At 46.7% G+C, this 45,483-nt stretch carries 45 protein-coding genes; 27 read left to right on the forward strand and 18 right to left on the reverse strand.

The annotated features are described in order from the left end of the window. Positions 1 to 118 precede the first annotated feature (118 nt). From PJF56_RS08660 to PJF56_RS08675, 4 genes are all read right to left on the reverse strand, one after another. Positions 119 to 721, reverse strand: coding sequence for an MASE3 domain-containing protein (locus PJF56_RS08660; RefSeq protein ID WP_283762261.1), 603 nt, complete (start codon positions 719 to 721; stop codon positions 119 to 121). 89 nt (positions 722 to 810) lie between these two features. Next, positions 811 to 1,335 (reverse strand): alpha/beta hydrolase, encoded by a 525-nt coding sequence (locus PJF56_RS08665; protein ID WP_283762262.1) that lies wholly within the window; start codon positions 1,333 to 1,335, stop codon positions 811 to 813. Between the two features lie 80 nt (positions 1,336 to 1,415). Beyond that, on the reverse strand, positions 1,416 to 1,859 hold the full coding sequence (locus PJF56_RS08670) for a DMT family transporter (RefSeq protein ID WP_283762263.1): 444 nt from the start codon (positions 1,857 to 1,859) through the stop codon (positions 1,416 to 1,418). A gap of 24 nt (positions 1,860 to 1,883) precedes the next feature. Continuing rightward, positions 1,884 to 2,471 carry a hypothetical protein gene (locus PJF56_RS08675; protein ID WP_283762264.1) on the reverse strand — a complete coding sequence of 196 codons (588 nt, stop codon included), beginning with the start codon at positions 2,469 to 2,471 and terminating at the stop codon, positions 1,884 to 1,886. A 109-nt stretch (positions 2,472 to 2,580) separates the two neighbouring features. Between PJF56_RS08675 and PJF56_RS08680 the strand changes: the two genes are divergently transcribed. The 5 genes from PJF56_RS08680 (at position 2,581) to PJF56_RS08700 (ending at position 9,474) form a co-directional block, all read left to right on the forward strand. Next, positions 2,581 to 3,402, forward strand: coding sequence for a pantothenate kinase (locus PJF56_RS08680; protein ID WP_283762265.1), 822 nt, complete (start codon positions 2,581 to 2,583; stop codon positions 3,400 to 3,402). Positions 3,403 to 3,489: 87 nt separating this feature from the next. Next, positions 3,490 to 3,873, forward strand: coding sequence for a GxxExxY protein (locus PJF56_RS08685; protein WP_283762266.1), 384 nt, complete (start codon positions 3,490 to 3,492; stop codon positions 3,871 to 3,873). Positions 3,874 to 3,953: 80 nt separating this feature from the next. Further along, positions 3,954 to 7,097, forward strand: coding sequence for a WGR domain-containing protein (locus tag PJF56_RS08690; protein WP_283762267.1), 3,144 nt, complete (start codon positions 3,954 to 3,956; stop codon positions 7,095 to 7,097). Positions 7,098 to 7,130: 33 nt separating this feature from the next. Next, entirely contained in the window at positions 7,131 to 8,771 is a 1,641-nt protein-coding gene (locus PJF56_RS08695) for an SWIM zinc finger family protein (RefSeq protein WP_283762268.1), read from the forward strand. Positions 8,772 to 9,117: 346 nt separating this feature from the next. Beyond that, on the forward strand, positions 9,118 to 9,474 hold the full coding sequence (locus PJF56_RS08700) for a type II toxin -antitoxin system TacA 1-like antitoxin (RefSeq protein ID WP_283762269.1): 357 nt from the start codon (positions 9,118 to 9,120) through the stop codon (positions 9,472 to 9,474). Positions 9,475 to 9,528: 54 nt separating this feature from the next. On the opposite strand, the gene ftsE is transcribed toward PJF56_RS08700, so the two are convergent. The 4 genes from ftsE to PJF56_RS08720 all read right to left on the reverse strand — a co-directional run bounded on the left by ftsE (position 9,529) and on the right by PJF56_RS08720 (position 11,951). After that, positions 9,529 to 10,278, reverse strand: a complete 750-nt coding sequence (gene ftsE, locus PJF56_RS08705) for a cell division ATP-binding protein FtsE (RefSeq protein WP_283762270.1) — start codon at positions 10,276 to 10,278, stop codon at positions 9,529 to 9,531. 9 nt (positions 10,279 to 10,287) lie between these two features. Continuing rightward, the gene (locus PJF56_RS08710; protein WP_283762271.1) at positions 10,288 to 11,064 is read right to left on the reverse strand and encodes a WecB/TagA/CpsF family glycosyltransferase; all 777 of its coding nucleotides are present in this window, start codon (positions 11,062 to 11,064) and stop codon (positions 10,288 to 10,290) included. A 76-nt stretch (positions 11,065 to 11,140) separates the two neighbouring features. After that, a complete protein-coding gene (locus tag PJF56_RS08715; RefSeq protein ID WP_283762272.1) occupies positions 11,141 to 11,617 on the reverse strand; it encodes an adenylyltransferase/cytidyltransferase family protein in 477 nt (158 codons plus the stop codon). A 4-nt stretch (positions 11,618 to 11,621) separates the two neighbouring features. After that, entirely contained in the window at positions 11,622 to 11,951 is a 330-nt protein-coding gene (locus PJF56_RS08720) for a sll0565 family protein (RefSeq protein ID WP_283762273.1), read from the reverse strand. Positions 11,952 to 12,062: 111 nt separating this feature from the next. On the opposite strand from PJF56_RS08720, the gene PJF56_RS08725 reads away from it, so the two are divergent. Then, positions 12,063 to 12,341 carry a DUF6439 family protein gene (locus tag PJF56_RS08725; RefSeq protein ID WP_283762274.1) on the forward strand — a complete coding sequence of 93 codons (279 nt, stop codon included), beginning with the start codon at positions 12,063 to 12,065 and terminating at the stop codon, positions 12,339 to 12,341. Between the two features lie 5 nt (positions 12,342 to 12,346). Here the strand turns inward: PJF56_RS08725 and PJF56_RS08730 are convergent, their stop codons facing one another. Next, complete coding sequence (locus PJF56_RS08730) at positions 12,347 to 12,793, reverse strand: ATP-binding protein (protein WP_283762275.1); 447 nt, start codon at positions 12,791 to 12,793, stop codon at positions 12,347 to 12,349. A gap of 559 nt (positions 12,794 to 13,352) precedes the next feature. On the opposite strand from PJF56_RS08730, the gene PJF56_RS08735 reads away from it, so the two are divergent. Next, entirely contained in the window at positions 13,353 to 14,576 is a 1,224-nt protein-coding gene (locus tag PJF56_RS08735; protein ID WP_283762276.1) for a M20 metallopeptidase family protein, read from the forward strand. Between the two features lie 73 nt (positions 14,577 to 14,649). Here PJF56_RS08735 and tsaE read toward each other — a convergent pair whose 3' ends face one another. Together tsaE and hisIE are read right to left on the reverse strand one after the other, a co-directional pair. Continuing rightward, positions 14,650 to 15,147, reverse strand: coding sequence for a tRNA (adenosine(37)-N6)-threonylcarbamoyltransferase complex ATPase subunit type 1 TsaE (gene tsaE / locus PJF56_RS08740; RefSeq protein ID WP_283762277.1), 498 nt, complete (start codon positions 15,145 to 15,147; stop codon positions 14,650 to 14,652). A gap of 31 nt (positions 15,148 to 15,178) precedes the next feature. Further along, positions 15,179 to 15,823: a bifunctional phosphoribosyl-AMP cyclohydrolase/phosphoribosyl-ATP diphosphatase HisIE gene (hisIE, locus tag PJF56_RS08745; protein ID WP_283762278.1), complete on the reverse strand. Its 645-nt coding sequence runs from the start codon at positions 15,821 to 15,823 to the stop codon at positions 15,179 to 15,181. A gap of 196 nt (positions 15,824 to 16,019) precedes the next feature. On the opposite strand from hisIE, the gene hemL reads away from it, so the two are divergent. The 5 genes from hemL to PJF56_RS08770 all read left to right on the forward strand — a co-directional run bounded on the left by hemL (position 16,020) and on the right by PJF56_RS08770 (position 20,951). Continuing rightward, a complete protein-coding gene (hemL, locus tag PJF56_RS08750) occupies positions 16,020 to 17,324 on the forward strand; it encodes a glutamate-1-semialdehyde 2,1-aminomutase (protein ID WP_347179496.1) in 1,305 nt (434 codons plus the stop codon). 25 nt (positions 17,325 to 17,349) lie between these two features. Beyond that, entirely contained in the window at positions 17,350 to 17,556 is a 207-nt protein-coding gene (locus PJF56_RS08755; RefSeq protein WP_283762280.1) for a hypothetical protein, read from the forward strand. 443 nt (positions 17,557 to 17,999) lie between these two features. Continuing rightward, on the forward strand, positions 18,000 to 18,194 hold the full coding sequence (locus PJF56_RS08760) for an NfeD family protein (RefSeq protein ID WP_488199624.1): 195 nt from the start codon (positions 18,000 to 18,002) through the stop codon (positions 18,192 to 18,194). A gap of 129 nt (positions 18,195 to 18,323) precedes the next feature. Next, on the forward strand, positions 18,324 to 20,129 hold the full coding sequence (locus PJF56_RS08765; protein WP_283762281.1) for an ABC transporter ATP-binding protein: 1,806 nt from the start codon (positions 18,324 to 18,326) through the stop codon (positions 20,127 to 20,129). Between the two features lie 93 nt (positions 20,130 to 20,222). After that, the gene (locus tag PJF56_RS08770) at positions 20,223 to 20,951 is read left to right on the forward strand and encodes a P-loop NTPase family protein (RefSeq protein ID WP_283762282.1); all 729 of its coding nucleotides are present in this window, start codon (positions 20,223 to 20,225) and stop codon (positions 20,949 to 20,951) included. Positions 20,952 to 21,172: 221 nt separating this feature from the next. Here PJF56_RS08770 and PJF56_RS08775 read toward each other — a convergent pair whose 3' ends face one another. The 4 genes from PJF56_RS08775 to PJF56_RS08790 all read right to left on the reverse strand — a co-directional run bounded on the left by PJF56_RS08775 (position 21,173) and on the right by PJF56_RS08790 (position 27,116). Further along, positions 21,173 to 22,975, reverse strand: a complete 1,803-nt coding sequence (locus PJF56_RS08775) for an AAA family ATPase (protein ID WP_283762283.1) — start codon at positions 22,973 to 22,975, stop codon at positions 21,173 to 21,175. A 74-nt stretch (positions 22,976 to 23,049) separates the two neighbouring features. Next, positions 23,050 to 23,607: a Uma2 family endonuclease gene (locus PJF56_RS08780; RefSeq protein WP_283762284.1), complete on the reverse strand. Its 558-nt coding sequence runs from the start codon at positions 23,605 to 23,607 to the stop codon at positions 23,050 to 23,052. 87 nt (positions 23,608 to 23,694) lie between these two features. Continuing rightward, a complete protein-coding gene (locus tag PJF56_RS08785) occupies positions 23,695 to 24,456 on the reverse strand; it encodes a class I SAM-dependent methyltransferase (RefSeq protein ID WP_283762285.1) in 762 nt (253 codons plus the stop codon). A 251-nt stretch (positions 24,457 to 24,707) separates the two neighbouring features. After that, positions 24,708 to 27,116 (reverse strand): phosphoketolase family protein, encoded by a 2,409-nt coding sequence (locus tag PJF56_RS08790; protein WP_283762286.1) that lies wholly within the window; start codon positions 27,114 to 27,116, stop codon positions 24,708 to 24,710. 287 nt (positions 27,117 to 27,403) lie between these two features. Between PJF56_RS08790 and PJF56_RS08795 the strand changes: the two genes are divergently transcribed. Genes PJF56_RS08795 through PJF56_RS08805 form a run of 3 tightly spaced genes read left to right on the forward strand, consistent with a single transcriptional unit; the run spans position 27,404 to position 30,943 of the window. Continuing rightward, positions 27,404 to 27,586, forward strand: coding sequence for a hypothetical protein (locus tag PJF56_RS08795; RefSeq protein WP_283762287.1), 183 nt, complete (start codon positions 27,404 to 27,406; stop codon positions 27,584 to 27,586). 19 nt (positions 27,587 to 27,605) lie between these two features. Beyond that, the gene (pta, locus tag PJF56_RS08800; RefSeq protein WP_283762288.1) at positions 27,606 to 29,732 is read left to right on the forward strand and encodes a phosphate acetyltransferase; all 2,127 of its coding nucleotides are present in this window, start codon (positions 27,606 to 27,608) and stop codon (positions 29,730 to 29,732) included. Beyond that, complete coding sequence (locus PJF56_RS08805; protein WP_283762289.1) at positions 29,729 to 30,943, forward strand: acetate kinase; 1,215 nt, start codon at positions 29,729 to 29,731, stop codon at positions 30,941 to 30,943. Before pta ends, PJF56_RS08805 begins: the two co-directional genes overlap by 4 nt. Positions 30,944 to 31,587: 644 nt before the next feature. Here the strand turns inward: PJF56_RS08805 and PJF56_RS08810 are convergent. Both PJF56_RS08810 and PJF56_RS08815 read right to left on the reverse strand, forming a co-directional pair. Continuing rightward, positions 31,588 to 32,172, reverse strand: a complete 585-nt coding sequence (locus tag PJF56_RS08810; protein WP_283762290.1) for a peptidoglycan-binding protein — start codon at positions 32,170 to 32,172, stop codon at positions 31,588 to 31,590. 134 nt (positions 32,173 to 32,306) lie between these two features. Next, positions 32,307 to 33,755 carry a circularly permuted type 2 ATP-grasp protein gene (locus PJF56_RS08815; protein ID WP_283762291.1) on the reverse strand — a complete coding sequence of 483 codons (1,449 nt, stop codon included), beginning with the start codon at positions 33,753 to 33,755 and terminating at the stop codon, positions 32,307 to 32,309. Positions 33,756 to 33,995: 240 nt separating this feature from the next. On the opposite strand from PJF56_RS08815, the gene PJF56_RS08820 reads away from it, so the two are divergent. The 6 genes from PJF56_RS08820 to PJF56_RS08845 all read left to right on the forward strand — a co-directional run bounded on the left by PJF56_RS08820 (position 33,996) and on the right by PJF56_RS08845 (position 38,439). Next, positions 33,996 to 34,820, forward strand: a complete 825-nt coding sequence (locus tag PJF56_RS08820) for an ABC transporter permease (RefSeq protein WP_347179500.1) — start codon at positions 33,996 to 33,998, stop codon at positions 34,818 to 34,820. Between the two features lie 76 nt (positions 34,821 to 34,896). After that, positions 34,897 to 36,309 carry an ABC transporter ATP-binding protein gene (locus tag PJF56_RS08825; RefSeq protein WP_347179497.1) on the forward strand — a complete coding sequence of 471 codons (1,413 nt, stop codon included), beginning with the start codon at positions 34,897 to 34,899 and terminating at the stop codon, positions 36,307 to 36,309. Positions 36,310 to 36,474: 165 nt separating this feature from the next. Continuing rightward, the gene (locus PJF56_RS08830; protein WP_347179501.1) at positions 36,475 to 37,500 is read left to right on the forward strand and encodes an acyltransferase family protein; all 1,026 of its coding nucleotides are present in this window, start codon (positions 36,475 to 36,477) and stop codon (positions 37,498 to 37,500) included. A gap of 171 nt (positions 37,501 to 37,671) precedes the next feature. Further along, entirely contained in the window at positions 37,672 to 37,902 is a 231-nt protein-coding gene (locus PJF56_RS08835; protein WP_283762295.1) for a hypothetical protein, read from the forward strand. Continuing rightward, positions 37,880 to 38,161, forward strand: a complete 282-nt coding sequence (locus PJF56_RS08840; protein WP_283762296.1) for a type II toxin-antitoxin system RelE/ParE family toxin — start codon at positions 37,880 to 37,882, stop codon at positions 38,159 to 38,161. The genes PJF56_RS08835 and PJF56_RS08840 overlap by 23 nt, the downstream gene beginning before the upstream one ends. A gap of 125 nt (positions 38,162 to 38,286) precedes the next feature. Then, on the forward strand, positions 38,287 to 38,439 hold the full coding sequence (locus tag PJF56_RS08845; RefSeq protein ID WP_283762297.1) for a hypothetical protein: 153 nt from the start codon (positions 38,287 to 38,289) through the stop codon (positions 38,437 to 38,439). 152 nt (positions 38,440 to 38,591) lie between these two features. Here PJF56_RS08845 and PJF56_RS08850 read toward each other — a convergent pair whose 3' ends face one another. Further along, positions 38,592 to 39,956 carry a helix-turn-helix domain-containing protein gene (locus PJF56_RS08850; protein WP_283762298.1) on the reverse strand — a complete coding sequence of 455 codons (1,365 nt, stop codon included), beginning with the start codon at positions 39,954 to 39,956 and terminating at the stop codon, positions 38,592 to 38,594. Positions 39,957 to 40,205: 249 nt separating this feature from the next. Between PJF56_RS08850 and PJF56_RS08855 the strand changes: the two genes are divergently transcribed. From PJF56_RS08855 to PJF56_RS08880, 6 genes are all read left to right on the forward strand, one after another. Beyond that, positions 40,206 to 40,478, forward strand: coding sequence for a hypothetical protein (locus PJF56_RS08855; protein ID WP_283762299.1), 273 nt, complete (start codon positions 40,206 to 40,208; stop codon positions 40,476 to 40,478). An 89-nt stretch (positions 40,479 to 40,567) separates the two neighbouring features. After that, entirely contained in the window at positions 40,568 to 41,398 is an 831-nt protein-coding gene (locus PJF56_RS08860) for a P-loop NTPase family protein (RefSeq protein ID WP_283762300.1), read from the forward strand. A 55-nt stretch (positions 41,399 to 41,453) separates the two neighbouring features. Beyond that, entirely contained in the window at positions 41,454 to 41,681 is a 228-nt protein-coding gene (locus PJF56_RS08865) for a hypothetical protein (RefSeq protein WP_283762301.1), read from the forward strand. A 145-nt stretch (positions 41,682 to 41,826) separates the two neighbouring features. Beyond that, positions 41,827 to 42,123, forward strand: a complete 297-nt coding sequence (locus PJF56_RS08870) for a BrnT family toxin (RefSeq protein WP_283762302.1) — start codon at positions 41,827 to 41,829, stop codon at positions 42,121 to 42,123. Continuing rightward, positions 42,113 to 42,394 carry a hypothetical protein gene (locus tag PJF56_RS08875; protein ID WP_283762303.1) on the forward strand — a complete coding sequence of 94 codons (282 nt, stop codon included), beginning with the start codon at positions 42,113 to 42,115 and terminating at the stop codon, positions 42,392 to 42,394. Before PJF56_RS08870 ends, PJF56_RS08875 begins: the two co-directional genes overlap by 11 nt. A 175-nt stretch (positions 42,395 to 42,569) precedes the next feature. Next, positions 42,570 to 45,113 (forward strand): methyltransferase domain-containing protein, encoded by a 2,544-nt coding sequence (locus PJF56_RS08880; RefSeq protein WP_283762305.1) that lies wholly within the window; start codon positions 42,570 to 42,572, stop codon positions 45,111 to 45,113. The last annotated feature ends 370 nt before the right edge of the window (positions 45,114 to 45,483 follow it).

The raw sequence follows: 45,483 nt of genomic DNA on the forward strand, positions 1-45,483 counted from the left end.
AAAATCGGTAGTTAAATGCTCTTTCCATGTGGGATTCAAAGGAGTTCTCACATTGTAGCACCTAAGATGTAATTGTGGTAGCCTATGGTTAGTAAAGCCGCCCTGGAAGGGCGGGGTTTCAGACCCAATTTTTCTGATGAAATTTATGTTTCCAGCGTTTAGCGTTGGGGAGGAGTAAGAGGCTGACTCCAGCTAAGGTAATGATGACATTAAATAGGCGGCAGATGGCCCAGGTGAAGGGGATGAGATTTTGGTTGTCCGCAACGGCTGAAATGAGGCGATCGGCGGCTAGGGTATGGAAGGCATCCATGACTCCAGCGAAGAAGAGAGCGATCCCTAGGATAGGGGTGGTTACGTCTTGTTGAATTTTGAAGTGGGCGAAGGCGAGAATGACGGTAAAGATGGCGGTGCAAAAGGCGCTCCATTCTAGGAGGCTATGGGTAAAACTTCCGGATAGGGTTTGGTGTAGGGTGTCGCTGAGTTGGTGGGAGGTGAGATCGGGGAGGGTTTCTAGGTCGAGTTTGAGGGCGTAAGTGCCAAAGTCTACTCCCATGAGGTTGAGGGTGATGGGGAGTAGGCAAATACAAAGGATGGCGATCGCCAGTTGACGCGGTAGATGTAAAGGCTCTTTTGAGGTTTTGCTCGGAAGGATAGGGGTATCCGATCCCCAGACGAGCTGGAAAAATTGGCTGATGGAATTAATCAAGTAATCAGTTTTCATCAAGGTTTGATCCTATCCTGGGACAATAACAGGAACTTTGGAGCGGTTCTGAGGGGAGATTAAAAAGGAGTTAAGATTGGGGCGATCGCTTATTTCAACAGATCTATCAAAATTTGGGCGGGTTTGGCAAATCGACTCAGTTGGTCATAAGCTTCCATGAGGCGCTCCCCTTCTACTTCTACGTCTGGTGTGGGGTAGTTGTGCATTGTTTCCAATAAGGTGATTTCCCCATCGTCGCTGGCTGATAAAATCAAGGCAGCGCGGAGGGCTTGAGTATTGGAGTCCTGGGAAGGAGGATGAACAATTTCCCCAACCCGATCCAATATTTTGCGGCCGATGGTGCTATTTAAAACTCTATCGAGAAATAAAACATCAACGGCAATGGGAGCGGTTAACAGGGTACGCAACTCTTCCGGGTTTTGTCCCAGGGTTTGTAGGTTGCGTTTGAGAGCGGGGGTCATTTCTCCGGTTTCGGCAAACGTGGTGAGTTCTGCTACAGAGAGCGATCGCCGAAAGATGGAATACTTAAAGACGACGCGCTCTGCACTCCAACTCGGAAGGGAGATCAGGGGAGAGAACACGGCGATCGCTAAAATGGCTATCCAGGGTTTCATAGAAAAAAAGGATTAAAATTTGGTTATTCAGGACAATTGCAGCCTGACGTTAGTTTCTATCGTAATCTAATCCCCGACCCTCATTTTTTCAGAAACAAAATCGCGCCTGCAAGCACCAGTCCCACCCCCAAATAACGGGATATCGTCATCGGACGGGGGTCAAGTCCGATGCCGTAGCTATCCAATAGGGAACCGAGAAAAAATTGCACCGCTAAGGTTAAAGAAAAAGTTGCCAATAACCCCACCCGCGATACACAATAAGCAAGGCCACCCACAATCACTAAACCACAGATTCCTGGCAGAATGGTATAGCCTGGCAAGAGTGCATAGTTGCTCCAAGTATAGCCAGCCCATAGGGTACGCAACAGGGCGATCGCCAAAATCAGCAACCCCCCACCCCCATAGGTGATCACAATATTATCGAACACACCCAACTTTTGTTCTAAAATTCCCATAACTTGAGCTTGAACCGTTACCGAAACTCCTACAGCAACGACAACTAATAACGTGATAAATTGGGTCATAATTCTCCGACCATTCCGACGAGATTAATTAGAAATTTCCGTGATTTCAATGACACGCTCTTGCAGGTCTTTGACCAAAAAATTCAACGGTTTATTGCGACGAATTTTATTTTTCACCCCTCGCAATTGTACCCGCATTAACACTTGTTCTAAACAATCATGATCGAAACAAACATGGCGTTGGCGGTTATTATGACCCAAACTTGCCCCCGAAATCACATGCAGTTGGGCATTTTTCTTTAATTGATACCACAGTCCTTCTGGAACTTCTTTTTGTGCTGTCTGGGTTATTCCTGGGGAGAGATAGAGGGGATCTAAGCCTGTAGTTCCCAAGGTTTGCTCATAATTATAGTAATAATGAAGGGGCACATCGGCTTCTGGCAATTCCAGCAAACCCTCGTATAATTCTCTAGCAATTTCTAAATCCGATACCATAATCGTGTAGACTTTTGGGGCGCTCGTTAGGAACATCCACATGGCTCCAGCATAGGCCATAAGCAACATGACCATAATTCCCTGAGTGGAAAAGAGGGAATCAATCGGTAAGAAAGAAAACAGAGAGCCGAGTAAAGGAATTTGCAAACCAGAGAGCAATTGTGTTTCTAAGATCATGGACTCAAAATCAGGGCAATGTTATTTAAGATCATGGCATAAATGGGAAAACATCCCATTGTGCCCATTATTCTAACAACTTTGCGCTGAATCGGAAGAGGAGTTAACGGTGGTGTGGTTAGCTTTGGTTATGGGAAATTCTCGGTTTCATTGGGGAATTGGCGATCGCCACTCCTTGCTCTGTTGCTGGGATACATCTAGTTTATCCGTAGACGAAATCGAGACGATCATCCCAGAACTAGAACAGGGAAAGATTCCAGAGCTAATCTTGAAAGACTGCCCCCTCAAAGATCGATTTCATTTGAAAACTTTTAATACCCCAAAACTCTGGCTTGTTTCCGTAATTCCATCAATCACTCCCCTCTGGAAATCCTATTCTCAAACCCATGTAATTGAGTTAGCAGATTTACCCTTAAAGGGAATGTATCCCACATTTGGCATCGATCGCGCATTAGCCGTTCTCGGTGCAGGCACAAAATGGGGATGGCCCATTTTAGTCATCGATGGAGGAACCGCCCTAACCCTAACCGGAGCAAACGGCGATCGCCATTTAGTCGGTGGAGCCATTTTACCCGGACTCGGCCTACAAACCCGTTTGTTAGCCCAACATACCCGCACTTTACCCCAAATCACTCTATCTGAGCAACTACCCAAACGCTGGAGTTTAGACACCCAAGAGGCGATCGCCAGTGGTATTCTCTATGCCCTTCTAGCTGGTTTACACGATTTTATCCAAAACTGGCACACCCACTATCCCCAAACTCCCATCATCCTCACCGGTGGAGACGGAAAACACTTAACTCAATTCCTCATGCAACAGTATCCCCAATTACATCCTCATCTCCATTTTGATCCTGACTTAATCTTCCTGGGTATCGCAAAAACAGCCCCTGAACGCGGATTAAATGGATTAAAGGATGAACACGGATGAAAAATTGTGATAAGATTACAGATATCGTGCGTAGCACGATAAAAAAATCCGCGTAATCCTATCATCCGCATAATCCGAGTTCACACCATGGAGTTGAAATACGAACAAATAACCCACAAAATCATCGGTGCATCCTTTGAAGTTCACAACTTTCTCGGCAATGGGTTTCAAGAAGTCATTTATCAGAGAGCCTTAGCCTACGAACTGACGCAAGCGGGGTTGAGTTTTGACCGGGAAATTGAACAACACATCTATTACAAAAATCTACCCAACCCTATTGGAACGCGCCGCGCTGATTTTGTGGTAGAAAATAAAGTATTGGTGGAATTAAAAGCTGTCATTCAGCTTGAAGATGTTCATCTGGCTCAAGCATTGAATTATCTGAAAGTCTATAAGTTGGATGTGGGTTTGCTGATTAATTTTGGCTCTAAAAGTTTGACGTTTAAACGGTTGATTCGCAGTATAACTTAAGAGACTAAGTATAAATGCAGGGTGTGGACGGGGGCGGAAAAGTTGACTAAAATGGCCAACAATCTTTTCTCCTCACGGCTATGAAACGGATTAAGCAGACGACTCTCCATTACCAAGACGATCGCTCGGATAAAATTTATGAGGTGGATTTGCTTTCGGCGGGCGATGATGGCTATATCGTCAATTTTCGCTATGGTCGCCGGGGCGCTAATCTGAAGGAGGGGACGAAAACTACTAAACCCGTGCCTTTGCCGGAAGCGGAGAAATTATTTGATAAGTTAGTCAAGGATAAAACCAAGAAGGGATATCAGGATATTACGGCTGCGCCTGAACCGGCTCCAACGGGTGACTCGATGAGTAGGGACGATCGCATCCTATCCTATCTCGAAGGCTCTCCACCGGACAATTGGCCCCTGAGTCGCATCATTTGGCGTGCGGGAGAGTTGCAACTGAGCGCCGCAACTCCCCATCTGATTAAGCTTTTGGGGACTGGGGAACCTTTGCAAGATTATTGTATTGCCCATGCTTTGGGACAATTGGGAAATCAAGACGCTTTGCCGGTATTGAAGCAGTTGGAGGAGAATCCATCAACGCCGGAATTTGTCAAGCGCATCGCGTTTGAGTCCATGTGGACATTGGCGGATGCTAGGACAAGAGAGGAGTTACAGCAGATGGTATGCGATCGCCTACCGACTATTCTACAAGAGGCGATCGCCACCGGAAACCCCGAAACCTTAACCAAGACTCTTGCCACCTATCTCGACACCAAAGATTATCAACCCTTTCAAGTCCTACAAACCCTCTACCAAACCCACCTCAACATCACTCGTCCAGCCTTACACCAGTTTATCCGCACCGCACCCCTCGCGCCTCCAACCTTCAAACCCCTGCGCCACCTGTTCAAAATGGCAGAATATCGCCATGATGGGGAATTTTTCGGCACTTTAGCTTGGCGGTTTGAGATGGGAAAGGCATTCTATCAAAAGGAAAGCTATGCTGTCAGGTTGCCCGATGGCAACTATTTACATCGATATGAGTGGGAATATGATCGAAAAACAAGACGCTACGAACTGGTACGAGACAACTTGATCGAAGAACAAAAACGCCCCGATACTCGCCTTGCTTATAATCAAGATACCCGCAATTATCTGCGAAGACGGGTATGGCACACCCTAGATAAATTAGGAGAAAGAGGGGATTTAAAGTATATCGATCTAGCGGTAGCCGTGCTGTTGGCTTACAGCGATCGAGATGCCCAAAAAATTCGAGAAAAGGTCTGGTATAAGTGGACGCGAGACTGGCAACGCATTGACATCAAAACCTATTGGGATGAATATGCGGGTTATTTCTCCTTGAACCATATTCTCTACAACAATAGTCCTCGCTATTCTTGGCAATTTGGATGGAAAGCTTGGAAATGTAAAGGTGATTATAAACCCGGAGATCCGCCCCCAGAAACCAGGGAAGAAGCGTTTCCCGAACTCTGGAATCAGCGTCCGGATGCCTTATTAGAATTACTATTAAAGAGTAAGTGCCATCGGGTACATCAATTTGCGGTGAAAGCGCTGCAAGATAATCCCGATTTTTGCCAGCAGATAACGGTGCAAGATTTAGTCAGTGTATTGACTCAATCCTATCCGGAAACCATAGAATTTGGGTTTAATTGGGCGCGACAAAGGTATACTCCAGAAACTCCCGATTTTGATTTAGTTCTTGCCTTATTAAACTGTAGCTTTACCCCCGCTCGCACCCAGGCGCAGGAATGGATAGAAGCAAACCCAGATGTATTTGTCACTTCTACAGAATTTCTCTGTCAGTTTCTCCTCAGTCCCTATCTGGAAATTCAAGAGTTTGCGCGTCAGTTGCTGCGATCGCACCCCATCCCAGAAAATCGCACTAAAATTATCATCGGCTATATTATCTCCGAACTCATTAGCCTCACCACCGGAGACGCAGTAGCAGCCATATCCGATACGCTCCTGTTGCTCTTTGCCACTTCCCTACAAACCATCAGTTTACAAGTCATCCTCGACCTACTCCAGCATCCGGTTGCCGAAGTACAAACCCTGGGTGCAAGACTGCTGCATAACCATGAAACTCCAGCGACTGAGCTACCGGTAAGCATTATCGAGTCCTTAATTGCCTCGTCTGAAGAAGCTATCCGTACCATTGGCGTAGAAATCTTTGGTCAATTGGGCGATCGCCAACTCCGAGAAGACTACCGAGATGCTATCATAGCCATGGCCCTCAGTGCTGCTCCCGATCTGCGCCAATCCATTCAGCCCATCATTTACCGTCTCGCCAACGGTCATCCAGACTTTAGCTTCCCCCTAGCCACAGAATTAATCGAATTTCTCCTCACTCCAGAACCCCACGAAGGTGTTCACAAAGACCTATTTACCCTACTCCATCTCCATCTTCCCGGATGGAAAGGCGAGATTTCCCAAGACTTAACCCTACGTCTACTCAAGTCTAAGTCCGGGTTTGCTCAACAACTGAGTGGCATTATCCTCGGTGCAAACGTCCATCGCTGGGCAAAACACTGGTCAATCGCCGAAATTGTCCGCTTGGCCAGCCATGAAGTATTAAGCGTTAGACAAGCCTCTTGGACAATGATAGAGCATAACAGCGATCGCATCAAAAACTCCGAAGCCGAAAAATTAGCCGCCATTCGCATCTTAGAAGCCAAATGGGAAGACTCCCGTCAATTTGCCCAAGACTTTTTTCAGCGCCATTTCACCGACAGCGACTGGACTCCAGAAGTCATGGTTCTCATCTGCGACAGCATTCGCCAAGAGGTGCGTGAATTTGGTCGTCAGTTGGTTACCCGCACGTTCGAGGAACCCCAGGGGCAAGATTATTTACTCAAATTTAGCGAACATCCCAGCACCGATATGCAAGCCTTCGCCAGCCAATATTTGCACAACCACGCAACCGATAACCCAGAGCAGTTAGAGCATCTTAAACCCTATCTCATCACCGTTTTATCCCAAGTCAATCGAGGACGAGTAGCGAAACAGAAAGTCTTTCAGTTCTTGGAACACGAAGCCCTCAAAAGTGAAGCCGCAGCAAAAATCATTGCCCAAGTGCTAACTCGCCAGTCAGCAACAATGGCGATCGCCGATAAAGCCCAGTGTCTACAATTAATGTTACGCTTGCACCAGCACTATCCCCACATCCCCCTTCCCATTGAAGTCAAACCGGTGACAGAAATTCGACGTTAATCATCATTTTATTTAAAATTTGAGGTCAAAATTATGGAATTCGCCTATTCATACCACGGCAGCACAGCCGTTAACAACCAGGGAAATAATACCCAAATGTCCTTTTCCCCCGACACCAAACGCCCGCCCACCTATTTTATCGGTGAATTGCGAAAAAGTGTCGCCTTTCGAGAAGCCATCAGCGCCTTACATGATGTTGTCGTCTCTGACTTGCGCTACCAACCCAAAGACAAAGAAGCCTATAAAGAATGGGCTAAACAACAAGAAGACATGGAATGGCAAACCGTAGCAGTACAGCAACAGGCAGTCGCTGACCAAATGACTGCTATTCGGGAAGAGTTAACCTCCCTAAATTCCATCAATTATGAACGCTGGCGACCCTATTATCAAGCCAGAGAAAAATTTCGTCGCTATGTGTGGCAGAAACAGCTCGATTTCTATTTTGTCTTCGACCCCGTAATTACCATTCACCCGGATGAAATCTTTTTTGAATGCTTCAGTCAAGATGAATCCAGTTATGGCCGACTAGGGGCAAGCTACGAGGTATTTAAGAATATTAATGAATTCGCCTGCGGTACGACCAATATCGACTATTCTGCCGCCCTGTATGATGAATTCCAAAAAATCAGAAGCTACAAAACAACCCAATTTCAAGTCGATCCTTCTGGGTTTGAAGTGCAAACCACCCACGAAGAAACATTCAAAGAAGTAAAAATAGATTTACCAGACAGTTGGGTAAGGGGCTTTTTACAGGTCAGTTCTGCCATGTCATTACCAGCCACCACCTTTGATTTACACCCCATGGATATTCACAATATCTGTCTAATTCTCCGACGCAACAAAGAAAAAAAAGGGCCGCGCAGTTTACGCTATATCCTAGAACCAGGACAACCCATTAAAATTATCTTCGATCCCTGGAATACAGAAGTCATTTGTTGGCGATCGCCCTATACTGGCCATAATAGCCAAGAAATCCGCGTCTGGGGTCGTCGCCGTATCCATATTTTAGAGCGTCTAATCCCCATTACCCAAAAATTCACCATTCACCTACTGGGTACAGGAATGCCCTCCTTTTATGTAGCCGATTTAGGCGATATGTCCTTTACCTTAGGCCTATCCGGATGGACAGCCAATGACTGGTCAAGTTCCGGCAACTTTGACCTCATGGCTCCCCGCGCTGATGTCGATGAATGGACACAAAAAATAATCTTTGATGCCCTCAGAGAAACCTGGGCCGAAACCCCCGCAAGTCTGGCTCAACGGTTAGGATTAAGTCAAACTGCCGTACTAGGAGCATTAGGAGCCTACACCCAAGCCGGACGCGCCATTTATGACCTCAATAAACAAGTTTATCGCCTGCGAGAATTAAGCCGCGAACCCTTACCCATGGAGCGCCTGCGGTTTGCCAATGAGCGGGAGGAAAAAGCGACTCGTTTCTTAAGCGAAAATCAAGTCCAAGTCAGTAGCGTAACTGATTCTGGAAGCGCATTCGTTCTCCAAGGAACCGTTCGCGAAAAAGGAAAAACTTATGCGCCTAACTTGACAATTGACTCAGATGAGCGTATAATTAAAGCAGAATGTACTTGCAATTGGCATCAGCAAAATAAGCTGTATAAAGGCCCTTGCGAACATATCTTGGCATTACGGATGCATCATGCCCGTTTATGTCAATAACATCACCTAAAATTACACGATCTAACCGTTGGCAAACAGCCTTGCAATCTGGGCGGTGTATCGCCGCTCTTGCGCTTAGTCTATCCATGCATCACTAGCCTACTCGTGACGGTGCGGTTCTCAGGCTAGGGTGTATATTTCAGTTTGACTTCTTAGAAGTAAATGAAACACCCTAGCCTGGAACCGCTTGAGTTGAGTAGTCTAGTCCTAGGAGTTTACGAAGGGGCAACCAACGGATTTAGGTCGTGTAATTTGTTGGGATTTCTACCATAATAGTGCGGACGCACTATTCAACCTTCGTATAAATAAGTTAGACTATTTAAACACAAGCTCTAACCAACATCCTATGTCCGACTCCAATCCGATCGAGGAATCCAGTATTACCCTCCAACTGCACTCCAAACACTATCAACTCCTAGAAGAAGCCGCCACTCTAACCGGATTAAGTGTAAGCGATTATATAATACATCATGCTCTGAGTGCGGCGATCGCCCACAAAGCCCTGTACAGCTCATCCCACTCCCCCCAACCCACAGCAGACCCTCAACCCACAGAATCCTCAGACTCTCAAGCCACACCAGATCCCCTAGAAGCTATCCTTGACAATAACACCCAAGATCTCCATAACCTAGCCAAAGGCATCCTATCCACCCTTGCCTGGTCATCCTCAGAAATCATCCAAAAAAACCAAAACTCAAAATAAGTCCTATAGTCTCATCCGAACTTATGTTGGAAAGTGACAGAAAAGGGAAGTATCTCAAAGAACAGGCTTTAAACGCCCTTGGTCTAGAGATAAGACCGGTTGACCCAAAAACTCAATCAATCGTTCGTCATGGGTAGTTACCAGGATGGTAATCCCCATGCGATTGAGTTTTTGCAGGATTTTCATCACTTGCATGGCGTTATGGGAATCCAGATTACCAGTGGGTTCATCAGCTAACAACAGAGGAGGTGTACCCACAAGAGCGCGGGCTAAACTGGCTCGTTGCTGTTCTCCTCCAGAGAGGTAACGGGGGAAACAGTTCGCCTTGTGCGATAAGCCTAACATTTTCAGGGTAGCCGGTAGACGACGCTGGATTTGTTCAGGCCTAAATCCTTGGGCGCGAAGCACAAAGGTGAGGTTTTCAGCGATGGTTTTTTGGGGAATCAGTTGGTAGTCCTGGAAGACAATACCCATTTTACGCCGCAGTTGAGAGAGGCGATCGCCCTTTACGTCGGTCATAGTTTCCCCTAAAACCGTCAGATCGCCAGATGTAGGCTTTTCTGCCCCATAAATGAGCTTGAGAAATGTGGATTTTCCCGCCCCAGATGCTCCCGCAATAAACAGAAAATCCCGCTTGTAGACCGCTAGAGACACTTCGCGCAGAGGATAAGCGCTGTTATCATAGGTTTTGTGGACATTCTGAAACTCAATGATAATTTTTTTTCCCGAAGCTGAGGGTTCTGGGGAAGGAGAGGATTGCCACCATTGCTGAACAGACTGTAGTGTTTGCTTGAGAGTTTTCATCTGAAAATATCAGAACGATTGAGTAAACGATAACCAGGCAAACCGAGGCAGGGCTAACATTCTCCGCCAACGACTCGGTTCTTGGTAGAGGCGATACACCCATTCTAAATGGCGATCGCGCAACCAAACCGGAGCGCGATCTTTCCGTCCTGCCCAAATATCAAAACTGCCCCCCACGCCAATCCAAATAGAACCGGGACAAAGGCAACGATGTTGGGCGATCCATAATTCTTGCCGGGGAACTCCTAACCCAACATAAATCAGGTGAGGTTGTTTTTCTTTCAAGGTATCTAAAAGGTTGTCCTGTTCATCCTCAGACAAATACCCATGTTGCACGGCGATCGCCAGATCCGGGCATTGTTGCCGCCACATTTGCGCCGCATCTTGGGCAACTCCCGGCTCTCCCCCGTAGAAAAATACCCCTCTAGAGACTCCCTCGGATAAAGAAAACTCAGGGAGACGATAAAGCAAAGTCTGGGCCAACTCAATCCCTGGAAAGCGCTGGATCTGATACCCTTGCCATTGTAGGTATAAAACAACTCCAGATCCATCGGGAATCACCAAATCCGCCCGGCGGATCGCCTCTGCTAGAGCCGGATGTTCCCGCGCTTGCATAGTCATTTCCGCGTTCAGAGTCACCACATGGGCCCCCCGTTTTTCCCTAAGCAGATGCAGCAACCACCCTGGATAATCATCACATAAATGAACAGGAAGATCCAGAACCTGCGCAGGTTCTGGACTCTTCACCCGATTATTCTCCATCCTCACCCCTTCTGGCGACTCCATAGTTTGATCTTTGAGCGTCCACGATCAACGCTTCCGTATTTTACCTTAGTGCTACGCCCTGGTAATCGGTGGTGAGTCACAGCAATGGGAGACTCTGAGCTAAAATTTTCTCGATGATACCACTGGTGGATGTGGCAACTTCAATCTGAATCAGTTCTAGACGACAACCACAGTCCCTAACGGCTGGCATTTCCGGTAAGGTATCCGGGGTATAGTCTCCTCCTTTGGCATAGATGTCGGGTTTTAGGATTTCAATTAAGCCCGTAGCGGTTATAGAGTCAAAGATAACTACCCCATCCACGGGTTTTAAGCCCATAACCAGTTCTGCTCGTTGGGCTTGGGGTATGATGGGGCGATTGGGTTTGAGCTGTTGTACCGAGCGATCGCTATTAATGCCAACAATCAGCGATCGCCCGAAAGCTTTTGCCTGTTGTAAATAGCGTAAATGACCCATATGCAGCAAATCAAAGCAGCCATTCGTTAGCACCAACGGCCGCCAGTTTTGGGGATATTCTGCAATTTGGGCTTGTAGTTGCTCAAGGGTAAATATCATCATTTTATCGACGTAACCACCAGTGTAAACCCCAGCCGATCGCAAAACCCAATCCCCCAAACCGCACCGCTTGCCAAAAGGGTTCTTTAACAGTTAACCAAGAGAGAAGGCGGCTTTCTAGCTCCACTTCTAAGACTGCCAGTTGTTGTTTAACCTGTTGGAGTTCTGTTTGCAGTTGGGCTAACCGTTGCTGAAGATCCTGTTTTTGCTGCTTTCCTACTCTAACTTGGGTATATCGTTGTTTGAGACTCGATAAGCTCTCTTCTAAATCGATCAAGCTCTGTTCCCAGTCAGGTTGGGGATCTCTGTCAGAGGAAGTGGGGCGATCGGACATAGGAAAATAGGGGAATGGCGACAATAGAACAGCACATCAAGGATTATTCAAGTCTTGAGTCTTTCCGTTACAATCAAGGACAACGGTATTTTATCAAGGTTATCTGCTCTTATGTCTAATCTTTCTCCTGTAGACACCCCGATCGCCTCTAACCTCTCGGAACTGACCACCCTAGAGATTGCCCAAGCCCTGGCTCAACGACTGGCCATTTCTTCAACAGATTGGCATAAGCTCAAGTCGAACCGCAAAGCCAGGGCCCAAGAACAGGCGATCGCCGCTCTTATTTTCCTCATACAAAACCAGAAAGAAGAAGCCCTTCCTAGGCTACAACAAGCCACCGGCTGGCTCGATCGCTCCATCAGCGCTCCTCCTTGTCCAGATCATCACTAAATTAATTATCGCCAACTTTTGCACAGTCGCAGTTCCCGGTCTTCCGGAGACCACTGCACTTGATCGAAAATCTGGTGCAGAATAAACAAACCCCGTCCACATTCGGCTTCATGTTCCGGAAGATTAGCCGAGTCGATGGGGATACAGGAACACTCATGCCTGTTTTGATCCGTACTTTCACAGCCTTGATCGGAAATTACCCACCAATGATGGCCTTCCGATACCGAAAACCGGACATGAACTTGCTTACCCGGATCGAGATTATTACCATGTTTAGCCGCATTCACTAGGGCTTCTTGTAGTCCGAGTCTAACCTGTTCTTGCCAGTCTGAAGGCACATGAGAAGGGATGTGAGTGAGGAGTAGATCGAGTATGGGACACAGGTACAAAGTAGACGCAAAACTAATGGTATTCCATTGTCGGCGCACTGGACGAGGTGAAATAGCAATCACAACTGCCAATCCTTAATTTTTACAAGAGGACAGAGTATCTTAGGAGATCAAATGAGCGTTAGGGGTTTGAAACCTAGATGACCTGAGTGTATATCGCGCTCCCATTAACTTTATCTGAATGATTTAAATGATTCATGATTAACGAACTGCTTTTCCCGTATTAAAAATTTTTGGCTGTGCAATTGGTAAGGGTTTGATTGACACTTCAATTCTCCATTTGCTTGACTTCGATTGGGAGTCATATGGGGTTAACAATTGCTCCAGAAAGCATAAATTTAAGTTTTTCTATTGCTTCATTATATCAAACTTTTTCTCAAAACACATCCGTGTAACCAATGTAGCTCGCTTTCCAGAAAAATAGAGAACAGACTCTGATGACCGGTTATACTATAATTAGAGATTTTTTTCTCTAACTTAATCCTGGTCTAGAGAAGAGTCTACTGATGACTTCTAGGGTAGAAGAATCTACTCAATGTTTGATCCTATCTAGTGTTTATCACTAATTATTTGTTTTTAATATTACTTTAGTCCATTCTATTTTTCCTGTCCACCCAATCCTATGATTTCATCCACCCTGGTTCCTCCCTCAATCAATCTTGAGTCAGTTCGATTAGAAATTCGAGCTTTACAGCCCGAACTGGTCAAATGGCGAAGGCAAATTCATCAATATCCTGAACTCGGTTTTGAAGAACATCTGACCTCAGCGTTGGTATCAAAACTATTGACCCAATGGAAAATCGATCATCAAACGGCGATCGCCGGAACCGGTATTGTCGCCACCATTACCGGCCAAACCCCTGGCCCCGTTTTAGCCATTCGCGCCGATATGGATGCCTTACCCATTGACGAACTCAATCAAGTCCCATATCGATCGCACCATCAAGGCAAAATGCACGCCTGCGGCCATGACGGTCACACGGCGATCGCCCTAGGAACCGCCCGCTATTTAGCCCAACACCGACAAAACTTTTCCGGAACCATAAAAATCATATTCCAGCCCGCAGAGGAAGGGCCAGGCGGCGCTAAACCCATGATCGAAGCTGGGGTACTGAAAAATCCCGATGTGGACGCTCTCATCGGTCTACACCTGTGGAACTCTCTACCCATGGGTAAAGTCGCCGTTCGCAGCGGCCCCTTTATGGCCGCCGTCGAATCCTTCAAACTCTTGATTATGGGCAAAGGCGGCCATGGAGCCATGCCCGATCAAACCATCGATTCAGTCATCGTCAGCGCTCAAATTGTCAATGGACTGCAAACCATTGTCTCCCGCAACATCAACCCCCTACAATCAGCCGTGGTTACCGTGGGCGAACTCCATGCCGGAACCCGCCATAACGTGATTGCCGATACAGCCAAACTCAGTGGAACCGTTCGCTATTACGATCCCCAACTACAAGGCTATCTACAAGAGCGCATCGACCAAACCATAGCAGGCATCTGTAAGATTCACGGAGCCACCTACGATCTCAACTATTGGCGACAATATCCCGCCGTAATCAACGATCGCCGCATCGCCAACTTTGTATATTCCGTCGCCCAAGAAGTCGTCGAAACCTCCGATCGACTCCTCCCCGACTATCAAACCCTAGCAGCCGAAGATGTCTCCTTCTTCCTACAAGCCGTTCCTGGATGCTACTTCTTCCTCGGTTCAGCTAACCCAGATCGAGATTTAGCCTATCCCCATCACCATCCCCGCTTTAACTTTGACGAAATTGTATTACAGATGGGGGTAGAACTCTTTGTCCGTTGCGCCGAGCAGTTTGCCCCCCGTTATCCGCTCTAGGGAGATGGGGGGATAGGGAGATGGCACTATACCTGTTCCCTGTTCCCTATTCCCTATTCCCCCTTCCCAAAAATCAACAAGATAAGCCAACCTGGAAAGATTGATCTTCTTCAGAGAGTGCCTGAAGAGCGGCCATAGATAACGGGCCTTTAGCCCACAACTCGACCCGTCTTTGCTCACCCTGATAGCTCAGGTCTAAGATCAACACCTCTGGGGGAGAATAGGGCAGCTTTTCCGCCCACTCAATAGCCACAATACCAGGAGCAACTTCCACAGCTTCCCAATATAATTCTGGATTGAGGCTAGGCACTTGGGCAGGACTGAGGCGATAGAGATCGAAATGGTAGAGGGGCACTCTGCCATCGGCATATTCATTAATTAGGGTAAACGTGGGACTATCAATGAGATCCTCAATCCCCAGTCCCTTACCCAGTCCCTGAATTAACGTGGTTTTACCCGTACCCAAATCCCCATTCAGAAGGACTACGCTGCCAGGGGCGAGAATTTGACCGAGTTTAATCCCCAATTTTTGGGTCGCTGGTGCATCGGGTAGGTCAAGAGAAAGATGCATAGTTATAAAGGTGATGATTGAGAGAATAGATTTAGCGGCGACGCTGTTGCAGTTGTCGATAAACCGCTTTTAGGGGCACACCATGATAAGAAAGGGCCACCAAGGTGTGATAAAACAAATCAGCGACTTCTGAGGCAATGGACTCCGGATCATCATCTTTGCAGGCCATGACCACTTCAGCCGTTTCCTCACCCACCTTCTTTAAAATTTTATTATCTCCATCAGCTAACAATTTGCACGTATAGGATTCTGGCGTAGGACGATCGCGGCGATCGCAAATTACCTCATACACTTGAGAGAGCATATCCGCAGGCGGTGCAGTAATGCTTCCTTCCACCTGATGAAAACAACTGCGCTCTCCGGTATGACAAGCAATATCACCAATTTGCTCGACTCCAATTAACAGAGCATCGCTATCACAATCATAACGAAGCGATCGCACCTTCTGGAGATGGCCCGAGGTTTCCCCCTTGTGCCACAACTGGGAACGGGAGCGACTCCAAAACCAGGTTTCCCCAGTCTCTAGGGTTTTTTGTAGCGATTCTCGATTCATCCAAGCCATCATCAGCACCGTGCCATCGAGATCGTCTTGAACAATGGCAGGAACCAACCCTTGATCGTTATATTGAATGCGATCAACAGGAATCGCCTGGGACGGAAAAGACTCAACAGACATAAAAATTAATCAATTACCCAAACCAACAACAGATCGCTTGCAGAGATTGAAAACCTTGTAAGCATCCTTACCCAATCTTACCCCTTCTCTAACCGAGCAAGTAACGAAGGGCCTAAATTTTAGTGTAATCTAGCCCTTATTGCCAAAAAACCACTTGAGCGTTTAACCCAAAATTATCCGTATTTTTGCCAAGGAGATGACCTTGACTGCAACACCACTAAACACCACCAAATCCCAAGACATCTTTACTGCTGCCCAAAGCCTCATGCCTGGCGGAGTCAGCTCTCCCGTGCGAGCCTTCAAATCCGTCGGCGGCCAACCCATCGTTTTTGACCGCGTAAACGGAGCCTACATCTGGGATGTCGATGGCAACCAATATATCGATTATGTCGGCACTTGGGGCCCCGCCATTTGCGGTCATGCCCATCCCGACGTAATCAAAGCCCTGCACGAATCCCTAGACAAAGGAACCAGCTTTGGCGCTCCCTGTGCCCAAGAAAACGTCCTCGCGGAAATGGTCATTAACGCCGTTCCCAGCATTGAAATGGTTCGGTTTGTCAACTCTGGAACCGAGGCCTGTATGTCTGTCCTGCGACTGATGCGAGCCTTCACCGAACGGGAAAAAATCATTAAATTTGAAGGCTGCTACCATGGCCATGCCGATATGTTCCTGGTTAAAGCCGGATCTGGAGTCGCGACCCTCGGCTTACCCGACTCTCCCGGAGTGCCCAAAGCCACCACCACAAGCACTCTCACCGCCCCCTACAATGACCTAGAAGCGGTGAAAGCCCTCTTCGATGACAATCCAGACCAAATTGCCGGAGTCATCCTAGAACCGGTTGTGGGCAACTCTGGCTTTATTCCCCCAGACGCAGGATTTTTAGAAGGATTGCGCCTGCTCACTCAAGACCATGGCGCTTTATTGGTTTTTGATGAAGTGATGACCGGATTTCGGATTTCCTATGGTGGAGCGCAAGCCAAATTTGGCGTAACTCCCGATCTCACCACCTTGGGTAAAGTAATTGGTGGCGGACTGCCCGTGGGAGCCTATGGCGGTCGTAAGGATATTATGTCTTTGGTAGCTCCGGCTGGCCCCATGTATCAAGCGGGAACCCTATCGGGCAATCCTCTAGCCATGACAGCCGGGATTAAAACCCTGGAAATCTTGAATAAAGATGGCCAGTATGAGCGTTTGCAGAAGATCACCAAAAAACTAATCGATGGCTTGCTCGCTATTGCCAAAGAAACCGGCCATCAGGCTTGTGGTGGCTCCATTAGTGCCATGTTTGGCTTCTTCTTTATGGCTGGCCCGGTTCATAATTTTACTGATGCCAAACAGTCCGATACGGCTAAGTTTGGCCGCTTCCATCGGGGAATGTTAGAGCAGGGAGTTTATTTAGCTCCTTCTCAGTTTGAGGCTGGATTTACGTCTTTGGCCCATACAGAGGAAGATATTGACAAGACCCTAGAAGCAGCTCGGAAGGTCATGAGTTCTCTTTAGGAATGCTGGAACTAGTAGTGGTAGGGTGGGCATTGCCCACCCTACTGGCTTACAAGGATACTGTATTTATCCCAACCGGAATACGGAACCCGATAGCGATTTACACTTTGCGAATAAGGCAACTAAATTATGGCGTTGTGAAGTGCGATCGCACTCTAAATCATTTTTCAGTCCAAAAGCAGAGCAAATCTTGCTGAGATGCTGTCTGACGGTAGTTTCTTCAATTTTTTAGTACCAGCGTGATTTTTCAGCTTATCACCCTAGGTTTTCAATTTCATCAATTCCGACAACCCGATCCGCCTTCTACTCCAGTTATTGTGGTTGAAAGAAACTACCAACTTTAAACGTAGTGCGAGCGTCTCGCTCGCTAGAGTATAGAAATAGTATCGGTAAACGTAGTGCGAGCGTCTCGCTCGCTAGAGTATAGAAATAGTATCGGTAAACGTAGTGCGAGCGTTTCGCTCGCTAGAGTATAGAAATAGTATCGGTAAACGTAGTGCGAGCGTTTCGCTCGCTAGAGCATAGAAATAGTATCGGTAAACGTAGTGCGAGCGTTTCGTAGGCACAACAGCGAGCAAGATGCTCGCACTCCTTTTAATTCAGCGATCGCCTCAAGAGGTTTTAAATATGTGGTTCCGAAACAGGAAAAAATCTAAATCTAACTCCAGTTGCTCGATGGAATGGTTTCAAGGTGAAAGAGTGGTTTCTCAAACTATTTACCCTAACCGAAAGGGGCACGTATATTTTAGGGGCACTTGGTGGCCCGCGAAATGTTGCGATAATAGTACCCTAGAACCCGATGAAATTGTGGAAGTGATTGGCAATGATAATATCACCCTTTTGGTTCAAGCCTTCAAAATAGAATCTTGATTTGCACCGCTTCAATTCTTCGTTAACCAGCCGAATAGATCCCCAATATTAGAAAACTCGGTTCGTTGTTGCGCTTTAACGTTAAAATGTTCAGAGCGCTAACACGCAACAACATCCCTCCTTGTGCCAGTGTCTTTACGCTTTTTTTCCGTCCTCAGTAATACTCCTCGACTGTTGCGTTTAGTGTGGTCTGCGAGTCCCCGGTGGCTGTTAATGTCTTTGCTGACTACCCTGAGTGCTTCCGTATTACCAGCGATACAACTTTATATTGGTAAGCTGATTATCGATCGCATCCTGAATGCGATCGGACAGCCTAGCTCTGAATGGTCTCCTATCTTTATCTTGGTGTTTACAGTCTTTGGCCTGCATCTGTTAAGTGATAGTCTGAAATCATTATCGAGTTATACGGCTCAAATTTTAGGCGATCGCTTCAACCTCTACGCCAGTCAGATCCTGCTCAAACAAGCGGTTTACCTAGATTTAGCCCATTACGAACTGCCCGAATTTTACGATCTCTTGAGCCGGGCCCAACAAAGCGGTAGCACCTATCCGGTGCGGGCCCTGACTTATTTCACCACGTTCCTGGGCCAAACCCTGAAATTATTAACCCTCTTGGGCCTGATTATCAGTTTTAGTCCCCTCGCCACAATCATTTTACTGCTCAGTGCCCTGCCCGCGTTCATGATTAGTGTGCAATTTTCAGGTCGGCGGTTTAAGGTACTGCGTAAGCAAACCCAAAGTGGACGCTTTGCCGATTATTTACAGCGAGTTTTAACCCATCAAGATTTTGTCAAAGAAATTCGTCTGTTTAATTTGAGCGATCACTTGTTAAAGAAATGGCGAGAAATTCGCTGGCAATTCAACGTTGAAGCTGAAGATCTATCCCGTCAGCAAGTCTTCGCCCTGATCAGTTCTAATCTAATCTCGAAACTGGGATTTTATTTTACCTATGTTTGGATTATTGCGGCTACCCTGAGCGGTGAAATCACCATTGGGTCTTTAACCATGTACTCTGGTGCATTTCGGCAATCGCAAACGGCGATCCAAGGATTACTCGAAGAAATTGCGAAATTATATGAAGTCAATCTATATGTGAGCCAGTTTTTTGATTTCTTAGCCCTGAAACCCTATGTCATCAATCTACCGAATCCGAAACCATTTCCCTGTCTTCTGCGCCATGGCTTAAGGTTCAAAAATGTTAGCTTTACCTACTCAGGAGCGAGCCAACCTACGTTAAAGAATATTAATTTATCCATTGCTCCAGGGGAAAGTATTGCTTTAGTGGGTCGCAATGGAGCGGGAAAAACGACGTTACTCAAGTTATTGACTCGGTTTTATGATGTTACGGATGGAGAAATTTTGATTGATAATATTCCGATTACTCAATTGGATCTCAATGAATTACGGCAGAATATTGGCGTAATTTTTCAAGATTTTGCCCGGTATCATTTGAGTGTGAGTGATAATATTGGTTTTGGCAATATTGAAGAATATAATAATCAGGAGCGCATTCGTAAGGCGGGGGTGGATGCTGGGGCTGATAGCGTAATTCAAGGGTTGGAAAATGGCTATGAAACCCTGTTAGGAAAAATCTTTCCAGGGGGGCGGGAGTTGTCTGGGGGACAATGGCAAAAGGTGGGGTTAGCACGGGCGTTTATGACTCCAGCACAGATTCTGATTTTGGATGAACCGACGGCTGCTTTAGATGCGATCGCCGAATATGACCTCTTTCAGCGCTTCCGAAAACTGGCAGCCGGTAAAATTACATTTTTGGTGAGTCACCGATTTTCTACAGTACGCATGGCCGATCGCATCATTGTCTTGGAAAATGGCTCAATCCAAGAAATGGGAAGCCATGAGCAACTGATGGACTTGGATGGGATTTACGCCCAGATGTTTGGGCTACAATCCTTAAGTTATGAAGATTTGAGCTAAATTCTGCCTGAATTGTGTCTGAATGTTCTGCGAACTCAGGTTAAGATAGACAGATGCAATTACGAGCAACTATGGAAGACAAAGGTTAACCTGATGAGGAAATCCCCATTTCAGGGGTCAGGAAGTTGGTTGTTTTTCCTTACCCTGATTGCTGTATTGATGGCCTGGAACTGGCGGCTGGTGTTGGCAACTAGTTTAGGGATTACGATGATGGTGGTTCTCTATCGGATGCAATCCTGGGACTGGCAACGGCAATGGGCCCACCTGCGACGCTGGGTGACGGGGCCTAATCGTCAGTTGGCCTTGGCTGTTACGGGGGGTAGTGGTGTAACGTTGGCTACTTATATGGCGATTTCGGTCTGGATAGAGGCGGAAAATGGTTGGATAGCAGCAAGCCAGATTCTAGAAGGATTGGGGATTTTGGCAATTTTAGGCCTGCTCGTGGGGCGATCGCTGTTTTCTCAGTATCAACAGCAAGAATTGGAACTCGATCGAGTATTGATGGACTTGACGCACCCAGAACCCCTGCTGCGCTTGTTAGCGGTGCGTCGGGTGAATCGCTTGCTCTATACTCGCTATGGACAAAAGGAATCGGGGATGATTTTTGATGCACTCAGGTTGATGCTCAGTCGCGAACAAGAACCGGTGGTGCGGGATGCTCTGTTGGAGAGTTTGAAGCGGATGCAATCTCCTTTATCCATGGATGCATCAGCTCATCGTCCCCTGTCGATTCCCCTGAATCTAGAGTCTAAATCCTCCACTGCACAACCTCCCTTAAAATATCCCCAGTCTCCCCAACTGCGTCGTCGTCAGTCTTTGTAAGCAGGGTGTTTTCCGCAAGCGGACATGAAAATGGGTTAAACTAGCGGGCAAGATGCGCGCACTCTCTCAATCGATTGATATTACTGGAGTGGGAGCATCTTGCTCCCTACATTGTTATCTTGCTCCCTACATTTTTATAAGGAATAATACGAGCTACAGGTAAACCGCGATCGGTGAGGATAACTTCAGAGCAAAGCGCTATATCAAGGGAGCGTAAAGCGCTATAATCCCCTAAGACTTTTGAGTTCGGTGTAGGCTTGCTGGAAGTCGTTGCTGGTAATATACAGTTCGCTCAGGGGTTGGTTGAGGGTACGGAAACGGCGAACGGCTTGTAAGGCGGCTTGGTTACTGAGAAGGGCCAGATCTGCGCCGCTCCATCCCAGGGTGAGTTGGGAATAGTGGGAGAGGTCAACACCGGACAGGGGCCGGTCTTGGTTGTGGACTTGGAGGATAGCGAGGCGACTGGGGGTGTCGGGGAGGTCGATTTTCAGTTGCAGATCGAGACGGCCGGAACGCAGGAGCGCGGGATCGATCGCCTCTGGACGATTGGTCGCGGCAATCAAGATCAGGTTTTTGGTTGCTGATAAGCCGTCAATTTCCGTCAGCAGTTGACCCACCACGCGATCGCCGACTCCCGAATCGCCACTATACTGGCCTCTAGCGGGCGCTAAGGTATCGATTTCATCAATGAAAATAACACAAGGAGAGGCTTGTCTAGCTTTAGCAAAGAGTTCGCGCACCGCTTGTTCTGAGGCTCCCACCCAACGACTGAGCAGCTCTGGCCCGGAAATGGCGATAAAGTTGGCTTGCGCTTGGGAAGCGATCGCCTTGGCTAACAGGGTTTTACCCGTTCCCGGTTCTCCCATCAGTAAGATGCCTTTGGGCGCTTTAGCTTGCGTTTTTTGATACAATTCGGGATAGAGGAGTTGCCCCTCGACAGACTCTTGCAACAGGCGTTTAATTTCTTCTAAGCCGCCAATCTCCTCCCAAGCCACTTGGGGAGATTCCACTTCCACCGATCGCAAAACCGCCGGTTTAATGGCGCTTAAGGCTTGGTCAAAATCATCCCCATTGATGGTTAAGGGGGCAGTGGGTTGGGTATTTAGGGTGGGCACTTGGCGACGCAGAGCCTGATGAGCCGCTTTTTGACACAGGGCCTTTAAGTCTGCACCGACAAATCCGACAGCGCGGGCGGCGATCGCCTCCAAATCCACAGTAGACTCTAAGGGCATCCCTTGGCTGAGAATCTCCAGAATCTTTACCCGTTCCTCGGTTCGGGGCACTCGAAACACAATTTCGCGATCGAATCTTCCCGGCCGTCGCAAGGCCGGATCGAGGCGGTTCGGCAGATTGGTTGCCGCTAAAATAACCACAGAATCACTGACAGCAAAGCCATCCATCAACCCCAATAATTGACCAACTACCCGCTTTTCCACTTCTCCTTCCACTTGAGAGCGATCGGGCGCTAAACTATCAATTTCATCAATAAAAATCAGGCAAGGTGAACGACGCGCCGCCTTCTCAAATAACTCCCTTAATCTCCCCTCCGATTCCCCATAATATTTACCCATAATTTCCGGCCCCGTAATGGCGATATAATTCACCCCTAATTCAGCAGCCAGACAGCGAGCAGTAAGGGTTTTTCCCGTACCAGGGGGCCCCACTAACAACACGCCTCGCGTCGGTTCTAGCCCCAATTGCGCCAGTAATTCAGGACGTTTAAGGGGCAGTTCCACCAGTTCCCGCAATTCCTGTTTCACCTCTTCTAAACCACCAATTTGGTTTAAGGATAAGTTGCCAGAATTGGAAGGCGTTGAGTCCCCCTCACCTGCCGATGGTGGCGGCGTAACAATCACCTCTGGGGATGCTTGACTAGGGCGACCTTTAGGAATACTTCCCCCCTGGGGAATATTGCTCAAGGATCGAAATTGAATATCAGTTTTCACTTCCCCTTTTTCCGCTTTTTCTTCTATCCGTTTAGCCAGTTCTAATAAATCTTCAAATCCTTTAAATAAATCATTCATAGTAATGGAGATTGGGTGCAATTCTTGAGTTAGGCATCTGGCATTCTATCGTGCCATGGACTAGGCAAAAAATTTTAGAGCATTAACCAACCCAGAATTTCCGAGACACTCAACTGTAGCTCAATACCCTCTAAAATCGGGAGTTGTGCATCAGTTGTAAATAAATCAATCCGTTGATGTTCTCGAATCACCCAAATACTTTCTTCTGCGGGATTAATTAACCATCCCAAAGCTGTGCCCGCTTGGGAACAATGCAAGAGTTTATCTAAAACTTGAGAGTGACTTTGATCCGGCGATAAAATTTCAATTACCCAATCGGGATGAAGTTCAAAACGATTGGCAATTTTTCCAGTATCCGTTCGGGGGATTCTGTCCCAACGAAAAACGGCAATATCCGGAACCAGGGAACGCCCCCCAAAGGTACAGCGCAGTTCGGGGAAGGCACAAGCAATTTTAGCAGTCTCGGCAACTGTATTGATCGCCACACAGAGTTTGTATTGTAAGCGACTATGTTCACCTTGGGGCATGGGCTTTTCCACAATAGTTCCATTAATATATTCTAGAGCGGGTTTGCTTTCTGGATGCTCTAGAAATTCTGCTAAGGTTAGAGATCGAGTCAGGGTTTGAGTCATTGGAGATGAGTATGAATCGGCCTTCTATTGTAGCAAGTTAACGGAGAAAATGAAGATAGATCGTTCATCATCAATTATGAATAGGGGTTAATGCCGTCTCATTTTTATTGATTTTACTCGCAGGCGGCGATAGTCGGCAAACCAGGTAGAGTCGTGATAAAGATGGGGACGCAAAGTCGTTTCAATCTGGTTTAAGATTGAGTCTCGTTCATCCAGGGGAACGGGGGACAGTAAGTGCGAGGCAAACATTTTAATCCAATTGCGTAAACCCTCTTCCCCTTCTAATGCAGTTGGGCGATCGCACAGTTGGGCAAATCTCACCTCTAAGCCATTATTTTCTAGCAAGGTGGCATATTCGGCAATACTAGGAAAATACCAAACTGTTTTGGGGACATCATACCCTCTAGTCGCCAGGGTTTCTTCAACGGTGGTGACGATCGTTTTCACATTGCCTTTGCCGCCCAATTCAGCAACCAAACGTCCACCGGGTTTAAGGGCATTTGCTATGCCTTGAACGACGGCTTGTGCATCGGTCATCCAATGGAGCGCTGCATTGGAAAAAATAGCATCAAAAGCATCAGTTTCTGATAACTTTTCCCCATTTTTTAGCTTAAACTGAATCTGGGGATAATTCTCCTGAGCTTGGGCAATCATCGACTCGGAACGATCGCAGCCGATAACCGTGGCTCCAGACTCGGCAATTTTAGCGGTTAAATGACCAGTTCCACACCCGAGATCGAGGATCGATTCTCCCGGTTTTGGCGCAAGTCGGGTTACTAAGTCCGTTGCCAGTTGGGAAACATAGTGATGTTTACTCTCGTACAGTTCGCTATTCCAAGTTTGAGTCATAAACCTATTGCCGTGACACAGCTAAAAATGTGCATTAGCGTAGGGTGGGTTAGGCGGCTAAAACCTAGACTCTGAAAGCAATCTATCAATCCGCCGTAACCCACCATTTTAGGGTTGTCACAGCACTATAGCGCTTTAGGCTAGGTAATGGGTCATCATGGAGGAGAATATAATCGCGGTGGGGGCAGGTTTTGGCAATTGATTATTATTCCCCTAAATTAGGATAAACCTGCCCCTACTGGGTTAGAGGATTAATAGGGCCATTTCCAGTTAACGATCTCATCCTTATCGATGCCTTGCTCGCGGGCATATTGGAGATGTTCGATAATGGCGTTTTTCATCCGTTCTTTGACATAGGCTGCCGCAGAGCCGAGTTTGGGCACGCGGTCAATCACATCAATCACCAAATTAAACCGATCCACTTGGTTGTTAATGGCTAATTCTAGGGGGGTATTGATGTTGCCTTTTTCCTTGTAGCCGCGAACGTGAATCCGGTCTTGGTTGGCGCGGCGATAAACGAGTTTATGAATTAACCAGGGATAGCCATGGAAGTTGAACATGATGGGTTTATCGACCGTGAAGAGGCTGTTAAAATCGCGATCGCTTAAACCATGGGGATGCTCTCCTTCCGACATCAGCTTAAACAAATCAACCACATTAATAAACCGTACTTTCAAATACGGGAATTCGTCGCGCAAAATAGCCGTAGCAGCTAAGGATTCCATAGTGGGAATATCGCCACAGCAAGCCATAATTACATCCGGCATATCCAGGTCTTTACCGCAATCATCATTACTAGCCCATTCCCAAATGCCGATGCCCTTGGTGCAATGTTTGACCGCCTCATCCATGTTCAGATATTGCAGGTGCATCTGCTTATCAGAGATGATCACGTTCACATAGTCCGTGCTGCGTAAACAGTGGTCACCCACCGAGAGTAGGCAGTTAGCATCAGGCGGGAAGTAGACGCGAACCACATCCGGACTCTTGTTCGTTACCAGGTCTACAAAGCCGGGGTCTTGGTGGCTAAACCCATTGTGGTCTTGTCGCCACACTAGGGAGGAGAGGAGGATATTTAAGGAAGATACGGGGGCCCGCCAGGGGACTTCGTTTTTACAGATATCTAACCATTTGGCATGTTGGTTAAACATGGAGTCTACCACATGGGCAAAGGCTTCGTAGGTGTGGAAGAGTCCATGGCGACCGGTTAAAAGATAACCTTCGAGCCAGCCTTGCAGGGTATGTTCGCTGAGGATTTCCATAACCCGACCATCCGGGGAGAGTTGGCTACCGTCTAGGTCTTCTTCCAAAAATTCGGCCATCCAGGTTTTTTTGCTCACTTCATAGACGGGATGGAGCCGGTTAGAGGCGGTTTCATCGGGGCCAAAGAGACGGAAACTCGTGGGGTTTTCCCGCATGACTTCCCGCAGGAGGTAACCTAAATATTTGGTGTTTTCTACTTCCACAGTGCCGGGTTTGGGAATTTCCACGGCAAAGTTGCGGAAGTCGGGCATTTTCAGGTCTTTGCGAAGGATACCCCCGTTGGCGTTAGGGTTGGCGCTCATGCGGCGATCGCCTTTTGGAGCCAGGGCTTTTAATTCTGGGATCAGTGTACCCTTTTCGTCAAACAGTTCCTCCGGTTTATATTCCTTCATCCACTCTTCCAACAAGCGCACATGCTCCGGGTTGCTGTGCATTCCCCCCATGGGCACTTGGTGCGCTCGCCAAAAGCCTTCCACTTTGTGACCATCCACAATTTTTGGCCCCGTCCAACCCTTGGGAGTCCGCAGAATAATCATCGGCCAGCGCGGGCGTTTAGCTTCTCCCGTGCGACGAGCTTCTTCTTGGATGGCGCGAATTTGGTTGATACACGCTTCCATCGTGCCCGCCATCTTTTGGTGCATGAGCGCTGGGTCGTCCCCTTCCACCACGTAGGGGGTGTAACCATAGCCGATAAATAGGCTTTCGAGTTCCTCCGAGGTGATCCGAGAGAGGACTGTGGGGTTGGCAATTTTATATCCGTTCAGGTTGAGAATGGGCAGTACAGCCCCATCCCGGACGGGGTTTAGGAATTTGTTGGAATGCCAAGCGGTGGCAAGGGGGCCGGTTTCTGCTTCTCCGTCCCCAACTACCACAGCAGAGATCAGGTCGGGGTTATCGTAGACGGTTCCGTAGGCGTGGGCAAGACTATAACCGAGTTCTCCTCCTTCATGGATGGAACCGGGGGTTTCTGGGGTGCAGTGGCTACCGATGTGACCGGGGAAGGAAAATTGCTTGAAGAATTTTTGCATCCCTTCTTCGTCTTCGCTTTTGTCGGGATAGACTTCGGAGTAGGTTCCTTCTAGGTAGACGGGGCCCAGGACTCCGGGAGCGCCATGGCCGGGGCCGGCTAGGTAAATGGCGTTAAGATCGTATTTGTTAATCAGTCGGTTGAGGTGAATATAGCTGAAACTCAGGGCTGGAGAGGCTCCCCAGTGACCGAGGAGACGGTATTTGATATGTTCGGCTCTCAGAGATTCTTTGAGTAAGGGGTTCTCCCTGAGATAAATCATACCCACAGCTAGATAGTTACAGGCTCGCCAGTAGCCATGGATTTTGTCGAGTTCATCGGGGGATAGGGGCGTTTCGTTGATATTGAGTTTTTCAGGTACGGTTACCATATATGCTCCCTATATAAAAGGACAAAGAGATTGAGTTGAGTCAGAGGAGATTCTCTCCCACTCCTGGCCTATTAAACTCGCCCAAGGGTGGGATTGTCAAAACAGCCCAGGGAAGATTTCTTAAGCTTTTCTTTTGATTGATCGCCCGGATGAAAATCTTAAAAGGAATTTAATGTCATATTAATATTAAATTCTTGAAGAGTTTGCTAGAGTTAAACAGAGGTATGACCAATGACTGGTTCAATTCTGAACGTGGATAATGAGTGAAATTGGATAGTTCATCAGCAATGGAAAACATGAAGGCTAATTCAGGGGGAAGAAGTGCCTATGGATATCAGAGGAAAAAAGAGATCGATACAACAGCCCTTTGGGGACAACTGGCTGAGTTAGAGGTTTGGGGGATAGCTCGAAGAAGCTTTTGCTCGTCAATTCCTGGAAATTGCCCCCAACTCATTCTCAATGTTTATTAATGGTTAAGGTTTAAAAATCATGGCCAATTCTTTATATATTAGCACCACAGAAGTTGCCAGTGGAAAAGCTCTGGTTTCATTAGGGGTAATTGAATGCTTATCCCGGAAGACCAGTAATATTGGATTTTTCCGCCCGATCATCCGCAAACCTGAATCCGGGGCGATCGATGATGATATTCAACTGATTCTCACCCATTTTAATCTGAAACAATCCCCAGAGGATTCTTTTGGTTTATATCTGCATGAAGCGACTGAACTTCTCAGCCATCACCATTTAGATGATCTGCTGGATCGGATTATCGATCGCTACAAAGAATTAGAGAAAAAAGTGGATTTTGTGGTCTGTGAAGGGTCGGATTTTAAGGGACAAGAAGCGGCATTTGAATTCGATCTGAATGTAGAAATTGTCAAAAATTTGGGCTGTCCGGTGTTAATTGTGGGGAAAGCGAGCGATCGCACCTCAGAAGAAGCAATCAATTCCGTACAACTGCCCCTAGATGTGTATCGGGAAAAGGAATGCGATGTGGTTGGGGTGATTCTGAATTTAGCCCAACTGGATCAAGTGGATACCCTCAAAGCCAGTTTAGTCAAAGAATTGGATCTGCCAGAGAGCTTGGTTTCTGTGATTCCCTACGATCACCGGCTCAGTAGTCCCCGAATGCGGGATGTAGTGGAACAACTCGATGCCCAAGTCTTATATGGACACAAACGGCTGAATAACCTGGCTACCAACTACGTGGTGGCTGCCATGCAAGTACAACATGCCATCGAGCGGTTCAAAGAAGGGAATTTAGCCGTGACTCCGGGCGATCGCGCGGATGTGATCCTGGGGGTTGTCCAAGCCGATCAATCGGTGAATTATCCCAATTTAGCCGGTTTAGTCCTCTCCTGTGGCATCAAACCCCACCGAGCGATCGCCAAACTGCTCGATGGTTTACCCGATGCACCGCCCATTCTTTCGGTAGAAACCGATACTTATACCACGGCCTCCGCCATTCATGACTTGCATGTTCCCCTCACCTGCGGCGATCGCAAAAAGATTAATCTCGGTATTGAAACCTTCGATCGCTACGTCAACCTACAAGAACTCGAAGAGCGCATCCAAGGGGTACAAACCAAGGGCATGACCCCAAAAATGTTTACCTACAACTTGGTACAACAGGCCAAAGCCCAAAAACGCCATATTGTGCTTCCCGAAGGGAACGATCCCCGCATCTTAAATGCCACCGCCGTCCTCTTATCCCAAGGATTAGTCAATATCACCCTTCTCGGTAGCCTATCGAGCATTGAACAAACCCTGAAAAAACATAATATCCGCCTAGATTTAAGCCAAGTCCAAATTATTAACCCCGCCATTAGTACCAATTTCGATCGCTACGCCGAAACCCTCTATGAATGCCGCAAGCATAAAAACCTCAGCTTCGACATGGCCAAAGACTTAATCATGGATGTGTCCTACTTTGGCACACTCATGGTCTACAGTGGAGATGCCGATGGTATGGTTTCTGGAGCCGTCCACACCACCCAACATACCATCCGCCCCGCCCTGCAAATTATTAAAACCCAACCGGACTGTTCGATTGTTTCCTCAGTCTTTCTCATGTGTTTAGAAGACCGGGTATTAGTTTATGGCGATTGCGCCGTCAATCCCAATCCCACCGCCGAACAATTAGCAGAAATCGCCCTATCTTCTGCCGACACTGCCAAACGATTTGGCATTGAACCCAGAGTTGCCCTCCTCTCCTATTCTTCCGGGGAATCGGGCAAAGGGGAAGAGGTGGAAAAAGTGAGAAAAGCCACCCATTTAGCCCAAGAAAAACGACCAGACTTGAAAATTGAAGGGCCGATCCAATATGATGCAGCCGTCGATCCAGAGGTGGGCGCTCAAAAAATGCCCAATTCTGAAGTTGCCGGACAAGCGAGTGTGTTAGTGTTCCCGGATTTAAATACGGGGAACAACACCTATAAAGCCGTACAACGGGAAACGGGCGCGATCGCCATTGGCCCCATTTTGCAAGGCTTGCGGAAACCCGTTAATGACCTCAGTCGCGGATGCACGGTTACCGATATCATCAATACAGTCACCATTACCGCCATCCAAACCCAAACCATTTGTCCCCTGAATCACCCAAACCCAAGCCAATGAAAATCCTGGTCTTAAACGCGGGTTCGAGTTCCCAAAAAAGCTGTTTATACGAGATTACCGGCGATGCTCTCCCAGCCCATCCCCCCCATCCCCTCTGGGAAGCCACCATCGACTGGACAGTAGCCACCGACTACGGGGTGATGAAAGTCAAAGCCAATGGCATTAAGCAGGAAACCAACTTAGCCAGCGATGCTAAGGAAGGGGCGATCGGTCAACTTCTGCAAACCCTAGTCAGTGGCGAAACCCAAGTTCTAGAGAGCCTCTCGGAGATTAATGCTGTCGGTCATCGGGTGGTGCATGGGGGAACCCAATATTCCGAAGCCACTCCCATTACCCCAGAAGTCAAGGCCACCATCGAGAAATTAATCCCCCTTGCACCGTCCCACAATCGGGCCAATTTGCAGGGCATAGAAGCCGTGGAGAAGGTCTTACCCGACCTGCCCCAGGTGGCGGTATTTGACACTGCTTTTCACAGCCAGATGCCCCGAGAAGCGGCGGTATACCCCATTCCCTATGAATACTTTGAGCAGGGCGTGCGGCGCTATGGATTCCATGGAACCAGTCACCGCTATTGCGCCCTACGCACGGCGGAGTTAATGGGAAAACCTTTAGAGTCCCTGAAGATGATTACTTGTCATTTGGGCAATGGCTGTTCCTTGGCTGCCGTTAAAGATGGCATTAGTATCAATACCACCATGGGATTTACGCCTCTAGAGGGCTTAATGATGGGAACCCGGAGCGGTTCCATCGATCCGGCAATTATCTTCTATTTGATGCGCGATCGCGGCTTTGATGTTAATAGTATCGACCGAATGCTGAATAAGGAATCAGGCTTTAAGGGGGTTTCCGGACTGTCTGCGGATCTGCGGACGATTCTGCAAGGGATAAATGACAAGAATGAGCGGGCCAAATTGGCCTTCGATCTCTATATCCATCGTCTGCGCAGTGCCATAGGTGAAATGTTAGCCAGTTTAGGCGGCTTGGATGCGCTGGTGTTTACTGCTGGAGTGGGCGAAAATTCAGTGGCGGTGCGTCAAAGAGCCTGTGAAGGGTTCGAGTTTTTAGGCTTAACATTAGACCTGGAGAAAAACGCCGCTTCTGTTATGGATACCGATATCGCCACCCCAGAGTCTGCCGTGCGCGTTTATGTGATTCATACGGAAGAAGATTGGGCGATCGCCTCTCAAACCTGGCAATGTTTACATTTGTAAGTAGGGGCGGGTTTAGCAACCCTCTTGTTTTCCCACCCAGATGTTTGTAAACCCGCCCCCTACGAGCCAGATAAGGTTTTAGGAGTGCGGGCATCTTGCCCGCTTTAGGAGGCATCTTGCCCGCTTGTCAGCACCCCGCTCTAAAGAGACGGAGCTTCGGGCCTCCTCTTTAGGTAGCTGACCCGGCTAAGTGCTTCGCGCACTACGTTATCGGCAAGCGTTAAAGTTCTTACCTTGGAATGCTTCGCCAGTTCCAAGCTCTAAAACCAGATAGTTAAACAGTTGTACGAGGGGTAGAACAGTGCTATTTGGAAAATACCGACCGATAACATTGCCAAGGCGAACCTTACCCTAGAAATAGGAGTTTAACTTCTATGCGTACAGCTTAAAAGCACGAGTCCACAATTGCCTGGACGAAAGATGAAAGCAATACATCACCGTCGTTAATAGGGCCAAGGCGGTAGAAGATTGGGGAGGGTTTTTCCCTCCCACCTTTTCTGCTTCACGGCGGTTAAAACCGCCTGAGTCGAATTTCCTCCGCGAACTAAAGTTACGCGGTTTCCATTCTCCCATCTTTTTTTCGTGAACCCATTTTCATGTCCGCTTGCGGAAACCAGACTTGATATTAGTAGCTTGCCAGTCCATTAGAGTGCGGAAAGATAGTCACCGGACACATAGCCACCACCGGCCAGTTTTGCCCAACCACTATGGTCAAAGTATTCCACAAAAACCGCTTGTCCATAGCCGAGTCCACCAATGACGGGAAACGATGTCCCCATACCTGAACGGACATTTAAGCCACTTCCTGCAACCACCATGTGGCTACCCCCACCCATATTGGGGTCACCACCACCGGCTTCCAGAGACGCAAAGGTTCGAGACCCAGCCAGTCCATCTACAGCTAGGCCCATATCATACTGATAATCTACGACTGCGTTATAGGTAATGTCGCCATAGTAACCCGTAGAGCGCACATCATAAGGGAAGTAACCGGCACTTTTGAGCAAGTCTTGCAGATAAACCACATCATTACCTGTAGACCCGTAACTCAGGTAAGCCATCGCATTTTCTGCCGCACTGACAATCGACAGAGCAACACCTAACGCTAAGACACCTACAGCACTTTTGGCTAGAGATAAATTGAGCGGTTTAAAAGACCGTAATTGTGGAGCGGGATTGGGATCTTCATAAGCCAGCGAAGCATGGGTAAATGCAAGTGATTCCATCATAGGTTTTAAGTCATGAATAACTGGTTACTGCCAGGATAGAGGATGATCCGGAGTTTGAGCAACTCATCGTTACGAAGAATTCACGAAAATTAATTTATTGTTGTGTTCGTGACATGCAACTGTACGAGAGCCAACTAATCTCGTAAGACCCAGGTATCTTTACTGCCACCTCCTTGAGAAGAATTAACGACTAGAGACCCTCGCTTCAGGGCAACCCTGGTTAAGCCTCCGGGCATCACCGAAATGTCTTCACCATAGAGGATATAGGGGCGCAAATCCACGTGACAGCCTTCAATACTACCATTTAACAGCGTAGGAACCCTAGATAAACACAGGGTCGGTTGGGCAATATATTTACGAGGATTAGCCTTAATCCGTTGGGCAAACTCTTCCTGTTGGGCGGAGGTAGAATTGGGGCCAACCAACATACCATACCCTCCCGACTCATCGGCGGCTTTAACCACTAAGTCTGGTAAATGGTTTAATACATAATCTTGTTGTTTGGGTTCCCAACAGAGATAAGTGGGGACATTGGCTAAAATTGGCTCTTCGCCCAAATAATAGCGAATCATCTGGGGAACATAGGCATAGATCACCTTATCATCGGCCACTCCAGTTCCCAGAGCATTGGCTAAAGCCACTCGTCCGGACTGATAGACCTCCATCAAACCGGGAATCCCTAACAATGAGTCGGGATTAAAGACCGTCGGATCGATAAAGTTATCGTCAATGCGACGATAGACCACATCTACCCGTTGCAGTCCTTTTGTGGTTCGCATTTGTAAATAGCCATCCGTAACCACTAAATCCCGGCCTTCGACTAACTCAACGCCCATTTGCTGGGCTAAAAACGAATGCTCAAAATAAGCGGAATTATAGACTCCTGGCGTTAAAACCACTACGGTTGGATCGAGAACATGGCTAGGGGCTAAGTTAAGTAAGGTATCGAGTAAGCGGCTGGGATATCGATCGACCGGTTCAATATCCATTAAGCTAAAGACTTGGGGAAAGGTACTTTTCATTACCCGCCGATTTTCCAGCACATAGGAAACGCCGGAAGGACAGCGCAAATTGTCTTCTAAAACATACCATTTGCCGTCTTTGTCGCGCACTAAGTCGGTTCCGGTAATATGACACCAAACGTCTTTGGGGGGTTTAAGTCCCATACAGGGTTTGAGGAAACCGGTGGCTGAGTGAATTAATTCTTCGGGAATGACCTTATCTTTGACAATCTTTTGCTGGTCATAAATATCCCCAATAAATAAATTTAGGGCTTGAATCCGTTGCTTGAGTCCCTTTTCTAGGGTTTTCCATTCCTGAGATAAAACGACTCGGGGAATCAGATCGAAGGGCAAAATCCTCTCCGTTCCTTCTTCTGCGCCGTAGACATTAAAGGTTACCCCCACCTTAAAGAGTCCAATTTGGGCGGCTTGTTGGCGTTGGTGCAGGTGTTCGCGGGAGAGATGGTTAAAGAGGTCAATTAGGGGTTTACATTCGGGGCGAGGATTACCATCGGCTCCGAAGAGTTCATCGTAGAAGTCCCCTGGATTGTAAGAATCAAAGTTCACACTAATGGATACCATAGGAGTGGGCTGAACAGTTTATGATATAGGGAAGAGAGAGACTAAATTGCTGTAACTAAGACTACGATTTTACAAAACTTTGAGTAAAGCTACACTTGCACTCGATCGCAGAGAATGTAAAAATTTGAGGGCCATGCTCTCTGGAGTCTTGGGTTTAGCAATGTTTCAGTGGTGAGAGGGGGACGAATTTTGTTGAGGACAAATAAAGGAGGAATGGGGGTAGCGGCGATCGCGCGAGCGATGGGTCGCATTATCGCCAAATCTCTGGGAAACCGTCAATGGGTGCTGCAAGCGAACTTACTTAAAAGCTTGGTTCACCGGGATTTAGCGGCTCGTTATCAGGGTTCGGTGCTGGGAAATTTGTGGCCGTTGCTCAATCAACTCTCCCAGTTGCTGATTTACACCTATGTGTTTTCCATTGTGCTGAAGGTGAAGCTCAATCTCCAGGGCATGGCGGCCAATAATCTCACGTTTGGGTTATGGTTATTTGCTGGGTTGCTCCCCTGGACTGCATTTATGACCGGTTTGCTTCAGTCCTCCAATGCAGTGATTAGTCAACCCAATTTAGTCAAAAAAGTAGTGTTTCCCCTGGGGTTATTGCCCCTTGTGCCGGTTTTGAGTGCCTTTATTGAAAGCTCTATGGGGTTAATTGCCCTGATTGTATTGACCGGGTTTATCACGCAGACGCTGCATCCGACGCTGTTATTATTGCCCTTGGCTTGGCTACCACAATTATTGCTCACGGCAGGTTTGGGCTATTTAGTCTCCGCGTTAACGGTATTTTTGCGCGATATTCCCCAAAGTTTAGCGGTGATTACCAATTTGTGGTTTTACATGACTCCGATTGTCTATCCGGTGAGTATTATCCCGGAACCGTGGCGACAGTTGGTGTTTTGGCTCAATCCTTTGGCGGCAATTTCGGAAACCTACCGGGATTTGATTTTGGTGGGGCAGATGCAACATTGGGGAGAATGGATGAGTGCTTTGGGCGTTTCTCTGGTACTGTTGTCAGGGGGTTTGTGGGTCTATCGACGACTGCGCCCTGCGTTTGCTGATGTGATCTAGGGGAGTGTTTATGGCTATTCCTGGGAGAGTGTCGGGTTGGTTGACGATCGCACTGAACTAAAGATATTGTGTTTCCATGAGTGAAATGGCGATTTCACTAAAAGGTGTTTCTAAGTCGTTTAAGCGATATGCCCATCCGGGCGATCGCCTCAAGGAGCTATTGCTACCCGGAAAAATTAGAGGGCAAGAGTTTTGGGCGCTACAGGATATTGATTTAGAAATTCCTCAAGGGCAAACCCTGGGAATTGTTGGGCGTAATGGTTCGGGGAAAAGTACCCTACTGCAAATTATTGCCGCTACCCTGACTCCAACCACAGGTGAGGTAGAGGTGAATGGACGGTTATCGGCGCTTTTGGAACTGGGAAGCGGATTTAATCCAGAGTTTACCGGGCGGCAGAATGTCTTTTTTAATGGTCAGTTGTTGGGCTTAACCAAGGACGAAATTCAGACTAAGTTCGATTCGATTGTCTCGTTTGCTGATATCGGTGAATTTATTGAGCAACCGGTAAAAACCTATTCTAGCGGGATGTTCGTGCGCTTGGCGTTTGCCGTGGCTACGAGTGTGGAGCCGGATATTTTGGTGGTGGATGAAGCCCTATCGGTTGGGGATGAGGCGTTTCAGCGCAAGTGTTTTGCTCGAATTCAGGAAATTAGCGATCGCGGCGGAACCGTGTTATTTGTGTCTCATGCCGCTTCGTCGGTTGTTGAATTGTGCGATCGGGCTATCCTCATGGATAAAGGCGAAATTCTCCTCAGCAATAAACCCAAATTCGTCGTCTCCAAATATCAAGAACTCATCTACGCTCCCTCAGACAAAAGCCACATCCTACGCGAACAACTGAAAAAATCCCATCAACAGCAAACCCTTCCCACCCCAGAAAAATCAGAAACAAACGGTCAATCTTCCACCCCACAAGACTCCAATAACGCCCCATCCATACCCACATTAGGAGACTACTACGATCCCCATCTTAACCCCGAACATACCCTTTCCTATACCACCAGAGGAGCAGAAATCCTTGACCCTCATATTGAAACCCTATCCGGTAGACTCGTCAACCACCTGATTCGCAGACAACCCTACATTTACACCTTCAAAGTCCACTTTTCCAAACTGGCTCAAAACGTGCGCTTTGGCATGTTAATTAAAACCATCAGTGGCTTAGAATTAGGAGGCGCATCCATCAGCCCCTCATTCCATAAAATCTCTCACTTTGAACCCAATCAAGTGATTACCGTTCAATTTTCCTTTGAATGCTTCCTTCATCCCGGAGTTTATTTCCTCAATGCCGGAGTTTCCGGAATAGTAGATGAAGAATTTATATATCTTGCCCGTTGTATTGATGCGGCTATGTTTCGGGTTAATCCAGACGAAGCCGTTTGCGGTAATGGCACAGTCGATTTTAAAATCGATCCCAAGTTAACGTTTGAAAGCACATGGACAGAACATCCAGCCCATCAACTGGAAGTTATTGATGATAATAGCTAATTTTTTAAGTCCCTACAACTATAAGATCCCCCCAACCCCCCTTTTTAAGGGGGATTTAGGGGGATCGAAATGTGTCTAATAGCAGGGAAAATACTTTTATAGTTCACCCTAATCAACCCTAGAACTATGAACCGAATAATCGATCCCTCATCCCGATTAGATTTCATGAGATCCGTAGGAATTTCCATGATCTTACTGTACAATCTCCCCGATTATTGCTTCCAATCTTATCACTTCGATATTTGCGGAAAAACCCTGGATTTATCAGCCTTACACCACCTCAGCCTTCAATGTAGCTTAGGGCTATTAGTCTTTCTTTCCGGAACCCTAATTAACCGACATAACTTAACCTTTCCCGATCTGCCAACAGCCGGGAAATTTTTATTCAAAAAGCTGTTGAAACTCTTTCCCCTCTACTATCTCTCCCTTGCCCTATTTTGTTATCTCTATAGTATGTTGGATTGGGGGCAAATCCTGATCCATGTTTTGGGCTTACAACTCATCTTTGCCTCTAACAGCTATCCCCCCTTGCCCACTTTATGGTATGTGGGATTAATTTTAGTCTATTACAGCCTCTTCTCCCTGCTCAATATCGAGCGAATTCCAGCCCTTCACAAAGCGCTGATTTTGGGTGTTTTATTCTTAACTCTTTTCTTCAGTGCTACTTATCTGAACATTACCGATCTGCGCCTAATTTACTATAGTTTCCCCTTTTTAGGGGGGATTTTTGCAGCTAAAAACAATTGGTTTGAACATCGCCTGTGGCGAAAAGCCTTATCCCTAAACACGGGGGTATTTTGGGCAATCTTACCCCTATGCTGGGTATGGGAAAATAAATATCATCTACCCATTGAACACAACACGATTTTACTCAATCTGTTGATGTTCTCCTTTGTGCTATTGATTTATCGCCTTTCTGATGTGGTTTGTCAACATTCCCAATTGAACCCCTTTTTCCATGCCATCGCCTATTGTGCCTATGGGATGTTCCTTTTTCACCGTCCGATCTGGTTTGCCCTAGAGCAGATGATGCGATCGCTCTTACTCATTGACAATATCTATACCATCACTGCGGGCTTAGTCTTCCTCGGTATTCCCCTGATCGTCGGAGTATCTTACGTGCTACTAACGCTCTATGACCGCTACGGTATCACTGCTTTGTATCATCCTAGACACTTAATCCGTCAGTAAAGGAATTAAATACTCTAAGATTAATAACCGCAGATAGTTTGCCAAAAGTAACAATTTTTTCTATGCCAGTGCGATCGGGACGGACAATCAGATATTCATTTGCTTTCCGGTAGACAGCCGATAGATCTTCACGATATCCTGTTGTGGGAACTCTGACGGCTCCCTAAATCCATGAAATTACAAGAACTAATTGATTCAATTGAACAATTGTCCATTGAAGATCAAGATTATTTATTCGACTTAATCCACAAGCGAAGAATTGAACAGCGACGCTTAGAAATTGCTGTTAATGCTGAAACGCTGAAGCAAGAATTTCAGCAAGGAACTGCTAAACGAGGAACAGTGGACGATCTGATTGCTGATTTACTTGAGGATGATGATGGAGATTGTCTGGAGCAATAGCTTTAAGAGAGCATTTAAGAAATTGGCCAAGAAACAACCTCAATTACAAGCTAAGGCGATCGAGGTATTAAAAATTCTCGCGATCGATCCCTTTACTCCTTCATTAAAATCTCATAAGTTAACGGGGAGCTTAAACGGATTATGGTCGTGTTCTGTTGCTTATGATTGCCGGATTATTTTTTCTTTTTTTGATGAAGAAGATACAGATGAGGAAGTAATTCTTCTAATTGATATTGGCAGTCATGACGAGGTTTATTAATGTTGATTCGTAGGTTGGGTTGAACGAAGTGAAACCCAACGCATTCATGTCAGCTATACCTAATATCCCTCTTCTGTCACTTTCCGGTTTCTTCTATTATTAGAAATTTCTGGAGCCAAGGTATCATGGGTGATGTAGAGTTGGGCGATCGCATTTTGGCTGATTTCACTCTCTCAGGAACTCCTACTCGGAGAAAATGGCGCGATCGCCTGCCTTGTCTAGACTCTACGATTCCGAAAAGCTTTAGCTTTTCGGAGAGTGACAGAAGAGGGATATAGCAGGCCTAAATGAGTTGTGCAATGGGAAATGCCCTCTCCCTAAATCCCTCTCCCACTCCGAGAGGGACTCTCCCCCTTCTCCCTTCGACTTCGCTCAGGGCAGCGCCTGTGGGAGAAGGGGGTAGGGGGATGAGGGGCCACCGTTACATAACTCATTTAGGCTTGCTATATAGGCAATGAGCATAGGATGCAATCGTCGGTTGTAGTGTAAATTGGGCGACTTTTTCATGGGTATGTTTCTCAATAATTCCTCGCTTGAGTAAAGAGTGTATCGCTTGCAAGAATTCAGCATCAGACAAGGCTAACTCTGTGGGTTTGTGGAAAATATCCGGGGTTTCGTGACTGGCTAACCACTGGACTACCGTCATTTCTGAGGGAGATAAGCGTTGATAATAGTCTTGCAGGATGGGTTCTAGGTCGCCCAGGAAGGGGTTAGGATAGGAGAGGAAGCGATCGCAGCTACCGTTAAAGAACTCCTGGATCGTAGAGGCAACAATATTGAGCCAAGAAGGATTACCTCCGTAACGTTGAATCAATTCTTCCCATCGCTCCTCATCCCTGAGTTGGTGGTTGCTCAAGATTTCCCGTGCTGCTGCGCCTAAACTTCCCAGTTGCAAGCTGAGACAATGACTGTTTTCGCGCTCTAAGGTGGCGATTTCTGTGGGTTTTTCCCAGGAGAGGAGGAGGAAGCAACTGCCGTGGTGCGATCGCCCCATTTCTCTTAACAGCTTACCATAACTTTCCTGTCCCGGTAAATACGTCCCAGCCAACTCACCCGGAGCGAACAGTTCTTGGAAGTCATCGAGAATAATCAGGGAACGAGAAGAGCGCAAATAGTTGATGAGCTTTGCCGATTTCTGGCTTTCATCTTTGCCCATCAATTCTATCATATCAGTTTCCAGAGATTGGCGCTCTAGGCTATTCGTGCAGTTGCGCCAGATCGCATAGTCAAATCGATCTTTAACTGCTTCTACCAATGCTCTCGCAAGAGTCGTTTTACCGATGCGAGGTAAGCCCCAAATTGTGACAATCTTTATTTTTTCATCCAATACCCACTGTTTCAGAGTCGTTAGTTCACTTCTGCGATTATTTAGAGGATAGTATTCTGGCGCTTCTGCGAGATCGTGGCGCTGTTGTTGATTGATAGAGGGAGAATGTGAGCGTTCTTTTGTCAGTTCTCCAGAGGGCCAATTCTTTTCACAGATATTAATGTGATTTTGATTAAAACTTTTCTCAAAATTATTGATTCTAGAATGAGCAATAGAATAGCATTCCAATGTTGCGCGAAAATTTTTCTTATTAACCTTTTCCCCTAACTCTTCCGAAATCAACTTCCATAAACTTCCCGCCACTATTTTCACATTCGCTTCGCCACAGTGATAATCTTCCGCAATCTCCTTATATTTCTGATGCTTCCAAACCCCAGCTAACACCGCTCGTTGCAGACTACTTAAGCTTGTGCCTGTTTGAGCCAACATCAACTCATCGGCCCATGCCAGGATTGCTTCCACATCCATTAGTTATACCGATACCACTCCGTCGCTATCCTATCACTTTTTTAACCTATTACAACTTTTTTCACCAAATTTCAACTTTTTTGCTTTACAAATCATTAAAATGTTGTTCAAAGTTATAGACCAAATTTGTCTTTTTGTCAGTAGGCCAATCAAAACCAGTAACCTATACTGTAAAGAATGATTCTATAATTCAAGGGAGTCTGCAACTGCAACTCGTAGTCTTCAACAACAGCAGGAGCTAAATGAGCCATGAGTGAAAGCCTTGCCATTAATACGTCAATGACCTATGAAGCCAAGTTGGTCGGTAAAAAGGGCGATGATGATTTTCCCTGTAACGGAAAAATATCGAAAATCGAATTAAACAAAACTGTCAGTGCAATTTCCATAACTAAACTCGATCCTGGTGTGGGTCGCGGAGACGCTAAATATACTCAGAAAAATTCATCGACTGTCGGAGTTCACTACTGGCTCGACCTAGGCACAAAGTTGACTTATAACTTAAAAGTCTGGGTCAGCGATTAGTAACGAAACATTGACTGGGCAAGGGAGATCGCGTTTTCTCTTGCCAAAAGTAACCAGATAGATCGGATAGATATAAATAGGAGGCTGACATGGATTTTGAAGGGTTTGAGATTCATAAGATTTTCTCAGAACTTATTAAGGCAAAGAATCGAGGATTTACGTTTCTTTTAGTGGGTAGAACAGGAGTAGGAAAGTCTAGTATTGATTTACGGAAAGTAGATTGTTTGTGGTTTGTTACTCCTCTTCATGAAACAAGAGTACGTTCTGATGAAAAACGAGCGATTCGGCTTATTAGTGAATCATTCGGGTCTGGGATTTGGGGTTTATCTATTATTGTATTTACATTTGCAGGTTTTGTTGAACGCAATGATTTCCCAGAAAAGCTCAGAAAAAGAACTGAGTTAATTCGAGCAGAAATTGCTCAGTATATTCGAGAAGAAGTGGCTGAACTAATTCCTTCAGTAGCAGTTGATAATAAGAGCAAAACCACTCCTGATGGTGAATTCTGGTTAGGAGAATTGTATACAACAGTGTTTAAACGGATGAAGATGGATGCAATGTTGCCTTACCTGATGGTTACTATCGAGCGATTCAAACCTACTCCACGCAAATCTCCTGGAGGCACGATTCATGCTATGGGAGTCGATTCTGGGAAACCCGCTCAAAACACTAATGTAAATAATGAATCTGTTGAAAGTCCTCCCACAGGGTCAGATATTCCTCTGAACTCAAAGCAGGAACAAGCTATTGGAGATCGAATTGCAACAGCATTGAATATAGTAGGGACAGGAGCTGAGGTTCTATCTAAAGTAATAGATGCTGTAAAGAAAGCTGCCCCTTACGTGAAGGAGTTCGGAAGTCAAGTTGTTAATGTTGGCACAAAAATTATTTCTTTTGTGAGTAGATTGCGGGGGGGATAAATAAAGATCGTGCGCTCTGCTATGATTATAAGGAAAGTCATAAATTAACCCTCTAATGTCTCAGCTAATGACCTTTGAAGAAATGAAGCAGCATTATCAAGGGGAATGGTTACTGATTGCCTATAAAGACCTGGATGACCAGATGGAAGTCATAGAAGGGGAAGTGTTGGCTCGTTCTCCTAACCAGTCTGACATCTATGAAATGTTGGCTTCTATTCCTGAGCAACCCCTAGCTATTGAATATGTCGGGCAAATTCCTGAAGATGTGGCCTTTATTTTATGAGTTCTAGTAGAATCTTAAGTCAGCTTTGTTACAATAACTGGTAAAGCCGTTGATTGGGAGCGTGAACATGACTCAATTACTCGAAGAGGCGTTCCCGAAGGTATCGCGCAGCGAATCGCCCAGATAGTATAGTAGAATCTGAAATATGGATGTATATTTCGTACTCAATGGTATTACCTTTGTTTGGAACCAGGAAAAAGCAGCACTGAATCCTAGAAAGCATGATGGTATTACTTTTGAGCAAGCGGCTGAAGTGTTTTTTGATCCATTTCTAGTTGTCATTGATGCCAGCCGTAATGATGAAACAAGAGATGCTGTCATTGGGTTAGATACTCGATGGAATCTATTATTTGTCGTTCATATCGAACGTGAGGATAATACAATTCGGATGATTTCAGCACGTAAAGCGACTCGTCAGGAGCGAGAAATATATGAAAATTGAGCAATTAAAAAAACGGTTAGACAAAAATCGTCCCATGACTAGCGTAACCCTGAATATTCCTGAAGATGTGATAGAAGACTTAACGCGAATCGCGCCATTATTGGGATTTTCTGATTATCAATCCCTGATGCGTGCTTATATCGGACAGGGATTACGTCAAGACTTAGAGCGCTTCGAGAATGACATTCATGATGAAATGGATGACGATCTGCGACCTGAGTATGATTTGTCCCAGTTGACTGGAGGAGTTAAAGGCAAGTATGTAGATTGATCGCAAGTGTGGGAAAGTTATACCTGAATCAAGGTGGGTGTAAGGTGTCTTCTTAACTCAGGCATGACTGGATTAGGTTCTTACCCATTCCGATGCCTCTTCCTAGCGCATCACGCTATACAATATACGGTTAGCGTCCATAGAAGAGTAGAGGGGAGTGTTAACTACCGTGAGTATGATTGATAGTCAACGTCTTGAGGAAGGAAGGAGCGATCGCATCTTAGCATCGTTTCTAGAAGCCATGCTTCCCTCCTGGGACTCCTTCAACAGCACCATCTCAGACAACGACGAGATGTTCCTCATGGCTCTAGAGAATACCAACGGCGATCGCACCCAAGCCGCTATCCGCTATCATGGCAATGGACTCCGTATCTTCCAAGCCATCCAACAAATTATTACCCATCACTTCGGCAGTTGGGACAACCTCTCCACCTTCCTCGACTTTGCCGGAGGATATGGACGCTTTACCCGCTTTCTCAATCAAGTTCTCGCGGCTGAAAAGATTTGGATCTCCGATATCTATCCAGAAGCGGTACAATTTCAAATCGAACAATTCCAGGTTCAGGGTGTGCTATCTACTCTCACCCCCACGGAATACAAAATCAACCAAAGCTTTGAGTGTATTCTCGCCAGCTCCTTCTTCAGCCACATCCCCGAAAGTACCTTTATTCCTTGGCTGAAAACCCTCTACCAGCATCTCAATGAGGGAGGATTACTGATTTTTAGCACCCATGATGTTACCCTAGCGCCTAATCCCTTTTCCCTCTCAGCTTCGGGTTTTCACTTCATCCCCGAAAGCGAAAGTCGCACCCTAGATGCCTCCGTATACGGCACAACATATGTCAGCGAAGAGTTTATCCAACATGCCCTCTATCAAATTTTAGGCCCCAGTGCCACCTATCATCGCATCCCCAAAGGACTCGCTGACCATCAAGACCTGTATATTATTAGTAAAAATAGTAGCCCGGAGTGGTCAAATTTTACGTTTACCTATCCCCCCCAAGGGAGTCTGGAGAGTACGGCATTGAATTCTTCTGGAGATTGGGAATTTAAGGGGAAAGTCTGGAGTCTAAATTCTGTAGGGGCAGGTTTATCGACATCTGATGTGCAAAATCAATCGATTGCTAAACCTGCCCCGACACCTGCTAAATCGATTGAGTTGTGGGTGAATGATAGGATGATTCATCGCTGTGTTCCCCGTGGGGAAGGTTCTTGGGTGTGTCATCTGAACCATACTCAGGTGCAGCGCGACGATGTGGTGATGATTAAAGCGATAGGGGAAACAGGAAATTTAGAACGGATGCTAGTTTGTCAAACTTTGGAACAACTCGCAAGTTTAGAGTCGGGGCATTCATCGGGTAAAGGGTTGGCTGAGGGTATCTTTATTTTAGGAGGGATGCATCGCTCTGGAACTTCGCTTACTGCGTCGTTGCTGAATAATTTGGGGGTTCATTTGGGCGATCGCCTCGTCGCCACTACAATAGGTAACGATCGCGGTCATTTTGAAGATCTAGACTTCGTAGAATTCCACCAAAATGTCCTCCGTTCCCAAGGTCTAGAAATCGACGGCCTCACCCTAGAATCGGAAATGATCCTTGCATCACGCTACTATCAAAGTGCCAAACTGCTGCTTAAAGAGAAAACTAAACGCGCTCTGTGGGGATGGAAAGATCCCCGTACTACCCTATTTCTCAAGTTTTGGGCAGAATTACTCCCCTCAGCCTATTTGATTTTGGTCTATCGCTCTCCCTGGGAAGTGGTAGACTCCCTCTATCGTCGCGGTTCCGATGAAGTGGTGGCTGCTTACCCTGAAAAGGCGGTAGAGTTATGGTTGCACTACAACCGGCAGATGCTCGAATTCGCCCGAACCTATCCAGAACGGTGCTTCCTAGCGAATCTAGATGCTATTGTTGCCCATCCGACAGCCTGGATACAAGCCATTGAGGAAAAATGGCAGCTCTCTTTAGGAGCGCCCGATACCTCAGTGATTGAACCAGAATTGCTCCGACGGGATGTTTCCCAAACCTATAAACCCGCGCTCATTCAGGCCTTTTTCCCAGAAGCGATTAAGCTCTATAAAGAGTTGGAAACCCTAGCGGGTTCTTGGGGAAGTACGGACTCGATAATGCCTGCGGATCTCGATTTAGAGGCAGAATTGGCGAAAATTCAATCTTTAAGTCCCCAAGATTGGGCGTTTCGCAGTTGGCAGGATGTGGGGAGTGCCTCCAAGTATCAGAAACTGCTGAAAATTAAACAGAAAGAACTGGAGCAACAAGCCGAAGAGTTGCGACGGATGCGATCGCAGTATGAAGAATCAGAATACCACAAATCCCTGATTCAGAAGAAAATGCAGGAGCATAAGGCACTCTCAGCTCAGAGTCAGGCTCAAGCCGAACAGTACAAACATATGGCCTATCAACTGCGATCGCAACTCGAACAAGCCAATTATCATCTGGAACAAACTCAACAAGAGCTGAATCAATCCCACGCAGAAGCGGTTAACATCAACCAACAATTGATTAACACGAATGCTGAACTCGAACAAACCCATAAGCTCTCAGCCGACATTCAAGCTCAATTGAACGCCCAACTCCAAGATCTCAATAGTCAACTGCATCACCGTAACCTGGAATTAGCCGCGATTAAAGCGAATAAGGCTTGGCGCTTGCGGATGAAATGGGTACAACTGAAGAAAAATCTCGGATTGATTAAGGAGTAATTTAGTATTTTAGATTTTAGGAGTGCGTAGGGTAGCGTGTCTAAACAAGTAATGCGAGCATCTTGCTCGCTGCCTTCTTCTAGCGAGTAAGATGCTCGCACTACCGAGTAAGATGCTCGCACTAGCGAGTAAGATGCTCGCACTAGCGAGTAAGATGCTCGCACTACCGAGCAAGATGCTCGCACTAGCGAGCAAGATGCTCGCACTAGCGAGCAAGATGCTCGCACTTTACAGCGTTTTTCGATGTTATGAGGTACAGTAATCGAAATGTTCCTTGAGAGTGTTGTCCCATGAAAAGCCTGAAGAATGGGCACGCATAGCGTAAAAAATGGTTTTCCCTTCTGCCCATTACCCATTACCCATTACCCAT

Origin of the sequence: Roseofilum halophilum BLCC-M91 (assembly GCF_030068445.1) — a bacterium.
Classification (GTDB): Bacteria; Cyanobacteriota; Cyanobacteriia; order Cyanobacteriales; family Desertifilaceae; genus Roseofilum; species Roseofilum halophilum.

What these genes read in the sequence shown, in the direction of transcription:
- PJF56_RS08660 (WP_283762261.1), bottom strand. Translation starts at nt 721, where the DNA reads ATGAAAACTGATTACTTGATTAATTCCATCAGCCAATTTTTCCAGCTC.
- PJF56_RS08665 (WP_283762262.1), bottom strand. Translation starts at nt 1,335, where the DNA reads ATGAAACCCTGGATAGCCATTTTAGCGATCGCCGTGTTCTCTCCCCTG.
- PJF56_RS08670 (WP_283762263.1), bottom strand. Translation starts at nt 1,859, where the DNA reads ATGACCCAATTTATCACGTTATTAGTTGTCGTTGCTGTAGGAGTTTCG.
- PJF56_RS08675 (WP_283762264.1), bottom strand. Translation starts at nt 2,471, where the DNA reads ATGATCTTAGAAACACAATTGCTCTCTGGTTTGCAAATTCCTTTACTC.
- PJF56_RS08685 (WP_283762266.1), top strand. Translation starts at nt 3,490, where the DNA reads ATGGAGTTGAAATACGAACAAATAACCCACAAAATCATCGGTGCATCC.
- PJF56_RS08690 (WP_283762267.1), top strand. Translation starts at nt 3,954, where the DNA reads ATGAAACGGATTAAGCAGACGACTCTCCATTACCAAGACGATCGCTCG.
- PJF56_RS08695 (WP_283762268.1), top strand. Translation starts at nt 7,131, where the DNA reads ATGGAATTCGCCTATTCATACCACGGCAGCACAGCCGTTAACAACCAG.
- PJF56_RS08700 (WP_283762269.1), top strand. Translation starts at nt 9,118, where the DNA reads ATGTCCGACTCCAATCCGATCGAGGAATCCAGTATTACCCTCCAACTG.
- ftsE (WP_283762270.1), bottom strand. Translation starts at nt 10,278, where the DNA reads ATGAAAACTCTCAAGCAAACACTACAGTCTGTTCAGCAATGGTGGCAA.
- PJF56_RS08710 (WP_283762271.1), bottom strand. Translation starts at nt 11,064, where the DNA reads ATGGAGTCGCCAGAAGGGGTGAGGATGGAGAATAATCGGGTGAAGAGT.
- PJF56_RS08715 (WP_283762272.1), bottom strand. Translation starts at nt 11,617, where the DNA reads ATGATATTTACCCTTGAGCAACTACAAGCCCAAATTGCAGAATATCCC.
- PJF56_RS08720 (WP_283762273.1), bottom strand. Translation starts at nt 11,951, where the DNA reads ATGTCCGATCGCCCCACTTCCTCTGACAGAGATCCCCAACCTGACTGG.
- PJF56_RS08725 (WP_283762274.1), top strand. Translation starts at nt 12,063, where the DNA reads ATGTCTAATCTTTCTCCTGTAGACACCCCGATCGCCTCTAACCTCTCG.
- PJF56_RS08735 (WP_283762276.1), top strand. Translation starts at nt 13,353, where the DNA reads ATGATTTCATCCACCCTGGTTCCTCCCTCAATCAATCTTGAGTCAGTT.
- tsaE (WP_283762277.1), bottom strand. Translation starts at nt 15,147, where the DNA reads ATGCATCTTTCTCTTGACCTACCCGATGCACCAGCGACCCAAAAATTG.
- hisIE (WP_283762278.1), bottom strand. Translation starts at nt 15,823, where the DNA reads ATGTCTGTTGAGTCTTTTCCGTCCCAGGCGATTCCTGTTGATCGCATT.
- hemL (WP_347179496.1), top strand. Translation starts at nt 16,020, where the DNA reads ATGACCTTGACTGCAACACCACTAAACACCACCAAATCCCAAGACATC.
- PJF56_RS08760 (WP_488199624.1), top strand. Translation starts at nt 18,000, where the DNA reads ATGGAATGGTTTCAAGGTGAAAGAGTGGTTTCTCAAACTATTTACCCT.
- PJF56_RS08770 (WP_283762282.1), top strand. Translation starts at nt 20,223, where the DNA reads ATGAGGAAATCCCCATTTCAGGGGTCAGGAAGTTGGTTGTTTTTCCTT.
- PJF56_RS08775 (WP_283762283.1), bottom strand. Translation starts at nt 22,975, where the DNA reads ATGAATGATTTATTTAAAGGATTTGAAGATTTATTAGAACTGGCTAAA.
- PJF56_RS08780 (WP_283762284.1), bottom strand. Translation starts at nt 23,607, where the DNA reads ATGACTCAAACCCTGACTCGATCTCTAACCTTAGCAGAATTTCTAGAG.
- PJF56_RS08785 (WP_283762285.1), bottom strand. Translation starts at nt 24,456, where the DNA reads ATGACTCAAACTTGGAATAGCGAACTGTACGAGAGTAAACATCACTAT.
- PJF56_RS08790 (WP_283762286.1), bottom strand. Translation starts at nt 27,116, where the DNA reads ATGGTAACCGTACCTGAAAAACTCAATATCAACGAAACGCCCCTATCC.
- PJF56_RS08795 (WP_283762287.1), top strand. Translation starts at nt 27,404, where the DNA reads ATGGAAAACATGAAGGCTAATTCAGGGGGAAGAAGTGCCTATGGATAT.
- pta (WP_283762288.1), top strand. Translation starts at nt 27,606, where the DNA reads ATGGCCAATTCTTTATATATTAGCACCACAGAAGTTGCCAGTGGAAAA.
- PJF56_RS08805 (WP_283762289.1), top strand. Translation starts at nt 29,729, where the DNA reads ATGAAAATCCTGGTCTTAAACGCGGGTTCGAGTTCCCAAAAAAGCTGT.
- PJF56_RS08810 (WP_283762290.1), bottom strand. Translation starts at nt 32,172, where the DNA reads ATGATGGAATCACTTGCATTTACCCATGCTTCGCTGGCTTATGAAGAT.
- PJF56_RS08815 (WP_283762291.1), bottom strand. Translation starts at nt 33,755, where the DNA reads ATGGTATCCATTAGTGTGAACTTTGATTCTTACAATCCAGGGGACTTC.
- PJF56_RS08820 (WP_347179500.1), top strand. Translation starts at nt 33,996, where the DNA reads ATGGGTCGCATTATCGCCAAATCTCTGGGAAACCGTCAATGGGTGCTG.
- PJF56_RS08825 (WP_347179497.1), top strand. Translation starts at nt 34,897, where the DNA reads ATGAGTGAAATGGCGATTTCACTAAAAGGTGTTTCTAAGTCGTTTAAG.
- PJF56_RS08830 (WP_347179501.1), top strand. Translation starts at nt 36,475, where the DNA reads ATGAGATCCGTAGGAATTTCCATGATCTTACTGTACAATCTCCCCGAT.
- PJF56_RS08835 (WP_283762295.1), top strand. Translation starts at nt 37,672, where the DNA reads ATGAAATTACAAGAACTAATTGATTCAATTGAACAATTGTCCATTGAA.
- PJF56_RS08840 (WP_283762296.1), top strand. Translation starts at nt 37,880, where the DNA reads ATGGAGATTGTCTGGAGCAATAGCTTTAAGAGAGCATTTAAGAAATTG.
- PJF56_RS08845 (WP_283762297.1), top strand. Translation starts at nt 38,287, where the DNA reads ATGGGTGATGTAGAGTTGGGCGATCGCATTTTGGCTGATTTCACTCTC.
- PJF56_RS08850 (WP_283762298.1), bottom strand. Translation starts at nt 39,956, where the DNA reads ATGGATGTGGAAGCAATCCTGGCATGGGCCGATGAGTTGATGTTGGCT.
- PJF56_RS08855 (WP_283762299.1), top strand. Translation starts at nt 40,206, where the DNA reads ATGAGTGAAAGCCTTGCCATTAATACGTCAATGACCTATGAAGCCAAG.
- PJF56_RS08860 (WP_283762300.1), top strand. Translation starts at nt 40,568, where the DNA reads ATGGATTTTGAAGGGTTTGAGATTCATAAGATTTTCTCAGAACTTATT.
- PJF56_RS08865 (WP_283762301.1), top strand. Translation starts at nt 41,454, where the DNA reads ATGTCTCAGCTAATGACCTTTGAAGAAATGAAGCAGCATTATCAAGGG.
- PJF56_RS08870 (WP_283762302.1), top strand. Translation starts at nt 41,827, where the DNA reads ATGGATGTATATTTCGTACTCAATGGTATTACCTTTGTTTGGAACCAG.
- PJF56_RS08875 (WP_283762303.1), top strand. Translation starts at nt 42,113, where the DNA reads ATGAAAATTGAGCAATTAAAAAAACGGTTAGACAAAAATCGTCCCATG.
- PJF56_RS08880 (WP_283762305.1), top strand. Translation starts at nt 42,570, where the DNA reads ATGATTGATAGTCAACGTCTTGAGGAAGGAAGGAGCGATCGCATCTTA.